The organism is Massilia orientalis, from assembly GCF_030411975.2.
Lineage (GTDB): Bacteria > Pseudomonadota > Gammaproteobacteria > Burkholderiales > Burkholderiaceae_D > Telluria > Telluria orientalis.
Genome location: NZ_JASNRB020000025.1, coordinates 1 through 55662, shown reverse-complemented (window position 1 = coordinate 55662; position 55662 = coordinate 1). Strand labels below are relative to the sequence as shown.

Genomic DNA, 55662 nt, shown 5'->3' with positions numbered 1-55662 from the left:
ACATTGTAAAAGAATTAGCACAAGAAAAGATGTCTGTCTAGCAATTTTTCTATTTGCAATGAATTGTAATTAAAAAGCGACAATTTCTTGCGTTTCGACATCGCTGTTTTCATAGGGAAATCCAAATTTTGTTCAATATCAAAGGATCAGCACAATAGTTAATTCGGATAATTTTTTACGAATAAATATTGTTTTCTTGCTACATTGGAAAGTCGTGCAGTTGGTAAAAAAACACGTAGGCCCGATACCCATCGGTGCTTCCATTTCAAGGCGAGAGACATGACAACCAATCCGACTTCTTGCGTTTCCCATGCCCAATCCGGGCTGAACAAACTGGTCCTGGGTGCAGCCGCCGCGCTTGCACTGCTGGGCACGGCACCTGCCATGGCGTCCGTGGTGAACTTTGAATCCCTGAGCCCCGACGGCATCTACGTGGACGGCGACACGCTCGGCGAGGCCGGCTACACGCTGCAAGCCATCGACAATCACGGCGGCACGAGCGGCGTCGTCGGCCTGCTCGTCAACGGCATGGACCCGACCTCCTGCTGGCTGGGCGGCTGTCCTACCAACAACACGAGCCACTCCTACCTGGGCCTGAACGACGGCGGCGTCACGATCAAGAAGGACGACGGCGGCAAGTTCAGCCTGCGCCGCCTCGACTTCGGTTTCGTCGCCCCGTTCGGCGGCCTGCCGAATTTCTCGTATGGCCAACTGCTGCTGACCGGCACGTTCGCGAACGGCGGCACGCTCGGCTACGCGCTCGACTTCCCGGGCCTCGACAACAACGGCAACCCGCTGTTCGACACCGCCACGCTGCCGACCGGCTTCGGCTATGCCGAGCTGACCAGCCTGACGATCCGCGCCTGCCTGTTCGACGGCGCCGGCGGCTGCACGGTGGCGCCGGACATCTCCGATCCGTCGATCTACCAGGCCCAGTTCGCCATCGACAACCTCGCACTGGCCGAAGTGCCGGAGCCGGCCAGCCTCGCGCTGATCGGCCTGGGCATGGGCGCGCTCCTGGCGCGCCGCCGCAAATCCGCTCCTTCGTCCAACAACGCCTAAGCCGCCGAGGTATCGACCATGAAACTGCGTCCCATCACTTCGGCCGTCCTGTTCGCGCTGACCGTCGCGGCCGCCACCCACGCCTATGCCGACGGCGAAGTCCGCCGCTCGTACATCGTCCAGCTGGCCGACAAGCCGGTCGCCACCTATGACGGCGGCGTCAGCGGCCTCACGGCGACCAAGCCGGCCGCCGGGCAGCGCCTGAACGTCGACGCGACGAGCGTCCAGAACTACATCACCTACCTGGAGACCAAGCAGTCCGACGTCCTGTCGACTGTCAACAAGGCCCAGGTCACCAACGAATACAAGGTCGTCTTCAACGGCTTCTCGGCCCTGCTGACCGACGCCGAGGTCCGCGCGCTGAAGAAGAACCCGGGCGTCGCCAGCATCTCGGCGGACTCGATCCTGCAGCTCGACACGAGCTATACCCCGACGTTCCTCGGCCTCGATAAACCGGGCGGCCTGTGGGACCAGCTCGGCGGCCAGGACAAGGCCGGCGAAGGCATCATCATCGGCATCGTCGACGGCGGCATCTGGCCGGAGCACGACAGCTTCGCCGACCGCGTCGACGCGAACGGCAATCCGAGCCGCGACGGCACCAAGCTCGCCTACGATGCCCCGCCGGCGTCCTGGAAGGGCATCTGCCAGGTCGGCGAAGGCTTCGCGGTTACCGATTGCAATAACAAGCTGATCGGCGCGCGCTACTTCAAGCAGCCGACGCAGACCTTGCACTGGACCGAATTTTTGTCGGCGCGCGACTCCGTCGCCGGCGCGGAAGGCCATGGCGGCCACGGCGACCACACGGCCAGCACGGCCGGCGGCAACGCACACGTGACGGCCACCACCAACGGGATCTCGCTCGGCAAGATCACCGGCATGGCGCCGCGCGCCCGCATCGCCGCCTATAAAGTCTGCTGGACCGACGGCGTGACCGGCCTGAACGGCTGCGCGACGTCGAACAGCGTGGCCGCGATCGAACAGGCCGTGAAGGATGGCGTGAACGTCATCAACTTCTCGATCGGCCCGAACGCCGGCGGCGGCCAGTTCAACGAACCGACCGAAGTCGCCTTCCTCGGCGCGGCCGCGGCGGGCGTGTTCGTGGCGGCATCGGCCGGCAACTCCGGTCCGGCGACGGCACCGGTCGCCCACATCAGCCCGTGGCTCACCACCGTCGGCAACTCGACGCACAACCGCACCTATGCGGGCGACGTCGCGCTGGGCAACGGCGTGACCGTCACCGGCGCGTCCGGCAATGCCAACACGCCGTCGTCGCCGCTGATCCTGGCGAAGGATGCCGGCCTGGCGGGCATCGACCCGGCCGATCCAAGCCTGAACCTGTGCTTCGGCCCGGCCGATGGTCCGACCACGTACCTCGATCCGGCCAAGGTGACGGGCAAGATCCTCGTCTGCGACCGCGGCTCGAACGTGCTCGTCAACAAGAGCGCGAACGGCAAGACGGCCGGCGCCGTGGGCGTCATCATCGCCAACACGCCGACCAGCGCATCGACGATCCTGAACCAGGCCCACTCGATCTCGACCGTGCACATCACGGCCGCGGACGGCCAGAAGGTCAAGGATTACTATGCCTCGACCCCGGGCGCCACCGCGGCGCTGAACAACCTGCGCGGCATCGTCGATCCGACCATCGTGGCACCGCAGATGAACAGCAGCTCGTCGCGCGGCCCGAACGTGGCCAACGCCAACATCATGAAGCCGGACGTCACCGCGCCGGGCACGGACATCCTTGCGGCCGTCAGCGCCGACCTGACCAAGGCCCAGCGCGACGCGGTCGCCGGCGGCGCACCGGCGCCGTCGAAGGACTTCGCGTTCTACACCGGCACTTCGATGGCGTCGCCGCACGTGGCCGGCATCGCCGCGCTGCTGAAACAGCGCCATCCGGACTGGACGCCGGCGATGATCAAGTCGGCCCTGATGACGACCGCGTACGACACCTTCAACGATGGCCTGAACGGTTCGGTATCCTGGGACAGCACGGCCCGCACGACCGGCACGCTGCCGTGGGGCCAGGGCGCCGGCCACGTGGCGCCGTCCACTGCCGTCGATCCGGGTCTCGTGTACGACCTGGCCACGATCGACTACGCGCGCTTCCTGTGCGGCCTCGGCATCACCAACGTGTTCAGCCCGGGCACCTGCCCGGCCGTCGGCTCGATCCAGCCGTACAACCTGAACCTGCCGTCGCTGACGGCCGCCAACGTGCTGGGCATCCAGACGCTGACCCGCACGGTGAAGAACGTGGGCGGCAGCGCGGCGACGTACAACGTCAGCACCACGCTGCCGGGCTACACGGTCGACGTGCAGCCGGCCACGCTGAACCTGGCGCCGGGCGCCAGCGCCACGTACACTGTCAAGCTGACCCGCACCAGCGCGCCGATGAACACGTGGGTGTACGGCAAGCTGACCTGGAGCGACGGCACGCACACCGTGCGCAGCCCGCTGACGGCGCGCGCCTCGACGATCGCCGTACCGGCCACGGTGCAGAGCGAAGCGACGTCCGGCACCAAGGTCGTCACCATCGGTACCGGCTACGCCGGCTCGCTGTCCCTCGCCAAGGCCGGCCTGATCCCGGCCACCGAGTTCAGCTCGACGGTCGTCACGGCGACGAACACGGCCAACAGCGTGTGCACGGGCGGCGGCGGCACGGGCGTGAACGTGCACACCGTCACCATCCCGGCCGGCACGACCACGGCCCGCTTCGCGCTGTACGACAGTGACACGGTCGGCACCGGCACCGGCCTGTCCGACCTGGACCTCGTCGTGGCGCGCGGCACGACCGTCGTCGGCACCAGCGGCGGCCAGACGGCCAACGAAATGGTCACGCTGGCCAACCCGCCGGCAGGCGAGTACAAGGTGTGCGTCGTCGGCTACGATCCGGTCGGTGGCAGCGCCAGGTACAAGCTGTCGACCTGGGTGCTGAGCCCGGGCGTCACCGGCGGCAACTTCAGGGCCGTCGCACCGACCCAGGTCGCCCTGGGCGGCACGGCATCGGTGGCGCTGTCGTGGTCCGGTCTCGCGACCGGCAAGCGTCACCTGGGTTCGGTCGCCTACGTGACCGGCGGCGCCACGGTCGGCACGACGATCGTCGAAGTCGACACGACGGATCCGATCCCGCTGTTCCAGAACGCCGGCAACAAGCAGGCGAAGGTCGAGTAATCGGCGGGTTACAGCTCGACCATGGGCCGCCACAAGCGGCCCTCAACGACAAAGGCCGCGGTGCATGCCGCGGCCTTTGTCGTTTGTGATGAAGTATCAGCGTGCCACGGGTGCCATCCCGCCGGGACCGCTGTTCGTGGCGCGCAGCACGCACTGGCCGGCGGCGCACGTCGCGCCCGGATCGGGGACGACGGAGCAGGTCGACATCATGCCCTTCTTGGTGTCCTCGGCCTGGCGCGCGGCCGCGTGTTCGGCCACGAGCGCGCGCAGGCGCGTGCCGTCGTTGTTCTTGCTGGACCACGCGAGGTAGCGCTCGGGGCCGCCGCAGGCCTTGTGGCCCACGCCGATCGTGTGACATTGATCGTCCGTGTCGCAGGCGGCGGCGCCACGCTCGGCCTCGATGCGGGCCAGCAGGGGCGCGCTGCCCGTGGCGGTGGACGGTGCCTGCGGCGCATCGCTGCGGCAGGCGCTGCTCGCGAGCAAGAGGGCCAGGCCGGCCAGGCGGGCAAAGGTGCGGGGTAGGTTGAGCGGGTTCATGGGCCCATGATCGCGTGCACGGAAGCGCTTGGCAAGGGGCGCACGCGCCGTCACGGCACCGTCATATTCAACCGCTACATTGCCCTCATCAATATGCACGGCAAGGCGAGCGCGATGGGTGGGCGTTGGATGGACGAAGGCAGGGCGGGCAAGCGCATCCTCGTGCTGAGCGTGCCCGCGGGCGCCGGCCATACGCGCGCGGCCGAGGCGATCCGTGCCGCCGCGTGCGCCGTCCCCGGCATCGCCGAGGTCATCCACCTGGACGCGACCGCCTACGCGACGCCGCGCCTGCGCCAGGTCTACGCCGACCTCTACATCATGCTCGTGCGCCGCGCGCCGGCGGTGTGGAGCTGGGTCTACGATTACACGAATACGGCCGCGCCGGACGGCTGGGCGCACCGGCTGCGGCGCCGCATCGAACGGCGCGATTGCGCGCCGCTGCTGGCGAAAATCGCCGAGCTGCGCCCGGATGCCATCGTCTGCACGCATTTCCTGCCGGCCGAGATCCTGTCGCGCGAGGTTGCCGATGGCATGCTGCGCTGCCCCGTGTGGGTGCAGGTGACGGACTTCGACCTGCACCGCATGTGGGTGCACCGGCACATGGCCGGCTATTTCGCGGGCAATGACGAAGTGGCGTTCCTGATGGAAAAACACGGCATCGCGCGCGACGGCATCCACGTCACCGGCATCCCGGTCATGCCGGCTTTTATGTGCCGTCCGGACCGCGCCGCGTGTGCCCGCGAACTCGGCATCGATCCGGGCCGCATGACCTTCCTGTTGATGGGCGGCGGCGCGGGGCTGGGCGGCCTGTCCACGCTGGCGCAGCGCCTGCTGGCGATCCCCGGCAATTTTCAGTTGATCGCGCTGGCGGGCCGCAATGCCGCGGAACTGGCGGCGCTGCGACGCCTGGCGGCCGCGTACCCGGGCCGGCTCGTGCCGCAGGGTTTTACGGACAAGGTCGAGCGCCTGATGGCCTGCGCCGACGTGGCCATCACGAAGCCGGGCGGCGCCACGACGGCGGAGTGCCTGGCGCTGGGCCTGCCCATGATCGTGAATGCGTCGATTCCCGGGCAAGAAGAACGCAACGCCAATTTCCTGCTCGAACATGGCGCCGCGATGAAAGCGTTCGATGCGCCGTCGCTGGAATACCGCGTGCGCTACCTGATGGCCCATCCGGCCGAACTCGACACCATGCGTGCCCGCGCCCTCGCGCTGGGCCGTTCCCATGCCGCGGCCGCCGTGCTGGCGGCCATCCTGAAGCAGACCGAACTCATCGATGCCTGTGTTTGAACTTTCCCATGCCGGCCAGTTCGTCGCGACGCTGGCCGCCATCGTCGTTGCCGCATATTTTTTTGCCCGCGTCGAAGTCGAGATCGAAGGCGAGGCCGGCTGGGCCGCGAACCTGCCCACCTGGCGCATCGAAGAGCATCCGCTGCTCGACATCTTCTGGGGCGGCCGCGCGCTGACCGGCTACCACGCGTGGATGTTCTCCTTCATCGGCGTCATTTTTCACTTCCCGCTGGCCTTCGTGGGACGATGGTCGTTGCCGCTGGAAGCACGCGCGCTCGGCGCCGTGATGCTGTTCTGGATCGTCGAGGACTGGCTGTGGTTCGTCGTCAATCCTGCTTTCGGCTGGCGCCGCTTCAAGCGCGAACTGGTCCCCTGGCACAAGCGCTGGTTCGCGGGTGCGCCCGTCGATTACTGGATGTTCGGCGTCGTCAGCGCGCTGCTGTTCTGGTACGCGTACTGACTGGTCCGCCACGACCCTTGCCCAGGTCCAGCGCGTGACGGATGCGCTGGCACAGTTCGCCGGACGTGCGCGAGATCAGCTCGTGGGGAATCTCGAATTTCTCGGTCAGCCGGTCGTAGTCCTCGAAGCCGTACGACACCATGAACGGATGCATGCCCGAGCCGATCGCGGCAGTGAAATCCTTGTGCTCGTCGCCGCACACGTAGGCGCGCGCCGGATTGATGCCGAATTGTTCGCGGATGGCGCGGAACTGGCTCGTCTTCTTTTCCGAGAGCGGAATGTGGACGAGGAAGTCGAGCGCATTGATGTCGATGTCGTGGCGCTGGAACAGCTGGCGCAGCGTCTCCAGCGGTTCGTTCGTGATGTTGCGCGTGACCATGCCGACCACGACGTCCGGCGCGGCGACCAGTTCCCGCACGAGGTCGGGGATGCCTTCGTACATCGTCGCTTCCTGGCGATAGACCTCCGTGAGGCTGTCGACGAGCCTGGACCGGCTGTTCCTGCGCAGGTTCTTCTTGATGATAGCCGGGAATTCCTTCAGTCCGCCCAGGTACTTGAACAGGTTGTGGCGCTTCTGGAACCGGGCTTCGTCGCCGATGTCCAGTCCATGCCGCGAAAAGGCCGCTTCGATGGCGGAAAAGGCGTCGATGGTGGTGCCGTCCGCGTCGAGGATCAGCAGGCGTTTCCTGGATTTGTACATGTGCGTCGTGGCCGGATTCCGTTGCCTCATCATACTCACCAGCACGTTACCGGCGTATGACAGATCAGCGCCAGAACAGCACGAACGCGAGCGCGCCGAACAGGAACCATTTGAAGACGTAATAGACGGTGCGGTTCCAGGCTTTCAACCGCTTGCCGAACCGGCGCAACGCGTACAGGTAGCGGAACGCGCGGTTCAGGCCGCCCGTGCGGTCGCCGATCTCGTTCAGCGCCGCCGACGCGCGCAGGATGAAGCCGCCAACCGCGCGGCCGACGGCCTGCGCCCAGCGGTATTTCAGCGGACGCTCGACGTCGCAGAACAGGATGATGCGGTCGTGCGCCGTCCGGTTGGCGGCGTCGTGCAGATAGGTCTCGTCGAACACGACGTCCTCGCCGTCGCGCCACGCATACGGGATGCCGTCGACGACGATGGCGCAGCGGTCGTCGTTGGGCGTCACGAGCCCGAGGTGGTAGCGCACGGACACGGCCAGCGGATCGCGGTGCAGGCCCAGGGTGCCGCCTGCCGGCAGCAGCGCGAACATCGCCGCCTTGACCGACGGGATGCGCTCCAGGATGGCCACGGTGCGCGGACACAATGTCGCTGCGGATGGATGTGGATTGTCGTACCACTTCAGGTAGAAGCGCTTCCAGCCGCGCCGGAAAAAGGAATTGAAGCCGATGTCGTCGTATTTGTCGGACGGGCGGATGCGCTGCATCTCGTACAGCGCCAGCGCTTCCTGGCGGAACGTGCGCCATTCCTGTTTGAGATCCGCCAGTTCGGGAAAGCAGGATGCGGGCACGAACGGCGTCGTCGGCACGGCGGAAAACAGGTAGCAGAAGCAGTTCAGCGGCGCCGTGAACGTGGAGTGGTCGGACAGCTGCCGGAACACGCCATGGCGCACGCGGCCGCGCAGATGCACGACCACCGCGCTGGCGACGAACAGCAACAGGACGATCCAGCGCATCGGCGGACTCCGCAGTGAAAGGGCGCGCGATCACAACGCGCAACCCTGCCATTGCAGCAGAACGCCTGCGGCGGCGGCCTGACTTGCCTCAATCGGCAGCGGAGGCCCTAACGTGCGAGGCGGACGCGGCGCTTATGCTGAAATGGCGCCTCGGCATCGCGGAGGAGGACAGTCATGACGGACGAATTCAAGCCCGGCGACAAGGTCGAGTGGCACTCGTCGCAGGGAACCGTGCGCGGCACGGTCAAGCAGAAATTGACGGCGCACACGGCGATCAAGCGGCATGCCGTGGCGGCGTCGCCCGAGCATCCGGAATACCTCGTCGTCAGCGACAAGACGGGAGCGGAAGCAGCGCACCGGGGCAGTGCGCTGAAGAAGGTCAACTAGCGGTCCCGTTCAATCGCGCTCGATATCCGCATTCGCGTCGTTGCGGATGAAGCCGGCATCCTGGATGGCGAACACCTTGTCCGGGATCGTCTTGTGATCGACGTGCGTCACCCGCCACACGGTGCGGCCGTCCGCGGCCTGGATCAGCAGCGGCAGCTTCGCCGTCGTGCTCCAGCACACGTGCGTCGTCTGCGTGCCCTGGACGAGCGCGACCCATTCGCAGGCGCCGATGGCGCGTGCGGCCTCGTGCGGCGAGACGGCCGGCACGAGGCGGTAGCCGCCCTTCGGATGGCGCAGGCCATGGCCGAGATCGAACCAGTCGGTGAACTGGCCGATGCGGTACAGGTTGTCGCGGTCGATGTCCGTGCGGATTTTCTTGCCGAGATCCAGCACGGACAGCCGGTAGTCCGGGCTGCCCGGCGTACGCAGCGCGAAACTCTCGGCCTTGTCGTCCGTGCGGCGGCGGATGCGGCGCTCGCCGTCGCGCCAGACTTCCACGTGGTGTTCGACACCGCCGGCGAGATAGGTGGCCTCGAAATGGGTGGCCGCCGGCTCGCCGCGCGTGCTGAAGACGTGGTCGAAGTCCAGCGTGGCGGCGCTGGACAGGGGCGCGGACAAGATGGCCGCGGCCACCATGCAGACAGGAAGGGCGTACTTCATGTCAGTTGCGCACCGCGCGGGCCGAGTCGAAGTAGCGGTACGACTTGCCGCCCACGGTCAGGTCTTTCACCGAGAGCTCGATGCTGTACATGCCCCTGGCGAGCGCCGTGTCCTTCGCGGCGCCGGTCGGATCCGTCGGCAGCTCGAACGTGAGGCCGGTCGCGGCGGCGGCCGGGGTCACGGTCGACGGCGTCACCGTTGGCTGGTCCTTCGTGGCGGGCGTCGCCAGGCCTTCGTTCAGCACGCGGCCGTCGGCCTGCGGCATGGACAGGCCGAGCAGGTAGGCCACGGTCGGTGCCACGTCGACGTTGCCGGACGGCGTCGTCACGACTTTATTCGTCAGGAACGAGGGGCCGTTGGCGATCAGCGTGTTGTGCACGTCCGAGATGCCGAAGCTGCCGTGCATGCCGCGCTGGCCGCCGACGCTTTCGAACTCGATGCCCGGCATGCCCTGCACCGCCGTGTTGTAGTCCCACGAGAACGACACGACGACGTCCGGCTGGCCATTGTTCTGGCGCTTCGCGTTTTCCAGGTTCACCTGTGCCAGCGACAAGGTGCCGGGGATGCTGCCGTAGCGGCTGTCGACGAAGATCGCCCCGTATTCCTCGCGCTGCTGCAGGAACGTCACGAGCTTCTGGACGGTGGCCGCGTCGTGGCCCGGCACGTAGAAGTAGTCGGACCCGCCGTTCGCCGCGACGACGATGCCGTTGGCCGGCAGGCTGCCCGGCGCGGGCACCTTGAAGCTGGCCACCGGCTTCGCGAGCGCCGCGCTGATCGCCTGGTACTTCGTGTTCGCGCTGCCGCACAGGCTGCCGCTCGTGTCGACCTTGACGGGGATGACGGGCTTGCCGTCGGCGGTGAGTCCATACATCGCGCTCGTCGAGCATCCGGAACCGTCATAGGCCGCGAAGCCGCGGTAGGTCAGCAGGTCGGCCGAGCGCACGTCGCCGGAGAACGAGTAGCCGTTCGGATCCGCGGCGCCGATTGCCGCGCCGCTCACGCCGCCGTTGGGCACGGTGCTTGAGGCCGTGATGGCGCGCAGTGGGAACGTCGCCACCGGACCGGAAACGCTGGAGTGGCCGTGGTCGGACACGACGACGATATTGGTCGAGCTGTCCAAGCCGTTGGCGCGCAGCGCGGCGATCAGTTCGCCGAGGCGTGCGTCCTGCGAGCGCAGGCCGGCCTTCATGTTGGCGCTGCCCGGGCCGTAGCCGTGTTCGACGTTGTCCGGCGTGCGGAACCAGATCAGCGACAGCATCGGCTTCTTCTGCGGCAGGATATATTGCGTGTACACCGACATCATGTACTTGTTGGCCGCGTCTTCCGGCGCGCCCTGCGTCGTGTCGGCCGAATCGCGCGCCGCGATGGCGACCTTGCCGTCCGGGTCGAACGCCGTCGTGTTGAACGTGACGTAGCCGGCGCGCGCCGTCGGGTTGCCGTTATTGCCGGCGAGCGTGACGGCGTCGCTGCCCGAATAATTCTTGACGACGTTCGAGGGCAGCGCGAAGCCCGCTCCCTGCAGCTCGGTGACGAGGCTGCGCGGCTGCACGGTGTTCTCGTCGACGAAGACGCCGCCCTTGCCGAGGTCCTGCAGGTACGCGGCGCCCGACTTGCCGATGGTGGCGGTCGTCAGGCCGGCCGCCTGCGCGGTGGCGAACAGGCTCTTCACGAGCAGCATCTGGCCGCCGTAGTAATCGTTCAGCGTGGCCAGCACCGCGTAGTCCTCGGTGAACACGGGGTCCTGGTAATCCTGGGCACTGCCGCCCGCGCCGCTGCCGGCCGGGATCGTGTTGGCGCTGCCCTGCGGCGGCGTCCAGAACGTGTTGCCGTAGAAGCCGCTGGTCTTCGGGAACGACCCCGTCGCGAACGACGACGAATTCATCATCGTGAAGGTCGGGTAGGTCGAGTGGTTGTCGCTGAAGTTCACGCCGCTCTGGCGCAGCGCGTACAGGTTCGGCGTGTCCGTCGCGTTGACGGAATCGGGGCGCAGGCCGTCCCACACCATGACGATGGTGCGGGTCGCAGTCGGCGTGGCCGGCGCGGTCGTGCTGGTATTCGGCGTGGTGGATGCGGTCGTGGTGCCGCCGTCGCTGTCGCTGCCGCAGGCAGCCAGCAGGATGCCGAGCGCGAGCGGGGTAATGAAGGTCGTTGCTAACCTCACGAGGGATCTCCTGGTCGGGTGGGAATCGAGCGCAGGATGGGCGAGGGGCGTGACAGGTTCGTGACAGCAGGGCCTGGCGGCACATTACGTTACAAAGTTAATCCTCCGGTAATGTTAGTAGGTCAGCGTCACCAGCGACACCGCCTGCCTCGGCAACTGCATCCTGACGGTCGCCGTGCCGTCCGTGGTCTGCAGCGTCGACGCGGGAGCGAGCTCCGCCAGCTCGCTGGCCTTCTGCAGCTCGGCCACCTGCGCCGGCGTCGGGTTTGCGGGCGAGCCCATGCGCTTCCACGCGGCGTACGAGTTGCCGTGCTCCTGGTCGATGCGGTAGTGGCGCATCTGCACCCGTTTGGCGGGAATGCCGGCGATCCGCAGTTCGACGGGCGAGCCGGCGTCGATGATGTCGTCGTCGTGGTAGTTCCAGACCAGGACGGACACGCTGTGCGCGTCCTTCGCCGCCAGCGCATCGATGTCGGTGCGCGCGCCGCGCACGCCGGCGGCCTGGATGCGGGCCGCGTCGTAGGCGCGGTCGCCCGTCACCGCCACGCGCTCGCCGCGCATCTTGCCGAGCATGCGGAACACGTTCAGCACCGGCTTGTTGACGCCGTTGGTCGCCAGGTCGCGGAAGCCCGCGAACCACGGCTGGTCTTCGAACTCGAACGACCAGTTCACCGCGCCGATCAGGTTTACGCCGCGCCGTGCGGCCAGGTCGTATTCGCGTGCGATCGACGCGGCCGTGTAGCTGGCGTACAGCGTGCCGTTGCGGTAGGCGTTTTCCGGGTTGGTCTGCATGCCGCAGGCGGCGCAGCCTTCCGGGTCGGATTCGCCGATGATGACGGGGACGTTCTTCAGCTCCGGGTATTTTTCGACGAGCGCGAAGCCTTCGTCGAGGTGGCGGAAGTGCGCGTCCATGCCCATGCGCACGATGCCGTCGACGACCTTAGGCGCGCCCTTGGCGTGGAAGGCGACGAAGTCCAGCGGCGTGCCGGTCTTGCCGGTCGCGTAATTGGTCTCGTGCAGGCAGTGCTGCAGGAAGTCGTCCATGAAGCGGCCCGCGCCGGCCGTGTGCGGCCCGCCGATGCGCGCCGTCGGCAGCGCGCGTTTCACCGCGTCGGCCGCGTAGTCGTACATCTTGAAGTACTCGCGCTTCGTGTCCGGCGCGATGAGGTAGAGGCCGTCCGGCTCGTTCCACACTTCCCAGTACCAGCTCTCGACTTCCTTCTGCCCATAGCGCGCCACGCTGTGCTTCACCCACTGGTAGACCAGCTCGGACCACTTGGCGTAATCCTTCGGCGGCGTGGCCCAGCCGGTCATGATCTCCTTGTAGGGCGTGCCCGGCTTCCAATGGTGGCGGTAGGGCTGCGGGCGCTGCGACAGCGCTTCCGGCATGAAGCCGATCTGCGCCAGCGGCTTCATGCCGCGTTCGATGTACGTGTCGAAGATGCGGTCGATGATCGTCCAGTCGTAGACCGGCTTGCCGTCCTTGTCCTCGCTGTACATATTCGTCGAGCCCCACTTGAGCGCATAGCTGCCGTCGCCCGACGTCATGAGGTTGTGCGCGCGGACGTACACGGGGACGGGGCTCAGCGCGGCGATGTCGCTCAGCAGCTTTTTACCGTTGGGCGCCGTCGTGTAGTTCGGTTCGTCGTAGCCGAACCAGGCCCAGATGGGCGTCATGGGGCCCTTGACCTGCGTGGCGTCGATGGCCAGCCTGACCGGCTGTGGCGTGGAAGGTTCGGCGGCGTGCAGCGGCGCGCAGGCCGCGAGGAGGAAGGCGGCGAGGTGTCTCTTCATTTTTTTTCTCGTGGATCGGTCCGATGGGGTGATGCTAGGCCGATCCACGATGGCCGTCCAATGACGGTTTTTCCGGTGTCGATACCGGATCGGATATCGCCCGCTCAGCTCTTGCGGACGAATTCCGACTTCAGGCTCATCGCGCCGAAGCCGTCGATCTTGCAGTCGATGTCGTGGTCGCCGTCGACGAGGCGGATGTTCTTGACCTTGGTGCCCTGCTTGACGACGCCGCCGCCGCCCTTCAGTTTCAGGTCCTTGATGACGGTGACGGTGTCGCCGTCCTGCAGCACATTGCCGGCCGCATCGCGCCACACGCGGGCCGTCTCTTCCGCCGCCGCGTCGGCCTTGACGGGCCATTCGTGCGCGCATTCCGGGCAAACGTAGTTGCCCATGCCGTCTTCGTAAGTCAGCGTGGAACCGCAGGTGGGGCAGGGAGGCAAGGTCGTCATGGCAGGGTGTGAAAGGGACAGTGGAATGCAAAACGCCAACCGCAGGGGTTGGCGTTGCTGGAATTCTTGGTGGCCCGGGGCGGAATCGAACCACCGACACAAGGATTTTCAATCCTCTGCTCTACCAACTGAGCTACCAGGCCAAGGCGGCGCAGTATAGCACGGCTTAACAAAAAACCCTAATTTTTTGCTGCGGCACGTTCCTCATGCTGGCGATCGAGCGCCAGGCGCAGCTCCTTGCGGGCCTTCGCTTCCTTGTGGCGGCGCAGCTCGTCCGGCCCGAAGGGGCGCAGCGGCGGCACGGGGACGGGCTGCTTGTCGTCGCCCACGGCCACCATCGTGAAGAAGCAGCTGTTCACGTGGCGCACCTGCTGCGTGCGGATGTCCTCGGCCACGACCTTGATGCCGATTTCCATCGACGTGCGGCCCGTGTAGTTCACGGCGGCCAGGAACGTCACCAGCTCGCCCACGTGGATGGGCTGGCGGAACGTCACCTGGTCGACGCTCATCGTCACGACATAGGTGCCGGCATAGCGGCTGGCGCAGGCGTAGGCCACCTGGTCGAGCAGTTTCAGGATGTTCCCGCCGTGCACGTTACCGGAAAAGTTCGCGGTGTCCGGCGTCATCAGGACCGTCATGGTGAGTTGGTGGGCAGGCAGGTTCATGGCGTCGAGCGTAAAGATGAAGAATAGGGAGGATGTTGCCTGAGAAACCCGGTTGCGGCAACAACCCCTATCGTTTGGTCAGAACGCTTCCCAGTCCGCCTCCACCGTGGCAGGGGTCTTGCGGGCGGCAACGGGCTTCCGTGCCGGCCGGGCTGGGGGCGCGGGCGCGGCAGCGGGCGCCGCGCGGCGTGCCGACGGCAGCGCCGGCTTCGGCGCCGGTTGGGCCTTCGCCTGGACCCGGAACACTTCCACCAGCCCGGCCAGCGCCTGCGCCTGTGCATGCATCGCCCGCGTCGCGGCCGCCGATTCCTCGACGAGCGCCGCGTTCTGCTGCGTGACGCCGTCCATCTGCACGATGGCCTGGTTGACCTGGCCGATGCCGCTGGCCTGTTCGCGGCTGGACGCGACAATCTCGTTCATGATGCCGGTGACGCGGCCGATGCTGTCGACGATGTCGCGCATCGTCTGGCCGGCCTGCCCCGCCAGGGTCGCGCCGTCGGCCACGCGCTGGGTGGAAGCGTCGATCAGGTCCTTGATCTCCTTCGCGGCGGCGCCCGAGCGCTGGGCGAGGGCGCGCACCTCGGCGGCGACGACGGCGAAGCCGCGCCCCTGCTCGCCGGCGCGCGCCGCTTCCACGGCGGCGTTCAGGGCCAGGATATTCGTCTGGAAGGCGATGCCGTCGATGACGGCGATGATGTCGACGATGCGCGCGGACGACGCATTGATCGCGCCCATCGTGTCGACCAGTTGCCCGACCATCGCGCCGCCCTGCTGCGCCACGCGCGCGGCGTCGCCGGCCATGCGGTTGGCTTCCTCGGCGCTCGTCGCGTTCTGGCCGACCGCCTGCGTCAGTTCTTCCATCGACGACGCCGTCTCTTCCAGCGCCTGCGCCTGGCTTTCCGTGCGGTGCGACAGGTCCTGCGCCTCGCCGGCCATCGTCGTGGCGGCGGCGACGATCGTGCCGGTGCCCGCGCGCACGTCCGCGACGATGCCGGCGAGGCTCGCGCGCATGCGCTCGAGGGCGGCCATCAGGCTGTCCTTGTCGCCGGCGACCACCGGCACGGCCACGCACAGGTTGCCGCCCGCGATCTCGGCCGCCACCTGCGCGGCGCGGGCCGGTTCGCCGCCCAGGCGCCGGAACAGGATGCGCGCGCACAACGTGCCGGCGACGATGCTGAAGACGAGCGTGGCGAGGCACAGCGCGGTGAGGACGTGGCTGCTGCGGTCCGCGGACGCGAGCACGGTGGCGACGCGGGTATCGATCTCTTTCTGCTGCAGCTCCAGCAGCGCCTTGACCTGGCCGAGGTATGCGGTCACGGCGGGCACGAATTCGTCGTCGAAGACCTTGCGGGCCTCGGCATCGTTGCCCGCCTTCTTGAGCGCCATCACGCGGTCGCGCGTGACGATGTAGCGCTGGCGCGCCGTGCCGATCCGCTCGAACACGGCGCGTTCTTCCGGCGTGCCGAGCAGGTCGCCGACCTGCTTCTGCAGCGCGGTGGTGCGCGTCGTCGAATCCTGCGTTTCGGCGGCGTAGTAGGTCGCGAGTTCCGGATCGGCGGAGCGGGCGATGGCCCCGGTGCGCTTGGCGGCGACCGACGTGTTCAGCAGCCAGCCGGAAATCAGCCGCTCCTTCACGAGCGGACGCTGCGTGAGCGCCTGGGTGTCGTCCGACAGGACCTGCAGGCGCCAGATGGCGATGGCCGTCGCGAGGAACGACAGCACGATGACGACGGCGAACGCGAACCTGAGCTGGTTGCGCACGCCGATGGTGGCGATGGATTTCATGGGACTCCTTGGGTTTCCGGGCAACAAGAGTCAATGAAAATCGCAACGGGGCCGGTCCGCCTTGAGGCGACTCAGGACAGTGCCGGATAGATGGCATGCCCATCCGGCGCGGGTGAAATCGGCTAGGATGGCACCATGGCTATCCTTCTTGTCCCCGGCTTCATGGCCGATGAAACGTTATGGGACGACATGGTGCCGGCGCTGGCGCGCTTCGGTCCCGTCGTCCATGCCGACCTGCGCCACGACACGTCGGTCGAGGCGATGGCGCGCCGCGTCCTCGCGACGGCGCCGCCGACCTTCCTGCTCGTGGGTTTTTCGATGGGCGGCTATGTCGCGCGCGCGATCGCGCGCCAGGCGCCCGACCGGGTGCGCGCGCTCGTGCTGATGTCGACGTCCACCCGCGGCGACACGGCCGCGCTGCAGAAGCGCAAGGGCGCGATCGGCAACGCGGCGCCGTCCATCGCCTTCAGCGGCCTCAGTCGCACGGCCGTCGCCACGTCGCTGCATCCGAAGCAGCGCGACAACGACGCGCTGATCGAGCGAATCCGCGCGATGGGCATGCGCCTCGGCGGTGAGGTGTTCCGGCGGCAGTCGCTGCTGGACCGGCCGGGCGACCTCGAACGGTCAGGCGAGATCCGCTGCCCGACGCTCGTCGTGGCGGCGGAAAACGACCAGTTGCGCAGCCTGGCGGAAGCGCAGGAGATGGCGGCCGCCATCCCCGGCGCCACGCTCGCCGTCATCGAGGACACGGGCCACATGATTCCGATCGAGGCGCCGCAGCGCCTGCTCGACGTCATCGTGCCCTGGCTGGCCGCGCAGGCGGAAGGCTGACGCTTACGCCTGGTTCTGCAGCGCGCGGATCGCCTCCGCCACGCCCTGGCCGTACGCCGTGTCCGCTTTCAGGAAATGGCCGATCTGGCGATCCTGCGTGGCGGCATCCGCATTGGACAGCGAACCGGCGATGTTGGCGATGAGGTTGCGCTTGCCTTCTTCGGTGAGCAGGCGGAACAGGTTGCCCGCCTGCGTGAAGTGGTCGTCGGTGGCGCGGGTGTCGTAGCGGCCCGCGTTGCCTTCCACCGGCCAGCCGGCGTCGCCGTGGCCGAAGCCGCCGACGGCCGGGACGTCCGCATGCACTGGGTCATAATTCGGCGCCGCGCCGCCGTTGGCGACGGCCATCGCGCCGTCGCGCTGCTGGTTGTGGAACGGGCAGCGCGGACGGTTCACCGGCAGGTGCTGGTGGTTCGTGCCGACGCGGTACAGCTGGGCGTCGTGGTAGGCGAACAGGCGCGCCTGCAGCATCTTGTCCGGGCTGTAGCCCAGGCCCGGCACGATGTTCGACGGCGACAGGGCGGCCTGCTCGACGTCGGCGTGGTAATTGTCCGGATTGCGGTTCAGCTCCAGGATGCCGACGGGGATGCGCGGGAATTCTCCCTGCGGCCACACCTTGGTCAGGTCGAACGCATCCCAGCCGGTCTGCGCTTCCCAGGCGGCGCGCCGGGCGTCGTCCATCACCTGGATCTCCACGCTCCAGCGCGGGTAGTCGCCTGTTGCGATCGCGTTGAACAGGTCGCGCTGCGCATAGTCCGGGTCGACGCCGGCGAGGCGCTGGGCTTCCGCCGCCGTCAGGTTCCTGATGCCCTGCAGCGTCTTGAAGTGCCACTTGACCCACACGCGCTCGCCCGCGTCGTTGATCAGGCTGTAGGTGTGGCTGCCGAAGCCGTCCATGTGGCGGTAGCCGTCCGGCGTGCCGCGGTCCGAGAACAGGATCGTCACCTGGTGCAGGCTCTCCGGCGCCTTGCTCCAGAAGTCCCACACGTTCTGCGCGGATTTCAGGTTCGTCTGCGGATCGCGTTTCTGCGTGTGGATGAAGTCCGGGAACTTGATGCCGTCCTTCAGGAAGAACGTCGGCGTGTTGTTGCCGACCAGGTCCCAGTTGCCTTCCTCGGTGTAGAAGCGGACGGCGAAACCGCGCGGATCGCGTTCCGTGTCGGCCGAGCCTTTTTCGCCGCCGACGGTCGAGAAGCGCAGGAACGTTTCCGTCTGCCTGCCGATGGCCGCGAACAGTTTCGCCTTCGTGTACTTGCTGACGTCGTGGGTGACGGTGAAGGTGCCGTATGCGCCCGAACCCTTCGCGTGCACGACGCGCTCGGGGATGCGCTCGCGGTTGAAGTGCTGCAGCTTCTCGATCAGGTGGAAGTCCTGCAGCAGCACGGGGCCGCGCGGACCGGCCGTGATCGAGTTCTGGTTGTCGTTGACGGGAATACCGGAGGCGGTGGTCAGTTGGGTCATGGCGGCTCTTTCATGGTTAAGCTATCGACGAATATTCATCGATAGCTGTGATCTATTCATAACCATGGTAGAGCTTGCGGGGCATTCGTGCAAACTATCCGTTTATATGGATCTAATAGATAAAATTAATTACCTAAAAGCATCCTCGTAGCAGCGGACTATTGCTCGAACACCGGGGTCAGAGCCCGATTTTGGTAAATTTCCCAAATCAGGGCTCTGACCCCGGTTTGATTTAGATCAGGCTCAGCGTGACGTCGATATTGCCGCGGGTCGCGTTCGAGTACGGGCACACGATGTGGGCCGCGTCGACCAGGTCCTGCGCCACGGCGCGGTCCAGGCCCGGCAGGCTCACGGCCAGTTCCACGGCCAGGCCGAAACCGTTCGGGATCGGGCCGATCGAGACGCTGGCGTCGATCGACGCATCGGCCGGGACGACCACTTTCTTCTGGGCGGCGACGAACTTGATGGCGCCCATGAAGCAGGCCGAGTAGCCGGCGGCGAACAGTTGTTCCGGGTTGGTGGCATCACCCTTGCCGCCCATTTCCTTCGGCGGTGCCAGGCGGACGTCCAGCAGGCCGTCGTCGGTGCGGGAGGCGCCTTCGCGGCCGCCGGTGGTGTGGGCCTTGGCGGTGTACAGGACTTTATCGAGTTTGGTGGTCATGGCGTTATCCTTTCAGTGGTTGAGTTCGTACTGCACATAAATCGTCTTACATTGCGCCGGCGAGCCTGGCGCGCATCGCTTTGATTTCGCCGACGAGTCTTACAACGTCCTGCACGTCGCAACCGGTGGCGCCCAGGATGCAGGCCGGGATGCCGGCCGCTTGTTCCTTCAGCGCACGCGCCGCCGCCGTCAGCCGGATCACCACGCGGCGCTCGTCCTGCGGGTCGCGAGACCGGTCGACCAGGCCCTGGGCCTCGAGCCGCTTCAACAGCGGGGTCAACGTCCCGGAATCGAGGTACAGGCGCTCGCCGATGTCCGACACGCTCAGGCCGTCGCGCTCCCACAGCACCAGCAGCGCCAGGTACTGCGGATACGTCACGCCCAGCTTGTCCAGGTGCGGCTTGTACACCTTCGTCATCGCCAGCGATGCCGAATGGAGTGCGAAGCACAACTGGTTGTCGAGCAGGAGAGCTGCATTTGCGTCGTTCGTTTCCATGGGTTGAACTATAGCGTGCAATTTAATTGTGCGCAATATGTTTGTTTTTATGAACGCCATAGCCTGGCTCAATGATCAGCGCGGCGTGCCGAAGACTTGCGTCCAGTAGGCGGTGCGGTTGCGGTTCTGCGGATTGATCGCGTAGGCCGCGCCCATTTCCGTGAACGTGGGATTCATGATGTTGGCGCAGTGGCCGGGGCTGTCCAGCCACGATGCGACGGCGTCCTCGGGCGTGCGCTGGCCCGATGCGATGTTTTCCCCGACGCGCGCCCAGCGGTAGCCGGCCCTGGTTGCCCGGTCGGCCGGCACGCTGCCGTCCGGCTGCTTGTGGTTGAAGTAGTGCTTCTGTGCCATGTCCGTACTGTGCAAGAGGGCGGCCTGGCCCAGCAGCGGGTTCCACGTGAGCGGACCGGCCGGGCCGAACGCCTGCGTCCCGCACGTGCGCGGTTGCGCGCGCGCCGCGTTCACGAGCGCGAGGATGTCCCGGCCGGCGTCCGGCCATTCGGGCAGCGGCGGAATGACGACGGGCCGCGCCAGCACGACCTGCCAGTCGTCGCCCACGTGCGCCGTGCCCACCGCCGCAAATTCCGCGGCGCGCAAGGTGCGGCAGTATTTTTGTGCGATGACGTCCATTGCGGCGCGCGCATCCGGCGACCCCGTGACCGTGATCGCCTCGGCATGCGCGGCCTCGTAGCCGGCGCGCTGCAGGGCGGATTCGAGGAAGGTGCCGGGGCCGATGCGGATGCGGGACAGCGCCGGCTCGACGTTCAGCACGGAAACCGGCGCTGCCGGCGCGCCGTCGCAGGTACCGGGCGCGGTACGGTACGCATTGATCAGGTTGGCGAGCTCGTCCGCATGCGCGGGCGCGGCGGCGGCCAGCGTGGCGGCGAGCAGGAGTAGGCGGGTGAGGGCAGGCATGGTCCTCACCCAGATGGGGACGCCGGCGCGCCGCGGCAAGGCGCGCGATGCGGCGCCGATCGCCCAGGTGAAATCCGATCCGCACGCGCCGTCGGAATGCCGCGTCAACGGCAGCCTGCGCAACCACCCGGGCTTCTACGACGCGTTCGCCGTCAAGCCGGGTGACCGGATGTACCTGGCGCCGCAGGACCGCGTCGTGTTCTGGTAACGCGTCCGGTTCAGTGCCGCAGCGCGCTCGCCGCGGCCGTCAGGTCCGGCCGGTCGGGGCGGAACGCGCGCTCGGCCGACGCCGTGTCGTACAGCGAGTCGACGCGGATGAACTTGTCGTCACGCATGGTGAACACGTGGACCCACTGGCTGTCGTAGCTGCGCCCGGTGGACCGGACCATCCACATGGCCTCGCCGAGGACGACGACCTTGTCGTTCTCCGCGATGACCTCCTTGATGACGAAGCGCGTGGGCTGCATGGCCGTGATCAGTTCGGAAAAGAAACGCCCGACTTCCGCCTTGCCGTGGAAGCTGCCGGCGAAGGGCACGGCGTCGGCGTCGGGGCCGATCCACTCGGCGTCGTCGTGTGCATAGGCCAGCATGCCGGGAATGTCGCCGCTCTGGAACAGCCGGTAGCCTTCCAGGACGAGCCGTTTGTTGTCTTGTGCGTCCATGTCTCTTTCTCCTTGTGATTGTGGTGCGGCGGGGCCGCTTCATGCAGCCTAGACGCACGGCGCGGGAAGTCAAGAATAGTGTGTGACTTTTGGTTGTCGTAAACGGGGTCGCTGGGCATTACAATCGGGACATCACCCTGAAGGAATAGCCCATGCGTCTGATCTGCTTCGCCACCCTGTTGTCGCTGGCCTGTGTGCCGGCCGCCCACGCCCAATCGCAAGTGAAGATCGGCAGCGCCTCGCCGCTGTCCGGTCCCAGCGCGCACCAGGGCAAGGACATCGAGAACGGCGCGCGCCTCGCGATCGACGATCTGAACGCGCAGGGCGTGGCGATAGCCGGCAAGAAGGTCAAATGGGTGCTGCAGGCGGAAGACGACGGCAGCGATCCGAAGTTCGGCACGGCCGTCGCGCAGAAGCTCGTCGACGGCGGCGTCGTGGCGGTCGTCGGCCACCTGAATTCCGGCACGACGGTGCCGGCCTCGAAGATCTACGACAGCGCCGGCATTCCGCAAATCTCCCCGGCCGCCACCACGCCGCTGTACACGCACCAGGGCTATAAAACGGCATTCCGCATCGTCGCCAACGACGACCTCGTGGGCCGCGTGCTGGCCAGCTACGCCATCAACACGCTGAAGGCGAAGAAGATCGCCATCATCGACGACCGCACCGCGTTCGGCCAGGGCCTCGCCGACCAGTTCACGAAAGACGTCAAGCGTTTGAAAGGCGCGGAGATCGTCAGCCGCCAGTTCACCAACGACCGCGCGACGGATTTCAATGCGATCCTCACGCAGATCCGCGCGCGCCGGCCGGACGTGATCTTCTACGGCGGCATGGACGCGACAGCCGGCCCGATGCTCAAGCAGATGCAGGCGCTGGGCATGACCGCGAAGTTCGTGTCGGGCGACGGCGTATGCTCGGAAAAGCTGCCGCAGCTGGCCGGCAGCGCGCTCGGCGACGACAAGGTGGTGTGCGTGGTGGCGGGCGGCGTCGATGCGCCGCTGGAGGCGGGCATGGCGGCCTTTGCGGACCGCTACAAGAAGCGCTACGGCATGGGCTTCCAGACGTATGCGCCGTACGCGTACGACGCGACGATGACCTTCGCCGCCGCCATGCGCGCGGCCGGATCGTCCGACCCGGCGAAGTTCCTGCCCGCCCTCGCAAAGATCAAGTACCAGGGCATCACCGGCACCATCGCCTTCGATGCGAACGGCGACCTGCGCGATGCGGCTCTTACGCTATATACCTACCGCCGCGGCCAGCTGACGAAGCTGCGGGTCGTGCGCGACAGCGTAAACTGAGCGAACGATGCGCTACCTGGACTTCAGTTCGTGGCAGGCGCTGGCGACGACCTTCCTCGGTCTCGCCGTCTTCACCTTGATCGGCGTCGGCATCCGCGTGCTCATGATGCAGACGATCCAGCAGCGGCGCGAGCGCATGAACCGCCAGATCAACGAGCGCTTGCGCACCCTGATCGCCGCGTACCGCACGCTGGGCGGCTCGTTCACGGGCGAGCTGACGGTCGATCCGAAGCATCTGCGCGACCTGCGCGCCGCCGGTCACGACGCCGGTTCGGACCGCGCGCGCCGCATCCGCGACGCCGTCGAGGCGGCACTGGCTGACATCTTGCTGCTCGGCACGGAAGAACATTGCCGCCTCGCGGGCCAGGCCGCGAGCGACCTCGCGGCGGGACGGCCGATCCACACGGCCGACCTGGTGATCTCGCTGCGCGCCTTCATCCGCGAAGCGCTCGACCTGGGGCCGGTCCCGGACGGCGTCGCGATCCCGCTGCAGGGGCCCACGCGCACGCAGGGTGCGGGCAGCCGCGGCAAAGGGGAGGGCGGAGGTCGCGGTGGTGGCGGTGGTGGAGGTGGCGGCATGGACGGCGGCGGCGGCCTGGGCGCCGGACTGGCGCTGGGCCATCGCGACAATCACGACCCCGCCGCCTGATGCCGCGGCGCGGCCGTCAGTCCGTCACGGCGTGCCAGACGTTCATCTTCTTGTCGCCTGCGCGGTCGCCCGCCTTCTTGTCCTTCACGAACGTGTACAGCGGCTTGCCCTGGTAGGCGAGCTGCTTGCTGCCGTCGTCGCGCGTGACGGTGGAATACGGCGCGGACACGGCCGCGTCGCCGGCCTTCACCGGCGGCCAGTTCTCCGCGCATGGGCCGTTGCAGGCGCTCTTGCCGCTGCCGGCGACGTCCTTGTCGAACGTGTAGACCGTCATGCCGTGAGCGTCGACGAGGACGCCGTTCACTTTCTTGACCGGCGCCTGGTCGGCGGGATGGGCAGAGAGGGCGAAGAGGGCGGACAGACAGGCGATACCGAATTTCAGTGCTTTCATGGTAGCTCCTTGGAAGACATCGGTTGTCAGGACTGCCCGGACATTCTAGTCCAGGATGCGGGCTATAATGCCGCTCCTTCCCGAAGAGTTTTCCATGTCCCTCGACTGGTTCGCGCCGGCGCAATGCGTCGGCTACATCGCGTTCGTCCTCGGCGTCGCCTGCGCGCTGCAAAAGGACGACCGCCGCTTCAAGCTGTTCATGGCCGGCGAATGCCTGGCCTACATCGTCCACTTCGCCCTGCTCGGCAACCCGACGCCCGTCGCCAGCACGACCATGTCGCTGCTGCGCTCCGTGCTGGCGCTGTACACGCGTTCGGTGTGGGTGGCGGTCGGCGTCGTCGCGATGAACCTCGCCCTGGGCCTGACGCTCGCCACGCGCATGACGGACTGGCTGCCCCTGGGCGCGTCCTGCATCGGCACGCTCGCGCTGTTTCTCCTGCGCGGCGTGCCGATGCGCCTCGCGATGCTGTGCGGGACCTTTCTATGGATCGCGAACAACATCATCGCCGGCTCGATCGGCGGCACGGCGCTCGAGATCGTGATGGCGGTCGTGAACGGCACGACGATCTGGCGCATGACGCGCGCGGCGCGGGTGGCGCAGCCGGCCTGAGGTCCGTCAACGTCGCCCGTGGAGCGTGGCGCGGCGATCGCGGATAATGTCGCCTCGATCCAACCATCGTTCACCCGCACATGGAATTCACACGCGACGACGTCAAACACCAGTTCGATCCCCGCACCTTTGCCCGGGGCGAAGCCTATTGCAGCGAAGACCGCGTCGTCGCGATCGACGTCGATGGCGCGACGATCCATGGGGAAGTCGAAGGCAGCGGCGGCAAATTCTACGGGCAGGCCATCCGCGTGACGACCGGCAAGCGCGGCGTCCAGTTCAAGGGTGACTGCGATTGCCCGATGAGCTACAACTGCAAGCATGTCGTGGCCGTGTTGCTGACGCTGCTGGACCGCGCCGCGCCCGACGTGCCGCTCGCGGCCGAGCGCTGGCTGGCGCTGCTGGCCAGGGTAAAGAACCACGTGCACGGCGCGCACGATCCGTCGGTGCAGGCCTTCAGGATCGAGTACGTGCTCGTGCCCGATCGCCATGACAAGGCGCTGAGCCTGCACCCGTACATCGTGCACCTGGACGAGGCCGGCCGCTTCGGCTCGGCCACCATCGTGAACGACCCGTTGCACCTGCTGACGCATCGGCCGCCGTTCGTCCGGCCCGAGGACGAGGAGCCGCTGCTCCTGCTGGCCGCGCTGCGCATGGGCCAGGGCGCGCCCAGGCCGACGGGGGTGGTCGGCGGACGGCTGCTGGGCGAACTCGCCGCCGCCGGCCGGCTGTGGCGCGCGGCTACCCAGCACAAGGCCACGCGCGGAGAATTGCTGCGGATGACGCCGGGGCCGCGGCGCGCCATCGGCACTGCATGGCATGCGCATCCCGCCAACCCCGAGGCCGTCTTGCTGGGCTGGCAGATGAGCGGAGGCGAGAAGGGCGTGCAGATCCTGCCGACCGATCCCATGTACTACATGGACGATCTCGTCGTGGGCGAACTGGCGGTGCCGGAGGCGCTCGCCGGCGTCCCGTCGGCGGCCCTGATGGACATCGTGGAACAGGCGCCGGTGCTGATCGCGGAACAGCGCGGCGGGGTCGCGGGCCGCCTGCTCGAACTGGGGCTGGACGAATTCGTGCCCGTTCCCGCGACGATGGCAGTGCGCGAGCGGCACGACGTCGTGCCCGTGCCGCGTCTCGTGCTCGACAGCCAGGACGTTCCGGGGCGGCGCGACTGGGTGGTCTGCGACCTCGCGTTCTTGTCGTTCGATTATGACGGCATGTCGACGGACGGCGTCGCCGAGCCCGTGCTGCGCATTGCGCGCGAGGACGGTGTCGACGTGATCGTGCGCGACCGGAAGGCCGAAGCGGCGGCCGGCAACATGCTGGCCGCGCTCGGTTTCATGCCGGCGCCGGCGAACTCGCCCATGCGCGAGTACTGGCCGGATGCCTTGTCCCTTCCAGACGAGACGGCCTGGCTGGCCTTCGTGCGCGACGGCCTGCCGCGCCTGCGCGAAGCGGGATGGTCGATCGAGATCGACCCGGATTTCCGCTACGACTTCGCGCACGTGGACGAGTGGTATGCCGATCTCGATGAACGCGAGGGCGACGGCAACGGCTGGTTCGACCTGGAACTGGGCATCATCGTCGGCGGCGCGCGCCATCCGCTGCTGCCGCTGCTGGTGGACATGATCCGCAAGACGCCGCTCGAATTCGGTATCGACGCCCTGGCCGCCCGTGCCGATACCGACGATTTGCCGCTGACGTTGTCCGACGGCACGCGCGTGGCCCTGCCGTGGGGCCGTGTGAAACCCATCCTGGCCACGCTGGGCGAGCTGTATTTCGGCGACCGCATCGGCGCGAAGATCCAGCTGCCGGCGCTGGATGCGGCACGCCTGGCGGAACTGGAGCGGGCCGCGCGCCTGCGCTGGCTGGGCGGCGATCGCTTGCGTGAACTGGGCCGCAAGCTGCACGATTTCGACGGCATCCGGCCCGTGGACGTGCCGGCCGGCCTGACGGCGCAGTTGCGCCCTTACCAGCGTGCGGGCCTGGACTGGATGCAGTTCCTGCGCGAATACGGTTTCGGCGGCATCCTGGCCGACGACATGGGACTCGGCAAGACCATCCAGACGCTCGCCCACATCCTCGCCGAAAAGGAGGCGGGGCGCCTCGATGCGCCGGCGCTCGTCGTGGCGCCGACGAGCCTGATGGGCAACTGGCAGGCCGAAGCGGCGCGCTTCGCGCCCGGCCTGCGCGTGCTGCTCCTGCATGGCAAGGACAGGAAGGCATCGTTCGACCTGGTCGGCGACGCCGACCTCGTGCTCACGACGTATGCCCTGCTGGGGCGCGACGAGCCGGCGCTGCGCAGGCACCGCTATCACCTCCTCATCCTCGACGAAGCCCAGTACATCAAGAATAGCCGCTCGAAGGCGGCGCAGACCGTGCGCCTGCTCGATGCCCGTCACCGCCTGTGCCTGACCGGTACGCCGGTGCAGAACCACCTCGGTGAATTGTGGTCGCAGTTCCATTTCCTGATGCCGGGCCTGCTGGGTGACGACAAACAGTTCAATACCGTGTTCCGTAAACCGATCGAGCAGCGTGGAGACGTCCAGCGCAAGAACCTGCTGGCACGCCGCGTGAAACCATTCATGCTGCGCCGGACCAAGGACAAGGTCGCCACCGAATTGCCGCCCAAGACGGAGATCGTGCTGCCCATCGAGCTCGACGGCGCCCAGCGCGACCTGTACGAGACCGTGCGCGTGGCGATGGACAGGAAGGTGCGCGACGCCATCGATGCCAAGGGCCTCGCGCGCAGCCAGATCATCATTCTCGATGCCTTGTTGAAATTGCGCCAGGTCTGCTGCGATCCGCGCCTGCTGGACGCGGCCGCCAGGGTGGGGTCGGCCAAGCTGGACACGCTGCTGGAACTGCTCGACACGTTGCTGAGCGAGGGACGCAGCGTCCTCGTGTTTTCCCAGTTCACGAGCATGCTGGCACTGATCGGCGCCGCACTGGACGCGCGCGGTATCGCATTCGTCCAACTGACGGGCGACACGGCCGATCGCGACGCCCCTGTCGGCGCCTTCCAGCGGGGGGACGTGAGCGTGTTCCTGGTCAGCCTGAAGGCGGGCGGTGTCGGCCTGAATCTCACCGCGGCCGACACGGTCATTCATTACGATCCATGGTGGAATCCAGCCAGCGAGAACCAGGCGACCGATCGCGCCTGGCGCATTGGCCAGGATCAGCCCGTGTTCGTCTACAAGCTGATCGCGCAGGGCACGCTCGAAGAAAAAATCCAGGACATGCAGCGCCGCAAGGGCGAACTGGCCAATGCCGTGCTCGATGCCGAAGGCGGGCTCGCGGCGGCCATCGGCCAGGACGATCTGCAGGTGCTGTTCGCGCAACCCTAGGCCGGAACGCGCGCTTCGTGCATTACCGTACGGACGCCCGCGTCCGCCTGCGGCATCCTGAACCCGTGATCAATCGCAAACGAAAGGAGTACGATCATGGGCAAATATTTCCTGGCCTGGATCATGGGCGTACCGGCCATCGTGCTGGTCATCCTGTACCTGTTCTTCCACTGATGACAACGCCACCAACCGGTGGCGTTGTCATTCTCAGGCTTACGCCACGGTGATGTTCACGTCGATATTCCCACGCGACATTTTCGAATACGGGCACGTCTGGTGCGCGGCATGGACCAGGTCCAGCGCGACATCGCGCGGCACGCCGGGCAGGCTCACGGTCAGCCGTGCCTGCAGCGAATAGCCGCCGGCGCCGGTGCCGAGGTCGACTTCCGCATCGACTGCCGTGTCTGCCGGCAGGGTCACGTGCCGGTCGCGCGCGGCGTGGCCCAGCGCGCCGATGAAGCAGGCCGACCAGCCTGCGGCAAACAACTGTTCCGGGTTCGTGCCCTTGCCGTGGCTGCCCGGCGGCGACAGCGTGATGTCGAGGCGGCCATCGTCGCTTTTTGCACTGCCTTCGCGGCCGCCGGTGGTGCGGGTCTTGCCGGTGTAGAGAACCTTGTCGATCTTGCTCATGGTATGTCCTTTCGTTGAATAAAGTGATTACAGGTGGTCGACGGCGATGACGGCATCGGCGAACGCGCGCGGTGCTTCCTGCGGCAGGTTGTGGCCGATGCCCCCTTTGATGAGTTCATGCTTGTACTTGCCGGTGAAGCGCTTGGCGTACGCGGCCGGTTCCGGGTGCGGGGCGCCGTTGGCGTCGCCTTCCAGGGTGATCGTCGGCACGGTGATGGCCGGGAAGGTCGCCAGGCGCTGTTCCAGTTTGTCGTATTTCGCTTCGCCCTGGACGAGGCCGAGGCGCCAGCGGTAGTTGAAGATCGTGATGGCGGCATGGTCCGGGTTCTCCAGCGACGCCGCGCTGCGGTCGAACGTGCGGTCGTCGAACTGCCATTGCGGCGACGCGGTCTTCCAGATCAGCTTGGCGAAATCGTGATGGTTCTTCGCATAGCCGGCGGCGCCGCGGTCGGTGGCGAAGTAGAACTGGTACCACCATTGCAGCTCGGCGGCCGGCGGCAGCGGCTGCTTGCCGCTTTCCTGGCTGCCGATCAGGTAGCCGCTCACGGACACCAGTCCTTTGACACGCTCGGGCCACAGCGCGGCCACGATGTCGGCGCTGCGCGCACCCCAGTCGTAGCCGGCCAGGATAGCCTTGTCGATCTTCAGCGCATCCATCAGGTCGACGACGTCCTGCGCCAGCGCGGCCGGTTCGCCGTTCCGCACGGCCTTCGGATCCAGGAAGCGGGTCGTGCCGTAGCCGCGCAGATGGGGCACGATCACGCGGTAGCCGGCCTTCGTCAGCAGCGGCACGACGTCGACATAGCTGTGGATGTCGTACGGCCAGCCGTGCAGCAGGATCACGACGGGACCATTGGCGGGACCCGCGTCGACGTAGCCGACGTTCAGCACGCCCGCCTTGATCTGCTTGACGGACGAGAAGGCGTCGGACGTTTGTGCGTGGGCCGAGCCGATGGCCGCGACGGCGAGGGCGGCTGCGCCGAAGACGTTGCGCAGCGTGCGGGCGATGGATTGGTTCATGTCGATTCTCCGGTAATTGGTCAGATGGTCTGCTGCCGTAAATTGATTATCGTGATAATCATTATGTCGATAACTGTATCCGAGCTTTTGAAGCTTTGCAAGCGCGAAAACCATTATTTCGATAATTATTTTTGACACGTTGGCCTGCCAGAAACTGGCCCCGCTAAAATGTCTTTTCGACAAATATGAGGAGACGACATGAAAGGTGCGGCTGTTGTCGCCGGATGCCTGCTGGCTGGAATGGCCCAGGCGGCCCAGGTGACGGACCCGGTGCAGGTCACGGGAGGGCGGATCGTCGGCACGGCGGCCGACGGCGTGAACGCGTTCAAGGGCGTGCCGTTCGCGGCGCCGCCCGTCGGCCAACTGCGCTGGCGGGCGCCGCAGCCGGTGGTGCCGTGGCAGGGCGTGAAGACCGCGCAGGCCTACGCGCCGGCCTGCGCGCAGACGGCGGCGTGGATCCCGGATCCGAAAAGCGAAGACTGCCTGTACCTGAACGTGTGGGCGCCCGCGCAGGCGCAGAAGCTTCCCGTCATCGTCTGGGTCCACGGCGGCGGCTATTACGGCGGTACGGGCGCCCAGCCTGGTTATGACGGCGGCAACCTGGCGCGGCGCGGTGTCGTCGTCGTCACCATCAACTACCGCCTCGGCATCTTCGGCTTCTTCGCCCATCCCGAGCTGACGGCGGAGTCGCCGGACAAGGCGTCGGGCAACCAGGGCATGGAAGACCAGGTCGCGGCGCTGCGCTGGGTGCGGCAGAATATCGCGGCCTTCGGCGGCGATCCGGCGCGCGTCACAATCATGGGCGAATCGGCGGGCGGCGAATCGGTCGCGGTGCTCGTCGCGTCACCGCTGGCCAAGGGCCTGTTCCAGCGCGCGATCTCGCAGAGCGGCAACTTCGCGATGCCGATCGACGCCAGCGAGAACGCCTTGTTCGACCGCACGGCCGCGGAACAGGCGGGCGTGGCGTTCACCAGGGCGGTCGGCGCGAAGCGCCTGGCGGACCTGCGCGCGCTGCCCGTCGCCGCGCTGCAGAAACCGGCGTGGGCGCCGCATCCCATCGTCGACGGCCATCTGCTGCGCGAAGACCTGACGACGACGTACCGCAACCATCGCCAGAACGACGTGCCGCTGCTCGCGGGCTGGAATGCGGAAGAGGGCAAGGACCTCGCGCCGGAAATCCTCGGCACCGACAAGTTCACGGCCGCCAGCCACAAGGCGCTCGTGGCGAAGCTGCTGGGCCATGCGCCGTCCGCCGCCGTGCTGGCCGCGTATCCCGGTGCGACGGATGCCGAAGCCAGGGCGTCCATCGACAGGCTCACGACCGACTGGTGGGGCTGGCGTACGTGGTACTGGGCGGGGCTGCAGGCGCAGTACGGCAAGGCCAGGCCCTACCTCTACTATTTCACGCACCGGCCGGCCGAACCCCTGACGCCGTGCGGCTATGGCTGCGGAGCGGGGCATGGCGCGGAGATCCAGTATGTGTTCGATCATCTCGGCCAGGATCCGCGGCCGTGGTCCGCGTACGACCGCCAGCTGGCCGCGCGCCTGGCCGACACGTGGGCGAACTTCGCGCGCACGGGCACGCCGAACGGCAAGGGCTTGCCCGCCTGGGCCGCGTTCGACGGCCGGCCGGCGACCATTCTGCGCATCGGCGACGCGGCCGACCTGCAGGCGCGCGGCAGGCTGCCGGATTTTTCGATGTTCGGACAGCCGCCCAAACGCTAGCGAAACGGCGTAAGCTGTCCGCTTCGATGCCGGGGAGGTCCCATGACGCTTGCCGATACGAAGTTTGGCGGTTCCATTCCGCAGCTCTATGACCGGTTGCTCGTGCCGCTCATCTTCCAGCCCTATGCGGACGACCTGGCGGCGCGGGTCGCACATGAGCGGCCGGCGCACGTGCTGGAGGTCGCGGCCGGCACGGGCGTCGTCACGCGAGCGCTGGCGGCGTGCCTGCCGGCGGCCAGTACGATCGTCGCGACCGACCTCAACCAGGCGATGCTCGACCAGGCCGTCGCCACCGGCACGGCGCGGCCCGTCCAGTGGCAGCAGGCGGACGCCATGCGCCTGCCGTTTCCCGACGCCGCGTTCGACGCCGTCGTGTGCCAGTTCGGCGCCATGTTCTTCCCCGATAAGGCGGCCGCCTATGCCGAGGCGCGACGCGTGCTGCGTCCCGGCGGGCAATTCATCTTCAACGTCTGGGACCGCATCGAAGACAACGACTTCGCGCACGTCGTCACGGACGCGCTGGCACAGGCGTTTCCTCTCGACCCGCCCGGATTCCTCGCGCGCACGCCGCATGGCTACCACGACCTGGCCATCATCGCGGACGACCTGGCGCGAGCCGGCTTCACGACGCCGCCCGTGTGTTCGACGCTGGCCGCGCGCAGCCGGGCTGCCGCACCGGACATACCGGCCATCGCCTATTGCCAGGGCACGCCGCTGCGCAACGAGATCGCGGCCTCCAGTCTGGCGGAAGCGACCGCGCACGCGGCGGCGGCCATCGCGCAGCGGTTCGGGCCAGGACCGGTGGATGGAAAGATCCAGGCGCACGTGATTGCTGTCGCGCGCCCCTAGCTTGCACGAACCTGCGAAGGGCTGAGTCCCAGCAGCCGGCGCATCCAGCGCGCCATGTGGCTCGGATGCGCGAAGCCGGTTTCCAGCGCGACTTCCGTGACGCTGAGCCGCCCCTCGAGCAGATGCAGCCGTGCCCGTTCCACGCGCCGTTCGAGCACGAACCGGTGGACCGGCGTACCGGTCGCCTGCCGGAACAAGGCCTTGAAATGCGAAGGACTGAACCCCGCGACGGCGGCCAGTTCGGCGAGCGTCAGGTCCTGGTCCAGGTGGGCGTCGATATAGTCGATGACGTGGCGCAGGCGCCAGGCGGGCAGCGCCCGCGCCGGCGCGATCCTCGAAGGCGACTGCAGCGCGACGAGGCGCACGGCGAGCGCCGATGCGAGACTGTCGGCGAACAGGCGGCCGCCCGGGTGGGCGTCGTGGTCTTCGGCCTGCATCATCCAGCCGATGCGCTCGATCTGCGGATCGCGGACGTGGATCGCCGGCGCGAGGTCGAAGGCGCGCGCGCCGCGTCCCATGTCGTCGGCCGTCGCGCGCAGGTGCGCCGGCGCGAGCCGGAGCAGCAGCGAGGTGGCCGGCCGGGACAGGGTCCAGCGGGTGCTGGAGCCGCCCGGCACGACGCAGAACTGGCCGTGCAAGCGTACGCCCTGCCGCTCGGCCTTGCCGGCCCGGTACGACACCGGTACCGGCCCGCCCAGGTGAAGGCACAGCACATGACGTTCGTCCACGGGCGAATCGAACCGGCCCGACGGCACCGGCGACGTCAGCACGTCGAGGAGCGGCAGCGGGGCCGTCGCTGGACTGGGATAGCAAGAGGGTCGGTCGGTCATCGTATCCTCCGGTACGCGTTCCGCCAATGTACAAGGAAATCATCCGTTTGTGTCCGCCGCCGGCCGCCGGTGCGCGCGGGGACCGGCGCGCGCCGCTAGCATCCTTCCATGTCCAACGCATCGAAGGAGAGTCGAGCATGAAACGCAGGGATTTCTTGTATGTGATCGCGGCAGCCGTCGTGGCCGGCCGTGCGCAGGCCGCGCAGACGGAGGTGGAACGCTATCGCCACGCGCGGCGCCACGTGGACCTGCCGTGCGGCCGCATCGCATACGTCGAGCGCGGCACGGGCGCGGCGGCGCTGTTCCTGCACGGGGCGCCGCTCAACGGCTTCCAGTGGCGCGGAGCGCTCGACCGCCTCGCCCCGTACCGGCGCTGCATCGCCCCCGATTTCATGGGCCTCGGCTACTCGCAGGTCCCCGAAAACCAGTCGGTGGCGCCCGCCGCCCAGGTGGCGATGCTGGCGGCGCTGCTGGACGCGCTGGGCGTCGGCCAGGCCGACATCGTCGCTTCCGACAGCGGCGGCGCGGTCGCGCAGCTGTTCCTGGTCCGCTTTCCGGCACGGGTGCGCACGCTGGTGCTCACCAACTGCGACACGGAGCCCAACAGCCCGCCGCCGCTGATCCAGCCGGTGCTCGACATGGCCCGTGCGGGCACGCTGGCCGACGACACCGCGCGGTGGCTGGCCGACGGGAACCTGGCGCGCGCGACGTTCGGCGCGGCCGCGTACCACGATCCGGCGCTGCTCACGGACGACATCATCGACTACTACGTGGCACCGATGGTGAGCACGCCGTTGCGGCGCAGGCAGTACCACGCATTCCACAACGCGCTCGCGCCGAATCCGCTGGCGGGCATCGAGGCGGCGCTCAAACGCAGCACGGTGCCGGTGCGGATGGTATGGGGCGCCAGCGACGTGATCTTTCCGATGGCGGATGCTGCTTATCTTGGCCGTATATTCCCGCGCTCGCAGGGAATATGCCGAGTTCCAAAAGGAAAATTATTTTTTCAGGAGGAATTTCCTGATGTAATTGCAGAAGAGGTATTGCAATTGTGGCGTACCGCTTGAATACAAGAGTTGATCGAGATAATCGATATTTTCCGGGGCTAAATAAAAGGATACACATAATATGAAGCCGTATCGGGTATAACGAATACATATGTTTTATATTTGATCGCCGATTTACCCGATTTAAATGTCGGAGTATTTAACAGTTATAGGATGTATATCAATGCGGCTTTAAAAAATTCATTTTCTTTCAAGTAGATAAGTGCTTGGCACAGGAATTGCTAAAGTGTTGCAGTGCATTAAACGCACCTATAACTCTTATTGACTTGAAAGGACCGCAGAGATGAAATTAAAATTCGCGCTGGCCGCTGCCCTCGCATTCACCGCCGTTACCGGTACCGCACACGCCGGCGCCTTTATCAATGGTGGTTTTGAAGATGGCAATGCAAACGGCTGGACGACTGGGGAAGGGTATCGTTGGGATACGCTGAATGCGAGCCTGTCGCCCGCCACTTTCCTGCCGGGCGGCAGCAAGTACACGGGGCCGGCAACCCGCTCGGCCGTCAACGCCGCTGGCACGGTCGATCCGTTGCTGGGCTCGTTGCTGGGTTCGACCGTTTATTCGGGCCAGTACTCGTATCGTGTCGAAGACACTTCGGACGGCGGTAATGCATCGGTCCTCAGCCAGAAAGTGACGAATTACACCGAATCGAATATCTTCTTCGCGTGGAAAGCCGTGCTGGAAAATGGCGGCCACACCGCCGATGAATCGGCCGAATTGCTGATCACGCTGACCGACGATACGACGGGTACGGTCCTGATCAATCGCGTCTACAATGCCGGCGACGGCGGCGGCGGCGTCGACAGCCGTTTCACCATGAATGGCGACCTGTTTTATACCTCGGCCTGGCAAATCGAACAACTCGCGATCGATTCGTCGCTGTCGGGCCACGATTTCACGCTGTCGATTCTGGCTGCCGATTGCCAGCCGTCCGCACACACGGGTTACGCCTATATCGACGGCTTTGGCGCGGTTATCCCGCCGGTGAAAGTTCCGGAACCGGCATCGGCCGCGCTGATGCTGCTGGGTGCCGGCGCAATGCTGCGTTCGCGCCGTCGCAAGCAGGCTAAATAAAACAGGTATGAATAAAACGTCATCCGCGGATGGCGTTTTATTATCGATAGCCTGAAAACAAAAACGCCGACCTGCAAGGGTCGGCGTTTTCGCTTGAAACTTTGGTGGCCCGGGGCGGAATCGAACCACCGACACAAGGATTTTCAATCCTCTGCTCTACCAACTGAGCTACCAGGCCAAAGGAGGCATGATTATAGCGACGGGTTTGCGAAGCCGCAAGACCTGTCGAGCAGTTTTTGGCAACGGCCAGGACGATATGCCCGTCCCGTTCGCCGGAAGCAGGCCACTGCGAAGGTCTATAATGTTCATCATGAGCACACACACCACTTCCTCCGCACATCATCGCAACGTCGACCGCCGCAGCGACATCTGCATCGTTGGCAATGGCGCCATCGCCAAGACGGCGGCCCTGGGCCTGTCGCAGGCCGGGCACAGCGTCACCTTGCTCGTGCCGCCCGCGCGGCCGGACGCACCGGAAGCGCCGGCCGGTGGTGAAAAGCCGTGGGACGTGCGCGTGTACGCGCTCAACCATACGGCGCATACGTTATTGTCGTCGCTGAAAGTCTGGGGCGCGCTCGACATGGCGCGCGTGGCGCCCGTCGACGCCATGGACGTGCGGGGCGACGGGGAGCAGGGCGGCCATCTCGGCTTCGATGCGTTCGGCGCCCATGCGGGCTCGCTCGCGTGGATCGTCGAGGACAGCAACCTGAACCAGGCGCTCGACGCGGCGCTGCGCTTCGCCCAGAACGTCGAGACCGTCACGGGACGCGCCTGCCGCATCGTGAGCAGCGCGGAAGACGTCGAGGTCGAGCTGGAAGACGGCAAGGTACTCGCGGCCCAGCTGCTGGTCGGCGCCGACGGCCGCGATTCCTGGGTGCGCGGGCAGTGCGACATCGGCATCGATTACCGCTCGTACCACCAGCGCGCCATCGTGGCGAATTTTGCGTGCGAACAGCCGCATCACAACGTCGCCTATCAATGGTTTACGTGCAAGGAAGGCATCGTCGCGCTGCTGCCGCTGCCGGGGAATAAAGTGTCGCTCGTGTGGTCCGCGCCGGATACGCTGGCGGACACGATCATGAACGAATCGCTGGGCGAGCTGGCGATCCGCCTGGGCGAGTATTCGGAGAACAAGCTGGGCCTGCTGAAGCCGCTGCAGCCGGAAGACGTCAAGGCGATCCCGCTGGCGCTCGTGCGCCCGCACGCGATCACGGCGCCGCGCGTCGCGCTCATCGGCGACGCGGCCCACGCCGTGCATCCGCTGGCCGGGCACGGCATGAACCTGGGCTTCGGCGACATCAATGGGCTGCTCGACACGCTCGCCGCGCGCGACGACCACCAGGGCCTCGGCGACGAGCGCCTGCTGGCGCGCTACGCGCGGGCGCGCAAGGAAGACGTATTGCTGATGCAACTCGCCACGGATGGCCTGGAGCGCCTGTTCGGCGCAAATCTTGAGCCCGTGCGCGTCGTTCGCAATTTAGGATTAAACTTGCTGGATAAGTTGCCTCTGGTCAAGCGACGGCTGATCGCCCACGCGATGGGCAGGTAACGCGGCACATCTTTAAGGAATTCATTCATGGGTAAAACGAAGCTCGCCGTCCTGCTGGCGACCGGCCTGATCACGTCGTGCGTCGGCGCGCAGAATTCGGTCGAGGCGAACATCAAGAAGGCGATCGAACCGCGCCTTGGCGGCGCCAAGATCGAGTCGATCAAGGAAACGCCGTACGCCGGCCTGTACGAACTGCGCGTCGCCGGTGACATCCTGTACACGGACAAGAAAGGCGAATACCTCATCATCGGCCACGTCTACGATGCCAAGACGACGCGCGACCTGACCCGCGAGCGCATCGACGACGTCAACAAGATCAAGTTCTCGGACCTGCCGCTGAACGACGCCATCAAGCAGGTCAAGGGCGACGGCAAGCGCGTGATCGCCGTGTTCGAAGACCCGAACTGCGGCTACTGCAAGCGCTTGCGCCAGACGACGCTGAAGAACATGGACAACGTGACGATCTACACGTTCCTGTACAACATCCTGTCGCCGGACTCGTTCGAGAAATCGAAGAATGTCTGGTGCGCCCCGGACCGCGCGAAGGCCTGGGATGACTGGATGATCAACAACAAGCCGGCACCGGCCGCGCCGGCGAGCTGCGAATCGCCGAACGAGAAGGTGCTGGCGCTGGGCCAGAAGCTGCACATCACCGGCACGCCGGCGATCTTCTTCTCGGACGGCAGCCGGATTCCGGGCGCCGTCGACCAGAAAACGCTCGAGGCCAAACTGGCCGCCCTCAAGCAGTAACACGAAAAGCCCGGCACCTCCGGGTTTTTTACGACTACACCAACAAGCCAAAACAAGGGAGAAGACATGCTCACATTGAACATCAACGGGCGCGACGTCCAGGTCGACGCCGATCCCTCCACGCCGATCCTGTGGACGCTGCGCGACAACCTGAACATGACCGGCACCAAGTTCGGCTGCGGCGCCGCCCTGTGCGGCGCCTGCACCGTGCACCTGGACGGGCAGGCGATCCGCTCCTGCGTCACCCCGATCTCCGCCGCCGCGGGCCACAAGATCACGACCATCGAAGCGATGGAATCCGACAAGGTCGGCAAGGCCGTGCAGGACGCGTGGGTCAAGCATGACGTCCCGCAGTGCGGCTATTGCCAGAGCGGCCAGGTGATGAGCGCCACGGCCCTGCTGCGCGTGAACAAGAAGCCGACCGACACCGACATCGACAACGCCATGAGCGGCAACATCTGCCGCTGCGGCACCTACCAACGCATCCGCGCGGCCATCAAGGATGCCGCCAAAACCCTGGCATAAGGAGGCCCGCATGCTATTCGAACAGGTGAAACATGTGGCTCCCGCTGGCCGCTTTGCCCCGACCTCGCGCCGCGGGTTCCTGAAGGCCGGCACGCTTGCCACCGGTGGTCTCGTGCTGGGCTTCGTGCTGCCGACGGGCGGCCGCTTCGCCCGCGCCGCGGATGCCGCCAAGCCCACCGTCTACGCCCCGAACGCGTTCCTGCGCGTGGCGCCGGACAACACGGTGACCGTGCAGGTCAACCGTCTCGAATTCGGCCAGGGCGTGCACACGGCGCTGCCGATGGTGATCGCGGACGAACTCGACGCCGACTGGAGCCAGGTGCGCAGCGAGCTCGCGCCGGCCGCCGACGTGTACAAGGATCCGGCCTTCGGCATCCAGATGACGGGCGGCTCGGGCACCATCGCCCACTCGTTCACGCAATACCGCGAAATAGGCGCCCGCGCCCGCGCGATGCTGGTCCAGGCGGCCGCGCAGCAATGGAAGGCGGATCCGTCCCAGTGCCGCACGGCGAAGGGCGTCGTCTACGGCCCGGCGGGCCAGAAGGCGACCTATGGATCGCTGGCCGAAGCGGCGATGGCCCTGCCGGTGCCGCAGACCGTCACGTTGAAGGACCAGAAGGCGTTCCGCTACATCGGCAAGCCGATGCCGCGCCTGGACGCCCGCGCCAAGTCGACGGGCCGCCAGCAGTTCGGCCTCGACGTCAAGCCGGCCGGCACCAAGGTCGCCGTCGTCGCGCACCCGCCCGTGTTCGGCGCGAAGGTGGCGAAGTTCGATGCATCGAAGGCCAAGGCCGTGCGCGGCGTGATCGCGGTGCTGGAGATTCCGGTGGACCGGGGCGGCCGCGGCGTGGCCGTCGTCGCCGACGGCTACTGGCCCGCCAAGCAGGCGCGCGACCTGCTCGCCATCGAGTGGGACACGAGCGCCGTCGAAAAAGTCGACAGCGGCAGGCAGCTGGCGCAGTTCGCGCAACTGGCGAAGACGCCGGGCGCCGTCGCGCGCAAGGCCGATACGTCGAAGCTCGCGGGCGCGGCCAAAAAGATCTCGGCCGTCTACGAATTCCCGTACCTGGCGCACGCGCCGATGGAACCGATCAACTGCACGGTCGACCTGAAGGACGACGCGTGCACGTTGTGGGTCGGCTCGCAATTCCAGACCATCGACCAGCTTGCTGCCGCCGCGACGTCCGGCCTGAAGCCCGGGCAGGTCACCCTGAACACGATGATGGCGGGCGGCGGCTTCGGCCGGCGCGCCGTGCCGACGTCGGACTTCATCGTGGAAGCCGTCAACATCGCCAAGGCCTACAAAGCGGCGGGCCATGCGGGTCCGGTGAAGCTGATCTGGAGCCGCGAGGACGACATCCGCGGCGGCTACTACCGTCCGTCGCACATCCACCGCGCGGACATCGGCCTGGACGCCGGCGGCAACATCGTCGCGTGGGACCACACGATCGTCGGCCAGTCGATCATCAGCGGCACCCCGTTCGAACCGATGATGGTCAAGAACGGCGTCGACGCCACGATGGTCGAAGGCATGGGCGAGCCGTACGACGTGCCGCTGAACCTGACGGCGCATGCGGTGAAAGCCAACGTGCCCGTGCTGTGGTGGCGCTCCGTCGGGTCCACCCACACGGCGTTCGTGATGGAGACGCTGATCGACGAGGCGGCCCATGCTGCCGGCCAGGACCCGGTCGCGTACCGCAAGAAGCTGATCGACGCGAAGCATGCGCGCCATCATGCGGCGCTGGATCTCGCCGTCGCGAAATCCGGCTACGGCAAGAAGACGCTGCCGAAAGGGCACGCATACGGCGTCGCGCTGCACGAGTCGTTCAACACGGTCGTCGCCTACGTCGTCGAGGCGTCGATCGTCGACGGCAGCCCGAAGGTGCACAAGGTCACGGCCGCCGTGCATTGCAACCTGCCCGTCAACCCGATGTCCATCGAAGCGCAAGTGCAGGGTGCCGCGCTGATGGGCCTCGGCACGACCCTGCCGGGTGCGCGCATCACCCTGAAGGACGGCGTCGTCGAACAGCAGAACTTCGGCGACTACACGGTGGCGCGCATGAACGACATGCCGCAGGTGAACGTGTTCATCGTGCCGTCCCAGGATCCGCCGACGGGCATGGGCGAACCGGGCCTGCCGCCGCTGGCGCCGGCGCTGGCCAATGCCGTGTTCAAGCTGACCGGCAAGCGCCTGCGCAAGCTGCCGTTCGACCTGGCGGCGGCGTGAGCGTGTCCCCGGTCGGCATTTTGTTGGCGGCCGGCCGGGGGCGCCGTTTCGATCCCGCCGGGCAGCGCAACAAGCTGCTGCAGCCGCTGGCCGGTGAGCCCGTCGTCGTGGCCAGCGCGCGCAAGCTGCTGGCCGCCGTCCCGCGCGTCGTCGCCGTCGTGCCGCCGCTCGACGCCGGCGTGGCCGAGCGGCTGGCCGCGCTCGGATGCGACGTGACCGTGTGCCCGGATGCCGACAGCGGCATGGCGGCTTCGCTCACGCATGCCATCCGCTATTCGCTGCCAGCGAACCCGCAGGCCTGGCTCGTGGCGCTGGGCGACATGCCCTGGGTGGATCCGGCCACGCTGCGCCGCCTCGCCGACGCGCTGGCGGCCGGGGCGGGCATCGCGGCGCCCGTCATGGATGGGCGCCGCGGCAATCCGGTCGGCTTCGGGGCCGTCCACCTGGACGCATTGCTGGCCTTGCGCGGCGACGAGGGGGCACGGCGCCTGCTGCGCACCTTTCCCGTAACGGAAATCCCGGTCGACGACCCGGGGATCTTGCGCGACATCGACCTGCCGGGCGACATGACGGGAGCGTAAGCCCAACGGTGTGAACACCCTTTTTTCTGAAAAATGCCGTTACACTACGGCGCATCGGAGAGAGATTGTTCACGCCATATGAAAAAAGCACCCCAGAAGCAGCCGCCGGCCATCCAGTACACCATCGTCCCGAAGGACCTCGCCGGGCACCTGTTCAACGTCACCGTCACCGTGGCGGAGCCGCATCCGGACGGGCAGGTGTTTGCGCTGCCGGCCTGGATCCCGGGCAGCTACATGATCCGCGAGTTCGCCCGCAACATCGTGCGCATCCGCGCCGAGGCCGGGGGGGAAGCGGTCCGCCTCACGAAGCTGGACAAGCATAGCTGGCAGGCCGCGCCCGCCGCCGGGCCGCTGACCTTGCATTACGAGGTGTATGCGTGGGACCTGTCGGTGCGCGCCGCCCACCTGGACCAGACCCACGGCTTCTTCAACGGCACGAGCGTGTTCCTGCGCGTCGTGGGCCAGGAGACACGGCCGCACCAGGTCGACATCCAGCGCCCGGGCGACCCGGCCGCCCGCACGTGGCGCGTGGCCACGTCGCTGCCGGAAGCGGGCGCGAAGCGCTACGGCTTCGGTACCTATGTCGCGGGCGACTACGATGAACTGATCGACCACCCCGTCGAGATGGGCGATTTCGTGCTGGGCGGCTTTACCGCGCACGGCGTGCGCCACGACATCGTGATCACGGGCCGCGTGCCGAACCTGGACATGGCGCGCCTGGAAAAAGACCTGAAAGCCATCTGCGAAACGCAGATCGCGTTCTTCGAGCCGAAGACGAAGAAGGCGCCGATGGACCGCTACGTGTTCCTGACGATGGTCGTCGGCGACGGCTACGGCGGCCTAGAACACCGCGCGTCGACGGCGCTGATCTGCGCGCGCACGGACCTGCCGTCGACGGCCGCGCCGAAGATGGCCGAGCCGAACGAGGGCTACATCAAGTTCCTGGGGCTGTGCAGCCACGAGTACTTCCACACCTGGAACGTCAAGCGCATCAAGCCGGCCGGGTTCGCGCCGTACGACCTGCAGGTCGAGAACTACACGCCGCTGCTGTGGCTGTTCGAGGGTTTCACCAGCTACTACGACGACCTGATGCTCGTGCGCAGCGGGATCATCAGCGAGGCCACGTACTTCAAGCTGCTCGGCAAGACCGTCGGCAGCGTCCTGCGCGGCACGGGCCGCACGAAGCAGAGCATCGCCGATTCCAGCTTCGACGCCTGGAGCAAGTACTACCGCCAGGACGAGAATGCGCCGAACGCGATCATCAGTTATTACACCAAGGGTTCGCTGGTCGGCCTCGCGTTCGACCTGACGATCCGCGCGAAGACGGAAGGCGCGAAGTCGCTGGACGACATCATGCTCGCCTTGTGGGACCGCTACGGCCGCGACTTCTACAAAGGCAAGGAAGGAGGTGGGCGCGGGGTCACGGAGCAGGAGGTGGAAAGCCTGTTCGACGAGGTGAGCGGCGTGCGGTCGAAGCCGATCTTCGACCGCTACATCCGCGGCACGGAAGACATCCCGCTGGCCAAGCTGTACGCGCCGTTCAGCGTGAAGGTGACCGAAGAGCGCAAGAACGCCAAGCCGTCGCTGGACGCCGGCATCGGCCGCGACGCCGCCGGCGTCAAGCTGACGCAGGTGCACGAAGGCGGCGCGGCGCACCAGGCGGGCCTGTCGGCCGGCGACATCCTGATCGCCGTCGACAGCCTGCGCGTGAACGGCAACCCGTCCAACCTGGACCAGCTGTTCGCGCGCTACCGTGTGGGCGACACCGTGACCGTGCACGCGTTCCGCCGCGACGAGCTGATGGCGTTCGACGTCACCCTGCAGGGCGACCGCGTGCCGTGCGTGCAGATCTCTGTGGTGCCGGGCACGCGCAAGGGGCCGGCGGTGAAGCGGCCGAGCGCAAGTTAATTCGGCAGATAGGATCGCAAGAGATCGAAATCGATCGGCTTGGTGAGGTGACGGTCGAACCCGGCCGCGAAGGCGCGCTCGCGGTCCTTCTGCTGGCCCCACCCGGTCGTCGCGACCAGCGTGATGCCGGCCCCCGCGGGCAACTGGCGCACGCGGCGCGCCAGTTCGTAGCCGTTCATGTCCGGCAGGCCGATGTCGAGCAGGGCCGCGGCGGGCGCGAAGCCGGGGAGCATCTCCAGCGCGCGGGTGGCCGTCGCCGCCGTTCTTACCTCGCAGCCGTGCAGCTCCAGCGTCATCGCCAGCGTCTCGGCGGCGTCCTCGTTGTCGTCCACGACGAGGATGCGCAGCTGGGCCGGCGCCGCCGTTCGGGACGGCGCCTGTAACGACGGCGCGCACACGCTGCCTTGCGCCAGCGGCAGCCGGATCGTGAACGTGCTGCCCAGGCCCGGTCCCGGGCTGTCCGCATGCACGCTGCCGCCGTGCAGTTCGACGATCCCGCGCACAAGCGCCAGGCCGATCCCGAGGCCGCCTTTCGAGCGTTCGAGCGCCGGCTCGAGTTGCGAGAACATGTCGAAGACGGTGGCGAGCGCCGAGGCGGGCAGGCCGATGCCGTTGTCGCGCACCTGGATCTCGGCCACGCCGTCGTCGCACGACAGGTGCAGTTCGATCGTGCCGCCGTCCGGCGTGTACTTGGCGGCATTGGTCAGCAGGTTGATGACGACCTGCGCGAGGCGCGTCGCATCGCCGTCCACGATCACGGGCGGTTCGGCGATGGAGACGCGCAGCGTGTGGCGCGCCGCTTCCATCGTCGCGGCGAGGTCGTGTGCCGCGCCCTGCACGAGGGCCGACAATTCCACCGGCGCGCGTTGCAGCTGCATGCGGCCCTGTGTGATGCGCGAGACTTCCATCAGGTCGTCGACGAGGCGCGTCATGTGGCGCATCTGCCGGTCGAACGCCTGCAGCAGGCGGTTGTCCGTGCCGTGGCCGAACTTCAGCTTGAGGACGTCGAGCGCGCTGCGCATCGGCGCGAGCGGGTTGCGCAGTTCATGCGACAGGGTCGCGAGGAATTCGTCCTTGCGCCGGTCCGCGGCCGACAGCTGCGCATTCAGCTTTTGCAATTCCTCCTCGGCGCTGCGGCGCGCGTCCAGCGCCGCTTCCGCCGCCTTGCGGGCCGCCAGCAGTTCGCGTTCGTACGCGCGCCGGTCGGACGCCTTGAACAGGGCCCAGTGGTCGATCATGCCGTCCGCTTCCTGGCGGCGGCTGATGTTGATCAGCATGGGCAGGCGCTCCTGGCGCTTGTTGCGCAGGTCGACCTGGATCTCGGCCACGGAGCCCTGCACCTGCAGGATCGGCTGGCAATGCGTGTGGTAGAACAGACGGGCGCCCACCGGAAGCAGATCCTGCATGCGCACCTTGCCGACGAGTTCCTCCTCCGCATGGCCGAGCCACGTGCACGCCATGCTGTTCGCCTTCAGGATCACGCCGTCGCCCGCCGTCAGCAGCAGCGCGCAGGCGGCGTGGTCGAACAGGAGGTCGCCGGAGGGCGCGGTCGGCACGGATGTCAGCGCAGTGCGTGCGCGAGGAAGTTGTCGATGGCGCGCGAGCTTTCCGTGGGTGCGCTCATGTGCGGACAATGACCGACGTTCTCGATGACGTGCAGGACGCTGTCCGGCAGGTGCCGGTGCAGGAAGTCGCCGACGGCACGGGGCGCAACGAGGTCGTCGCTGCATTGCAGGATCAATGCCGGCACGGTCGAACGGGGCACGTCCGCGCGGTGGTCGGACAGGAACGTCACGCGGGCGAAATGCTTGGCGATCTCGGGATCGTTGCGGCAAAAGCTCTCGGTCAGCTCCGTGCGCAGTTCCGGACGGTCGGGCACGCCCATGATTGCGGGCGCCAAACTGCTCGACCAGCCGAGGTAATTGGCGTCCATTGTCTCGAGCAGCTCGTCGATGTCTTCCCGGCTGAACCCGCCGACGTAGTCGCCGTCGTTGATGTAGCAGGGCGACGGGCCCACCATGACCTGCGCGACGAATTTTTCCGGCGCCTTGATCGTGGCCAGCAGGCCGATCATCGTGCTGACGGAATGGCCGACGAAGATGACGGGACCGGTCGCGCATTCGTCGACGATCTCGAGCAGGTCGTCCGCGTAGCCGTGCAGGGTGCCGTACTTGTCGCGGTCGTACGCGGACAGGTCGGACCCCCCGCTGCCGACCAGGTCGAACGCGATCGTGCGGAAGCGATCCTCGTACGCCGGCGCCAGGAACCGCCACATGGTCTGGTCGCAGCCGAAGCCGTGGGCAAACACCATCGTCGCCGGGCCGGTGCCGGCCAGCCGGACATTGTTCCTGCGCTGTATTGTCGACATGAATATGAAATGTGTAAAAATGTAACGAATGATTATAGATCGGATATTGCCGAGCAGGCGCACCCGTGGCGCATCGTCACGGCGACGTGTATTCCGACGCCTGCGGCCCCGCCAGGCTGCGCAGCTGATACCGCTCGCTGTCCGCGAACAGGAAGGTTTCGGAGAACGTGAGCCGGCCTGTCGGCGGGGGCGGCAGCGGCGAACTGCGCCGCACGGACGCCAGCGCGATCTCGGACGCATTGGGATTGCGCGAGCGCTGCACGGCCACGTCCGCCAGCTGGCCGTCGCGGTCGACCGTGATCTCGAGCACGACGATGGCCGGCAGCATGGGCGGCAGGGTGCCCATGTAGGCGCGTTCGGGATTGTGGTCGGCCACGTGGCGCGCGACCTGGGTCTTGTAGTCGTCCAGGCCCGCGGGCGCGGGCGCCGTCGGCGGGGCAGGATGGAAGATACGTCCGACGGAAGAGGTGACGGCCTCGGTGGCCGTCCTGACGCTCGAGCATCCGCCCAGGCCTGCGATCGAGATGATGAGAACGAGGCCTGGGCGGATGATCGGGTTCATGGCAGTCGATTACTACTCAAATAAGCGTTTAAGTTCCGTGCCGGGATCGGGCGCGCGCATGAACGCTTCGCCCACCAGGAAAGCATGCACGTTGGCGTCGCGCATGCGCTTGACGTCGGCGGGCGCCAGGATCGCGGACTCCGTGACCACGAGCCGTTCCGCCGGAATGCGCGGCAGCAGGCCGATGGTCGTGTCGAGCGTGACCTCGAAGGTGCGCAGGTTGCGGTTGTTGATGCCCAGCAGGCGCGTCTTGAGCTTCAGGGCCGCCTCCAGTTCGTCGCCGTCATGAACTTCGACCAGCACGTCCATGCCGAGTTCCTGCGCACACGCTTCCAGTTCCGCCATCAGGCCATGATCCAGCGCAGCGACGATCAGCAGAATCGCGTCCGCACCCATCGCGCGGGCTTCGTATACCTGGTAAGGGTCGATGATGAAATCCTTGCGGATCACGGGCAGGTCGCACGCGGCGCGCGCCTGCTTCAGGTACTCGGGCGAGCCCTGGAAGAATTGCACGTCGGTCAGGACGGACAGGCACGATGCGCCGCCCGCGGCATAGCTCCGGGCGATCTCGGCCGGACGGAAGTCGGCCCGGATCACGCCTTTCGACGGCGACGCCTTTTTCACTTCCGCGATCACGCCGGCGCGGCCCGCGGCGATGCTGCGGCGCAGGCTGGCCTCGAAGCCGCGCAGGTCGGCGCGCAGGGCGGCATCGCTTTCGACGTCGCGGCGCAGGCTGTTGAAATCGCGCTGCTGCTTGGCCGCGGCGACTTCCGTGGCTTTGACGTCGAGGATCTTGTTCAGGATATCGGACATGGTATTCAGTGTTGTTTCGCCAGCGCCAGCTTGACGCCGAGCCAGACGAACAGGCCGCCGGTGGCGCGGTTGAGCCATTGCGTGACGGCGGGATTCAGTTTCAGACGGGCGCGTGCCTGCGCGGTGAACAGCGCCAGCGCATGGCACCACAACATGCCGTTGATGTTGAAGATGGCGCCCAGGATCAGGAATGCGGCCGCCTTGTGCGGCGCGTTCGCGGCTATGAATTGCGGGACGAAGGCGAGGAAGAACAGTGCCACCTTCGGATTCAGCACGTTCGTCAGGATGCCTTGCGCGTAGATGCGGCGCAGGGGCAGCGGGGTGACGGTGAGCGGCTTTTCGACGCCGTCGCCGCGCTTGCTGAGCAGCATGCCGACAGCGAGGTACAGGATGTACGCGGCGCCCGCCAGCTTGACGACGGTGAATGCGGCCGCGGACGTCGCTAGGATCGCCGACAGACCGAGGGCCGCCGCGACAATGTGCACGAAGGTGCCCGTGCCGATGCCGAGGGCCGCCGCGCTGCCGGCGCGCCAGCCCTGCGTCGCGCTGCGCGTCATGATGAGCAGGGAGTCCGGGCCCGGCATGATGTTCAGCAGCAGGCCGGACACGACGAACAGCGCGAGGTCGTGGATGCCGAACATGATGTCAGCTCGCCGCGCCGAGCTGGCGCGTGACGCTCACGAACTGGTCGAGCTTCGCCAGCGCCGCACCCGACGCGATGGCGGTGCGCGCGCGCTGCAGGCCGTCCTCGATGGATGCCGCCACGCCAGCCGCGTACAACGCCGTGCCCGCGTTCAGCGCCACGATGTCGTGCGCCGGACCCGCTTCTCCGCGCAGCGCTTCCATGATGCGCGCCTTCGATTCGGTGGCGTCGGCCACTTTCAGGTTGCGGCTGGCGATCATCGCGAGGCCGTAGTCTTCCGGGTGGATCTCGTATTCGCGGATTTCGCCGTTGACGAGTTCACCGACCATCGTGCCGGCGCCGAGCGAGACTTCGTCCATGTTGTCGCGGCCCCAGACGACGAGCGCATGCTGGGCGCCGAGACGCTGCAGCACGCGTACCTGGATGCCGACGAGGTCCGGGTGGAACACGCCCATCAGGATGTTCGGCGCGCCGGCCGGATTCGTCAGCGGCCCGAGGATGTTGAAGATGCTGCGCACGCCCATCTCGCGGCGCACGGCGGCCACGTTCTTCATGGCGGCGTGGTGGTTCGGGGCGAACATGAAGCCGATGCCCGTCTGCGCGATCGACTGGGCGATCTGCTCGGGCTTCAGGTCGATGTGCGCGCCCAGCGATTCGATGACGTCCGCGCTGCCGGACGACGACGACACGCTGCGCCCGCCGTGCTTCGCGACGCGCGCGCCCGCGGCGGCGGCGACGAACATCGACGCGGTCGAGATATTGAAGGTGTGCGCGCCGTCGCCGCCGGTGCCGACGATGTCGACGAGGTGCGTCGTGTCGGCCATCGGGACCTTGGTGGAGAATTCGCGCATCACCTGCGCCGCGGCGGTGATTTCGCCGATGGTTTCTTTCTTCACGCGCAGGCCCATGGTCAGCGCGGCGACCATCGTCGGCGAGATTTCGCCGGACATGATCTGGCGGAACAGGTGCAGCATCTCGTCGTGGAAGATTTCACGGTGCTCGATGCAGCGGAGGAGGGCTTCTTGTGGGGTGATCATGGCAGGTCTTTCAATCGGTCAGGCGGTGCGTTCGAGGAAGTTCTTCAGCATCGCATGCCCGTGCTCCGACAGGATCGACTCGGGGTGGAACTGCACGCCCTCGATGTCGAATTCCTTGTGGCGCACGCCCATGATCTCGCCATCGTCCGTCCACGCCGTCACTTCCAGGCACGCGGGCAGCGACGCGCGCTCGATCGCCAGCGAGTGGTAGCGGATCACCGTGAAGGGGCTCGGCAGGCCCTTGAACACGCCTTCGCCGATGTGCGCGATCTTCGACGTCTTGCCGTGCATGACCTGCTTGGCGCGGATGATCTTGCCGCCGAACGCTTCGCCGATGGCCTGGTGGCCCAGGCACACGCCGAGGATCGGCTTCTTCCCTTTGAATTCGCGCAGCACGTCCACCGACACGCCGGCATCCTTCGGCGACTTCGGGCCCGGCGAGATGCAGATGCGGTCCGGGTCCAGGGCCGCGATCTCTTCCAGGGTGATCTCGTCGTTGCGCACGGTGCGCACTTCCTCGCCCAGCTCACCGAAGTACTGCACGATGTTGTAGGTGAACGAGTCGTAGTTGTCGATCATGAGCAGCATGTCAGATCTCCCCATCCAGTCCGTCTTGCACTTGCTCGGCCGCGCGCAGCACGGCGCGCGCCTTGTGTTCCGTTTCCAGCCATTCCATCTCGGGAATGGAATCCGCGACGATGCCCGCCGACGCCTGCACGTACAGGTTGCCGTCCTTGATCACGCCCGTGCGGATCGCGATCGCCACGTCCATCTCGCCGCCGAAGGAGAGATAACCGCAGGCGCCGCCGTAGATGCCGCGCATCACGGGCTCGAGTTCGTCGATGATTTCCATCGCGCGCACCTTCGGCGCACCCGTCAAGGTGCCGGCCGGGAAGGTAGCGCGCAGCACGTCCAGGTTCGACATGCCGTCCTTCAGCGTGCCTTCCACGTTGGAGACGATGTGCTGCACGTGCGAGTACTTCTCGATGACCATCTGGTCCGTGACCTTGACGCTGCCGGTCGTGGCGATGCGGCCGATGTCGTTGCGCGCCAGGTCGATCAGCATCACGTGTTCCGCCACTTCCTTCGGATCGTTCAGGAGTTCGTGCGCCAGCTCGGCGTCGCGTTCCGGCGTCGAACCGCGCGGGCGGGTGCCGGCGATCGGGCGCAGCGTCACCTTGCGGCCGCCGTCGGCGTCCTTCTCGTTGCGCACCAGGATCTCGGGCGACGAACCCACGATCTGCATGTCGCCGAAGTTGTAGTAATACATGTACGGCGACGGGTTCAGCGAGCGCAGGGAGCGGTACAGCGACAGCGGCGAATCCACGTACGGCTTGCGGATGCGCTGGCCGATCTGGACCTGCATCAGGTCTCCCGCCATCACGTATTCCTTCGCGACCGCGACGGCCTTCAGGTAGTCTTCCTTGCTGAAGTCGCGCACGGCCTCGGTCCGTACGGAGCTCGACGTCACCGGTGCGTCCACGCTCCGGCGCAGCATCACGCGCAAGTCCTTCAGGCGCTGGCGGGCCTTGTTATAGGCCTCGGGCTGGGACGGATCGGCATACACGATCAGGTACAGCTTGCCCGACAGGTTGTCGATCACCGCCAGCTCTTCCGTCACCATCAGCTGGATTTCCGGCAGGTCCAGTTCGTCGCGCGGCGCCGTGTGCGCCAGCTTCTTCTCGATGTGGCGCACGGTGTCGTAGCCGAAGTAGCCGGCCAGGCCGCCGCAGAAGCGGGGCAGACCCGGGCGCAGCGCGACCTTGAAGCGCGATTGATAGGCCTCGATGAAGTCGAGCGGATTGCCTTCGTGCGTCTCGATGACTTCCCCGTTCTTCTCGACCGTCGTGACGTTGCCGCGCGTGCGCAGCAGCGTCCTGGCCGGCAGGCCGATGAAGGAGTAGCGGCCGAAGCGTTCGCCACCGACCACGGACTCGAGCAGGAACGTGTTCTTGCCGGCGTCCTGGCTCTGGGCCAGCTTCAGGTACAAGGTGAGCGGGGTTTCGAGATCGGCAAATGCTTCCGCGATCAGGGGAATACGGTTATAGCCTTGCGTGGCGAGCGATTTGAATTCGAGTTCGGTCATGCTTTTCTCCGGGCCGCCCGCAGGGAAGGGGAACGGGCGGCGATTTCTTCAAAAAAACCTGCCGGTATCTATGTGCACAGGGCGTGCACCGGCAGCAATCAGCTTGGGTCAGATGGACCAGGATTGCCAGCGTCGCCACAGCCAGGCCTCATGGGCACCGGTTGGGTTGACGATGTGTTTTTTGGCGAAAAACATGGAGTAGATGGTTTAGGAGTTGGCTTTGTTATGAGCGCTGATCAGTTCAGCCGCTTCAAGTAGCGAACCAACTATACCATCGGAATTAATACTTTGCACAGGTTTTCCGTGGTTGTAGCCATACGGGACCGACAACACGAAACACCCGGCCGCGCGCGCCGCTTCGGCGTCGTTGCTGGAGTCGCCGATCGCGACCACGCGCGCCGGCTCCACGTCGAAGTCGCGGCACACCTGCAGCAGCGGCATCGGATCCGGCTTCTTGCGCGGGAACGAGTCGCCGCCGTACACCAGTTCGAAGTACGGCGTGAGACCTTTCTTCGCCAGCAGCGGCTGGGTGAACGCGACGGGCTTGTTGGTCACGCACGCGAGGCGCAGACCCAGGTCCTTCAGGGCCTGCAGGCCTTCGATCACGTGCGGATACAGCGTCGCGCGTTCGCCGTTGATGGCGAGGTAGTGGCGCTGGTAGGCGGCCATCGCGTCGTTGAACACGGCGTCGATGCGATCCGTGTCGAAGTCGCGGGCCAGCACGTCGCGGATCAGCTTTTCCGAGCCCTTGCCGACCATCGGCTCGATGATCTGCTGGGTGATCGGCGCCAGGCCGAATTCCGCGCGCATGCCGTTCAGCGCGAGCTCGAAATCCGGCACGGTGTGCAGCATCGTGCCGTCCAGGTCGATGATGGCGGCCCGGATCGCCGCAGCGCCGCTTTTCATTACGCAGCCTTCTTCGCGACGGTGGCCAGTTCGGCGCGCATCGCGTCGATGACGGCCTTGTAGTCCGGCTTGCCGAAGATGGCGGAACCGGCCACGAACGTGTCGGCGCCGGCTGCGGCGGCAGCGGCGATGTTGTCGGCCTTGATGCCGCCGTCGACCTCCAGCATGATGTCGCGGCCCGATTCATCGATCATGCGGCGCGCGAGCGCGATCTTCTTCAGCGCTTCCGGGATGAACGACTGGCCGCCGAAGCCCGGGTTGACGGACATGATGAGGATCATGTCGATCTTGTCCATCACGTGTTCCAGGTGGTGCAGCGGGGTGCCCGGGTTGAACACGAGGCCGGCCTTGCAGCCGTTGTCGCGGATGAGCTGCAGCGTGCGGTCGACGTGTTCCGACGCTTCCGGGTGGAAGGTGATGATGTCGGCGCCGGCCTTGGCGAAATCGGGGATGATGCGGTCGACCGGCTTGACCATCAGGTGGACGTCGATCGGCACCTGCACATGCGGACGGATGGCCTGGCACACCAGCGGGCCGATGGTGAGGTTCGGGACATAATGGTTGTCCATCACGTCGAAGTGGATGATGTCGGCGCCGGCGGCGACGACATTGCGCACTTCCTCGCCCAGGCGGGCAAAGTCGGCGGACAGGATGCTGGGAGCGATGCGGTAGGTGGTCATGGTGGGCCGGGGTTGCTTAAGACAAAGCCAGCATTGTACGCCGACGCCGTGCTTTCGGCCGACGTTGTATCATGTTGGCCACGCGCTCTTTTGCCAATCAAACAAGGAACACCGATGCCCGCCTACGATTTCGAGATCACCGTCAGGACCCAATACCTGCCGGAGCAATCCCACCCGGAGCGGACGCAGCACGTGTTCACCTACACCATCACGATCAAGAACACGGGCACCGTCGCGGCCCAGCTGATTTCGCGCCACTGGGTGATCACGGACGCCAACAACAAGGTGCAGGAAGTACGGGGCCTGGGCGTCGTCGGCCACCAGCCGCTGCTGCAGCCGGGCGAACAGTTCGAATACACGAGCGGCACCCAGATGGAAACGCCGCAGGGTTCGATGGTCGGCGAGTATTTCTTCGTCGCCGAGGACGGCCACCGTTTCGAAGTCAAGATTCCCGAGTTCGTGCTGTCGCTGCCGCACGCGTTGCACTGATCAGATCTCGGGCGTATCGTTCTTCCTGGTCGAGGACGGCTTCTGCTCGGGCTTGCGGCCCGAGAACATCGTCCACCAGACGATGAACACCAGCAGGAACAAGGCCACGCCGGCCTCCAACATCAGCATCCACATTCCGTTGTCATCCCATATGTTTTCGACACGCCGCAGTGTACCCGCTTTATTGACCCTCGTCGCCTTGCTGGCGGCATGTACCACGACGCCGCCCCCGCAGCCGCCCATCAAGCTGCCGCCGCCCGTCGGACCCGTGCCGGTGCCGCCGACCCAGCCGCCGGCGCAGCCGCAACAGCCGCCGCCGCCCGCGCCCCTGTTCACGCCCGTCACGTTCGATGCGTTGCCGGGCTGGCAGCAGGACGACCTGCGCCAGGCCTGGCCCGCGTTCCAGGCGTCCTGCCGCGCGCTGGGCGCGAAGCCGGACTGGAAGGCGCCGTGCGCGGCGGGTAAATCGGTCGATCCCGGCGACGGCACGGCCATCCGCCAGTTCTTCGAGACGTATTTCGTGCCGAACCTCGTGCGCGCCCCCGACGGCGCGGACGCGGGCCTGATCACGGGCTACTATGAGCCGATGCTGCGCGGCGCCCGCGAGCGCGGCGGTGCGTACCAGACGCCGCTCTATAAAGTGCCGGACGACCTGATCACCGTGAACCTGGCGAGCGTCTACCCGAGCCTGAAGGGCATGCGGCTGCGCGGACGCCTCGTCGGCAAGACCGTCGTCCCGTACGCCACGCGCGCCGACATCGAGCGCGCGCGCATCCCGGGCAAGGAGCTGGTGTGGGTCGACGATCCCGTGGAGGCGTTCTTCCTCGAAGTGCAGGGCTCCGGCCGCGTGCAGCTGGACGACGGCGACACCGTGCGCATCGCCTACGCCGACCAGAACGGCCATCCGTACAAGGCGATCGGCCGCTGGCTGATCGACCAGAAGGAACTCGCGCCGGGCGAGGCGACGGCGCAGGGCATCAAGGCGTGGATCGCCGTGCATCCGGAGCGCCGCCAGGAGCTCCTCAACGTCAACCCGAGCTACGTGTTCTTCCGCGAGGAGCGCCTGCCCGATCCGAACGTCGGCCCGAAGGGCGCCCTGGGCGTGCCGCTGACGCCCACACGCTCCGTCGCCGTCGATCCGGCCTTCATCCCGCTCGGCGCGCCACTGTTCCTGTCGACGACGGAGCCGGCGGACGACGTGCCGCTGCAGCGCCTCGTGATGGCGCAGGACACGGGCGGCGCCATCAAGGGGGCCGTGCGCGCGGACTTCTTCTTCGGCTTCGGCGGCCAGGCGGCCGACAACGCGGGCCGCATGAAGCAGCGCGGGCAGATCTGGGCGCTGCTGCCGCGACCGGGTAACTGAGGCTTATTGCCGTATCCGGTGCAGACGGGTGCCGAACAACGTGGTGAGGGTCAGCAGCAGGGCGCCCGCCGCGACGACCGTCAGGCCGCCGCGCACGCCGAGCCGTTCGGCCAGCGCACCGGCACCGGCCGCGCCGACCGGGGCCATGGCCACGGTCATGAAGCGCATCGTCGACGTCATCCGGCCCAGCAGCGCATCGGGCGTGACGCGCTGGCGCAGCGCGAGATAGGGCAGGAAGAACAGGGTGCCGCCGCAATCGAGGCAGAACACGACGCCGGCATAGGCGGCCGCGGTGGCGGCGCGGTTGCCCAGCAGGTCGCGCGGGATCGTCGGCATCAGCATGAAGCCGAGGCACGAGATGCACAGGCCCGTGGCGATGGCGCCGCCGGAGCCGAAGCGGCGCGTCAGCGGTTTCAGCATCAGTGAACTGAGCAGCACGCCGGCGCCGCCCAGCATCTGCGACGTGCCCATCAGGCCCGGCGACATCCCCAGTACGCGCGTGGCGAACAGCACGTACAGCGCCGTGTAGCCATAGAACAGCAGGTGCCAGCAAGCGGACGTCCATGCGAGCAGCCGCAGTACCGGCTGGCTCCACACGAATTTCAATCCTTCGGCCACGTCGCGCAGCACGTGGGATTGGGGCGGCTGCGGCTGCGGCTCGCGCGTGCGGATCCGGCGCAGATTCCACAACGAGACCGTAAAGCCGGCCACGTTGCACAGGATCGCGACGGGCGCCCCCAGCGCCTGCACGAGCAGGCCCGCGATGCCGGGGCCGAGCAGGCGCGAGGCGGATTCCGTCGCGCCCAGCTTCGATTGCGCATCGATCAGGCCATCGCGGCCCACGAGGAACGTCAGGAAGATCTGCTCCGCGCTGCCGCCCACGACGAATCCGGTCCCCAGCATGAACTGCACCGCATACAGCCAGTGCACGCTGAGCCACCCCTGCCACCACGCGAACGGCACGCTGGCGAGGCTCAGCGCGACCATCGCATCGCTGGCCAGCATGACGGGCAGGCGCCGGCTGCGGTCGAGCAGGACACCCGTCGGCAGCGAGAACAGCAGGAACGGCAGGGAGCCGACGGCGGCCAGGGCGCCCATCTGGGCTGGCGTCGCATGCAGCAGCAGGGCCGCGCAGATGGGGAGGGCCAGCAGCGTGATCTGGGCGCCGAAATTGGTCAGCGTGCTGCTGAACCAGAAACGGCGAAAGTCGGCGTTGCGCAGCTGGCGGTCGGTGGCGAGGTTGCGGAGGAGAGGCACGCACCGATGATAACAAAGACATGATTGCCGTATACGTCACTTTCGTCGTTCAGGCGCTACAATCTGGGCTCATCTTATTAAGGGGTGTCCCATGGAATATTCTGACCTGCTGATCGAACACCACGACAAGGTGGTCGTGATCCGCCTGAACCGTCCGAAGGCGCTGAACGCCCTCAACGACAACATGATGAACGAGCTGGGCGACGCGCTGTACAAGTTCGACGCCGACCCGGCCGTCAACGTCATCATCCTGACCGGCAGCGACAAGGTGTTCGCCGCGGGCGCCGACATCGCCGCGATGGCCAATTACACGTACGCCGACACGTATCCCGGTAATTACATCGGCCGCAACTGGGAACACATCCTCAATGTGCGCAAGCCGGTGATCGGCGTCGTCGCCGGCTATGCGCTGGGCGGCGGCTGCGAGCTGGCGATGATGTGCGACTTCCTGATCGCGTCGGAGACGGCCAAGTTCGGCCAGCCGGAGATCAAGGTCGGCGTGACCCCGGGCGCCGGCGGCACGCAGCGCCTGCCGCGCGCGATCGGCAAGTCGAAAGCCATGGACATGCTGCTGACGGCGCGCATGATCGACGCGGCGGAAGCGGAGCGCACGGGTCTCGTGTCGCGCGTCGTGCCGGCCGACCTCGTGATGACGGTGGCGCTGGAAGTGGCGGAGACGATCGCGGCGATGCCGGTGTCGGTGGCCATGCAGATCAAGGATGCGGTCAACCGCGCGTTCGAGACCACGCTGACCGAAGGCGTGCGCTACGAGCGCCGCTTCTTTCATGCCGGATTCGGCACGCCGGCACAGAAGGAGGGGATGGCGGCGTTCCTGGAGAAGCGCAAGCCGAATTTCGAAGGGATGTAATTTTTCCACAGCCCCTTGCATGGGCGCGGACGGGTTTGCTATAGTTCGCGTCCTGCTTCTGCAGCGCACGAAATCGAAAGAATTCAATGTGTTGCAGAAACAGCGAGGGGTTGACGAGTTAAGCGAAACACTGCATACTCTCACTTCTCTGCTGCTGACGAACAAAACGATTCGCAAACGCAGCAAGGCAGTACCGAATACAGTTCTTTAACAATAAACAGTCGATAAGTGTGGGCGTTTGATGAAGTGCCAGCAGTCGCGTAAGTGGCTGCTGAATGCTTAAATTATCAAATGTTCACGCAAAAGAAATACGTTGCTCAGCAATGAGTGACGGTCAGTATTTTGAGTGAGCGACATGACACGAAAGTGTCAAAACAGAGATTAAACTGAAGAGTTTGATCCTGGCTCAGATTGAACGCTGGCGGCATGCTTTACACATGCAAGTCGA

54 protein-coding genes, 2 tRNA genes and 1 rRNA gene are annotated in these 55662 nt (G+C 66.6%); 25 read left to right on the top strand and 32 right to left on the bottom strand.

The features are described 5' to 3' along the window. Positions 1-279: 279 nt before the first annotated feature. Positions 280-1062 carry an NF038120 family PEP-CTERM protein gene (locus QPK29_RS28545; RefSeq protein ID WP_371771815.1) on the top strand — a complete coding sequence of 261 codons (783 nt, stop codon included), beginning with the start codon at positions 280-282 and terminating at the stop codon, positions 1060-1062. A gap of 18 nt (positions 1063-1080) precedes the next feature. Then, positions 1081-4233: a S8 family serine peptidase gene (locus tag QPK29_RS28540; protein WP_371771816.1), complete on the top strand. Its 3153-nt coding sequence runs from the start codon at positions 1081-1083 to the stop codon at positions 4231-4233. Between the two features lie 96 nt (positions 4234-4329). Here the strand turns inward: QPK29_RS28540 and QPK29_RS28535 are convergent, their stop codons facing one another. Then, on the bottom strand, positions 4330-4770 hold the full coding sequence (locus QPK29_RS28535; RefSeq protein WP_371771817.1) for a hypothetical protein: 441 nt from the start codon (positions 4768-4770) through the stop codon (positions 4330-4332). Positions 4771-4899: 129 nt separating this feature from the next. On the opposite strand from QPK29_RS28535, the gene QPK29_RS28530 reads away from it, so the two are divergent. Then, a complete protein-coding gene (locus QPK29_RS28530; protein WP_449821244.1) occupies positions 4900-6060 on the top strand; it encodes an MGDG synthase family glycosyltransferase in 1161 nt (386 codons plus the stop codon). Continuing rightward, the gene (locus QPK29_RS28525; RefSeq protein ID WP_400189876.1) at positions 6053-6520 is read left to right on the top strand and encodes a hypothetical protein; all 468 of its coding nucleotides are present in this window, start codon (positions 6053-6055) and stop codon (positions 6518-6520) included. Before QPK29_RS28530 ends, QPK29_RS28525 begins: the two co-directional genes overlap by 8 nt. On the opposite strand, the gene QPK29_RS28520 is transcribed toward QPK29_RS28525, so the two are convergent. Together QPK29_RS28520 and QPK29_RS28515 are read right to left on the bottom strand one after the other, a co-directional pair. After that, on the bottom strand, positions 6489-7220 hold the full coding sequence (locus QPK29_RS28520) for an HAD family hydrolase (RefSeq protein ID WP_056129240.1): 732 nt from the start codon (positions 7218-7220) through the stop codon (positions 6489-6491). The genes QPK29_RS28525 and QPK29_RS28520 overlap by 32 nt on opposite strands. Positions 7221-7284: 64 nt before the next feature. Continuing rightward, positions 7285-8184 carry an aspartyl/asparaginyl beta-hydroxylase domain-containing protein gene (locus QPK29_RS28515; protein WP_371771820.1) on the bottom strand — a complete coding sequence of 300 codons (900 nt, stop codon included), beginning with the start codon at positions 8182-8184 and terminating at the stop codon, positions 7285-7287. Between the two features lie 174 nt (positions 8185-8358). Between QPK29_RS28515 and QPK29_RS28510 the strand changes: the two genes are divergently transcribed. Then, the gene (locus tag QPK29_RS28510; protein WP_371771821.1) at positions 8359-8571 is read left to right on the top strand and encodes a hypervirulence associated TUDOR domain-containing protein; all 213 of its coding nucleotides are present in this window, start codon (positions 8359-8361) and stop codon (positions 8569-8571) included. A 9-nt stretch (positions 8572-8580) separates the two neighbouring features. On the opposite strand, the gene QPK29_RS28505 is transcribed toward QPK29_RS28510, so the two are convergent. The 7 genes from QPK29_RS28505 to QPK29_RS28475 form a co-directional block, all read right to left on the bottom strand. Continuing rightward, on the bottom strand, positions 8581-9231 hold the full coding sequence (locus tag QPK29_RS28505; protein ID WP_371771822.1) for a hypothetical protein: 651 nt from the start codon (positions 9229-9231) through the stop codon (positions 8581-8583). A gap of 1 nt (position 9232) precedes the next feature. Further along, the gene (locus tag QPK29_RS28500) at positions 9233-11392 is read right to left on the bottom strand and encodes an alkaline phosphatase family protein (RefSeq protein ID WP_371771823.1); all 2160 of its coding nucleotides are present in this window, start codon (positions 11390-11392) and stop codon (positions 9233-9235) included. A gap of 114 nt (positions 11393-11506) precedes the next feature. Continuing rightward, a complete protein-coding gene (locus tag QPK29_RS28495; protein ID WP_371771824.1) occupies positions 11507-13186 on the bottom strand; it encodes a GH39 family glycosyl hydrolase in 1680 nt (559 codons plus the stop codon). A 104-nt stretch (positions 13187-13290) separates the two neighbouring features. Beyond that, the gene (locus QPK29_RS28490; protein WP_105380867.1) at positions 13291-13635 is read right to left on the bottom strand and encodes a zinc ribbon domain-containing protein YjdM; all 345 of its coding nucleotides are present in this window, start codon (positions 13633-13635) and stop codon (positions 13291-13293) included. Between the two features lie 67 nt (positions 13636-13702). Beyond that, positions 13703-13778 (bottom strand) — tRNA-Phe (locus QPK29_RS28485). 36 nt (positions 13779-13814) lie between these two features. Next, positions 13815-14300: an acyl-CoA thioesterase gene (locus QPK29_RS28480; RefSeq protein WP_056129259.1), complete on the bottom strand. Its 486-nt coding sequence runs from the start codon at positions 14298-14300 to the stop codon at positions 13815-13817. A gap of 78 nt (positions 14301-14378) precedes the next feature. Continuing rightward, positions 14379-16085, bottom strand: coding sequence for a methyl-accepting chemotaxis protein (locus QPK29_RS28475; RefSeq protein ID WP_371771825.1), 1707 nt, complete (start codon positions 16083-16085; stop codon positions 14379-14381). A gap of 135 nt (positions 16086-16220) precedes the next feature. Between QPK29_RS28475 and QPK29_RS28470 the strand changes: the two genes are divergently transcribed. Continuing rightward, a complete protein-coding gene (locus QPK29_RS28470; RefSeq protein ID WP_371771826.1) occupies positions 16221-16916 on the top strand; it encodes an alpha/beta fold hydrolase in 696 nt (231 codons plus the stop codon). 3 nt (positions 16917-16919) lie between these two features. Here QPK29_RS28470 and QPK29_RS28465 read toward each other — a convergent pair whose 3' ends face one another. From QPK29_RS28465 to QPK29_RS28450, 4 genes are all read right to left on the bottom strand, one after another. Further along, a complete protein-coding gene (locus QPK29_RS28465; RefSeq protein WP_371771827.1) occupies positions 16920-18374 on the bottom strand; it encodes a catalase in 1455 nt (484 codons plus the stop codon). 232 nt (positions 18375-18606) lie between these two features. Beyond that, positions 18607-19035, bottom strand: a complete 429-nt coding sequence (locus QPK29_RS28460) for an organic hydroperoxide resistance protein (RefSeq protein ID WP_056129272.1) — start codon at positions 19033-19035, stop codon at positions 18607-18609. A gap of 46 nt (positions 19036-19081) precedes the next feature. Beyond that, the gene (locus tag QPK29_RS28455) at positions 19082-19531 is read right to left on the bottom strand and encodes a MarR family winged helix-turn-helix transcriptional regulator (protein ID WP_056129274.1); all 450 of its coding nucleotides are present in this window, start codon (positions 19529-19531) and stop codon (positions 19082-19084) included. A gap of 75 nt (positions 19532-19606) precedes the next feature. After that, a complete protein-coding gene (locus tag QPK29_RS28450; protein ID WP_371771828.1) occupies positions 19607-20449 on the bottom strand; it encodes a CAP domain-containing protein in 843 nt (280 codons plus the stop codon). Between QPK29_RS28450 and QPK29_RS28445 the strand changes: the two genes are divergently transcribed. Then, the gene (locus QPK29_RS28445; protein WP_371771829.1) at positions 20448-20657 is read left to right on the top strand and encodes a M13-type metalloendopeptidase; all 210 of its coding nucleotides are present in this window, start codon (positions 20448-20450) and stop codon (positions 20655-20657) included. The two genes, QPK29_RS28450 and QPK29_RS28445, sit on opposite strands and share 2 nt — an antisense overlap. Before the next feature lie 10 nt (positions 20658-20667). On the opposite strand, the gene QPK29_RS28440 is transcribed toward QPK29_RS28445, so the two are convergent. Beyond that, positions 20668-21111 (bottom strand): nuclear transport factor 2 family protein, encoded by a 444-nt coding sequence (locus QPK29_RS28440; protein ID WP_371771830.1) that lies wholly within the window; start codon positions 21109-21111, stop codon positions 20668-20670. A gap of 152 nt (positions 21112-21263) precedes the next feature. On the opposite strand from QPK29_RS28440, the gene QPK29_RS28435 reads away from it, so the two are divergent. Together QPK29_RS28435 and QPK29_RS28430 are read left to right on the top strand one after the other, a co-directional pair. Continuing rightward, entirely contained in the window at positions 21264-22409 is a 1146-nt protein-coding gene (locus QPK29_RS28435) for a branched-chain amino acid ABC transporter substrate-binding protein (protein WP_371771831.1), read from the top strand. Between the two features lie 7 nt (positions 22410-22416). Continuing rightward, positions 22417-23058, top strand: coding sequence for a hypothetical protein (locus QPK29_RS28430; RefSeq protein WP_371771832.1), 642 nt, complete (start codon positions 22417-22419; stop codon positions 23056-23058). Positions 23059-23074: 16 nt separating this feature from the next. On the opposite strand, the gene QPK29_RS28425 is transcribed toward QPK29_RS28430, so the two are convergent. Beyond that, positions 23075-23449: a COG4315 family predicted lipoprotein gene (locus tag QPK29_RS28425; RefSeq protein ID WP_371771833.1), complete on the bottom strand. Its 375-nt coding sequence runs from the start codon at positions 23447-23449 to the stop codon at positions 23075-23077. Positions 23450-23543: 94 nt separating this feature from the next. Between QPK29_RS28425 and QPK29_RS28420 the strand changes: the two genes are divergently transcribed. Then, entirely contained in the window at positions 23544-24059 is a 516-nt protein-coding gene (locus QPK29_RS28420) for a YgjV family protein (RefSeq protein ID WP_371771834.1), read from the top strand. Positions 24060-24139: 80 nt separating this feature from the next. Further along, the gene (locus QPK29_RS28415; RefSeq protein ID WP_371771835.1) at positions 24140-27406 is read left to right on the top strand and encodes a DEAD/DEAH box helicase; all 3267 of its coding nucleotides are present in this window, start codon (positions 24140-24142) and stop codon (positions 27404-27406) included. A gap of 213 nt (positions 27407-27619) precedes the next feature. Here QPK29_RS28415 and QPK29_RS28410 read toward each other — a convergent pair whose 3' ends face one another. Beyond that, positions 27620-28036, bottom strand: coding sequence for an organic hydroperoxide resistance protein (locus QPK29_RS28410; protein WP_371771836.1), 417 nt, complete (start codon positions 28034-28036; stop codon positions 27620-27622). Between the two features lie 27 nt (positions 28037-28063). Then, complete coding sequence (locus tag QPK29_RS28405; protein WP_056129304.1) at positions 28064-29056, bottom strand: alpha/beta fold hydrolase; 993 nt, start codon at positions 29054-29056, stop codon at positions 28064-28066. A gap of 198 nt (positions 29057-29254) precedes the next feature. On the opposite strand from QPK29_RS28405, the gene QPK29_RS28400 reads away from it, so the two are divergent. Together QPK29_RS28400 and QPK29_RS28395 are read left to right on the top strand one after the other, a co-directional pair. Beyond that, positions 29255-30781, top strand: a complete 1527-nt coding sequence (locus QPK29_RS28400; protein ID WP_371771837.1) for a carboxylesterase/lipase family protein — start codon at positions 29255-29257, stop codon at positions 30779-30781. Positions 30782-30823: 42 nt separating this feature from the next. Next, positions 30824-31630, top strand: a complete 807-nt coding sequence (locus tag QPK29_RS28395; protein ID WP_160406473.1) for a class I SAM-dependent methyltransferase — start codon at positions 30824-30826, stop codon at positions 31628-31630. Here the strand turns inward: QPK29_RS28395 and QPK29_RS28390 are convergent. Then, positions 31627-32460: a helix-turn-helix domain-containing protein gene (locus tag QPK29_RS28390; RefSeq protein WP_371771838.1), complete on the bottom strand. Its 834-nt coding sequence runs from the start codon at positions 32458-32460 to the stop codon at positions 31627-31629. The genes QPK29_RS28395 and QPK29_RS28390 overlap by 4 nt on opposite strands. A 137-nt stretch (positions 32461-32597) precedes the next feature. On the opposite strand from QPK29_RS28390, the gene QPK29_RS28385 reads away from it, so the two are divergent. Beyond that, positions 32598-33527, top strand: coding sequence for an alpha/beta fold hydrolase (locus tag QPK29_RS28385; RefSeq protein ID WP_371771839.1), 930 nt, complete (start codon positions 32598-32600; stop codon positions 33525-33527). A 283-nt stretch (positions 33528-33810) separates the two neighbouring features. Next, the gene (locus tag QPK29_RS28380) at positions 33811-34602 is read left to right on the top strand and encodes a PEP-CTERM sorting domain-containing protein (RefSeq protein ID WP_371767899.1); all 792 of its coding nucleotides are present in this window, start codon (positions 33811-33813) and stop codon (positions 34600-34602) included. A gap of 102 nt (positions 34603-34704) precedes the next feature. Here the strand turns inward: QPK29_RS28380 and QPK29_RS28375 are convergent. Next, positions 34705-34780: transfer RNA gene (locus QPK29_RS28375), tRNA-Phe, on the bottom strand. Between the two features lie 132 nt (positions 34781-34912). Here QPK29_RS28375 and QPK29_RS28370 point away from each other — a divergent pair. The 6 genes from QPK29_RS28370 (at position 34913) to QPK29_RS28345 (ending at position 42142) form a co-directional block, all read left to right on the top strand. Continuing rightward, positions 34913-36151 (top strand): FAD-dependent monooxygenase, encoded by a 1239-nt coding sequence (locus QPK29_RS28370; protein ID WP_371771840.1) that lies wholly within the window; start codon positions 34913-34915, stop codon positions 36149-36151. A gap of 27 nt (positions 36152-36178) precedes the next feature. After that, a complete protein-coding gene (locus QPK29_RS28365) occupies positions 36179-36901 on the top strand; it encodes a DsbC family protein (RefSeq protein ID WP_160406469.1) in 723 nt (240 codons plus the stop codon). Between the two features lie 66 nt (positions 36902-36967). Continuing rightward, entirely contained in the window at positions 36968-37426 is a 459-nt protein-coding gene (locus tag QPK29_RS28360) for a (2Fe-2S)-binding protein (RefSeq protein ID WP_056129321.1), read from the top strand. A gap of 10 nt (positions 37427-37436) precedes the next feature. After that, the gene (locus QPK29_RS28355; RefSeq protein WP_371771841.1) at positions 37437-39653 is read left to right on the top strand and encodes a xanthine dehydrogenase family protein molybdopterin-binding subunit; all 2217 of its coding nucleotides are present in this window, start codon (positions 37437-37439) and stop codon (positions 39651-39653) included. Positions 39654-39655: 2 nt separating this feature from the next. After that, the gene (locus QPK29_RS28350) at positions 39656-40234 is read left to right on the top strand and encodes a nucleotidyltransferase family protein (protein WP_371771852.1); all 579 of its coding nucleotides are present in this window, start codon (positions 39656-39658) and stop codon (positions 40232-40234) included. A 78-nt stretch (positions 40235-40312) separates the two neighbouring features. Continuing rightward, positions 40313-42142: a M61 family metallopeptidase gene (locus tag QPK29_RS28345; RefSeq protein WP_371771842.1), complete on the top strand. Its 1830-nt coding sequence runs from the start codon at positions 40313-40315 to the stop codon at positions 42140-42142. On the opposite strand, the gene QPK29_RS28340 is transcribed toward QPK29_RS28345, so the two are convergent. From QPK29_RS28340 to rpe, 10 genes are all read right to left on the bottom strand, one after another. Next, the gene (locus QPK29_RS28340; RefSeq protein ID WP_371771843.1) at positions 42139-43698 is read right to left on the bottom strand and encodes a hybrid sensor histidine kinase/response regulator; all 1560 of its coding nucleotides are present in this window, start codon (positions 43696-43698) and stop codon (positions 42139-42141) included. The two genes, QPK29_RS28345 and QPK29_RS28340, sit on opposite strands and share 4 nt — an antisense overlap. Positions 43699-43703: 5 nt before the next feature. After that, entirely contained in the window at positions 43704-44510 is an 807-nt protein-coding gene (locus tag QPK29_RS28335; protein WP_056327941.1) for an alpha/beta fold hydrolase, read from the bottom strand. Between the two features lie 76 nt (positions 44511-44586). Beyond that, a complete protein-coding gene (locus QPK29_RS28330) occupies positions 44587-45072 on the bottom strand; it encodes a TonB family protein (protein ID WP_371771844.1) in 486 nt (161 codons plus the stop codon). A 12-nt stretch (positions 45073-45084) separates the two neighbouring features. Beyond that, positions 45085-45885 (bottom strand): indole-3-glycerol phosphate synthase TrpC, encoded by an 801-nt coding sequence (gene trpC, locus QPK29_RS28325; RefSeq protein WP_371771845.1) that lies wholly within the window; start codon positions 45883-45885, stop codon positions 45085-45087. Positions 45886-45890: 5 nt separating this feature from the next. Then, positions 45891-46526, bottom strand: coding sequence for a LysE family translocator (locus tag QPK29_RS28320; RefSeq protein WP_371771846.1), 636 nt, complete (start codon positions 46524-46526; stop codon positions 45891-45893). Between the two features lie 4 nt (positions 46527-46530). Beyond that, positions 46531-47565 (bottom strand): anthranilate phosphoribosyltransferase, encoded by a 1035-nt coding sequence (gene trpD / locus QPK29_RS28315; RefSeq protein ID WP_371771847.1) that lies wholly within the window; start codon positions 47563-47565, stop codon positions 46531-46533. An 18-nt stretch (positions 47566-47583) separates the two neighbouring features. Then, a complete protein-coding gene (locus QPK29_RS28310) occupies positions 47584-48153 on the bottom strand; it encodes an anthranilate synthase component II (RefSeq protein WP_371771848.1) in 570 nt (189 codons plus the stop codon). 1 nt (position 48154) lies between these two features. Beyond that, complete coding sequence (gene trpE, locus QPK29_RS28305; protein WP_056129359.1) at positions 48155-49651, bottom strand: anthranilate synthase component I; 1497 nt, start codon at positions 49649-49651, stop codon at positions 48155-48157. Between the two features lie 207 nt (positions 49652-49858). Further along, positions 49859-50557: a phosphoglycolate phosphatase gene (locus QPK29_RS28300; RefSeq protein ID WP_371771849.1), complete on the bottom strand. Its 699-nt coding sequence runs from the start codon at positions 50555-50557 to the stop codon at positions 49859-49861. Continuing rightward, entirely contained in the window at positions 50557-51237 is a 681-nt protein-coding gene (rpe, locus tag QPK29_RS28295) for a ribulose-phosphate 3-epimerase (protein WP_056129371.1), read from the bottom strand. The genes QPK29_RS28300 and rpe overlap by 1 nt, the downstream gene beginning before the upstream one ends. A 114-nt stretch (positions 51238-51351) precedes the next feature. Between rpe and apaG the strand changes: the two genes are divergently transcribed. After that, positions 51352-51726 (top strand): Co2+/Mg2+ efflux protein ApaG, encoded by a 375-nt coding sequence (apaG, locus tag QPK29_RS28290; RefSeq protein WP_056129374.1) that lies wholly within the window; start codon positions 51352-51354, stop codon positions 51724-51726. On the opposite strand, the gene QPK29_RS28285 is transcribed toward apaG, so the two are convergent. Beyond that, positions 51727-51855: a hypothetical protein gene (locus tag QPK29_RS28285; RefSeq protein WP_267873821.1), complete on the bottom strand. Its 129-nt coding sequence runs from the start codon at positions 51853-51855 to the stop codon at positions 51727-51729. Between the two features lie 22 nt (positions 51856-51877). On the opposite strand from QPK29_RS28285, the gene mltA reads away from it, so the two are divergent. Beyond that, positions 51878-53089, top strand: coding sequence for a murein transglycosylase A (gene mltA, locus QPK29_RS28280; protein ID WP_371771850.1), 1212 nt, complete (start codon positions 51878-51880; stop codon positions 53087-53089). 3 nt (positions 53090-53092) lie between these two features. On the opposite strand, the gene QPK29_RS28275 is transcribed toward mltA, so the two are convergent. Further along, on the bottom strand, positions 53093-54346 hold the full coding sequence (locus QPK29_RS28275; protein WP_371771851.1) for an MFS transporter: 1254 nt from the start codon (positions 54344-54346) through the stop codon (positions 53093-53095). 91 nt (positions 54347-54437) lie between these two features. Between QPK29_RS28275 and QPK29_RS28270 the strand changes: the two genes are divergently transcribed. Next, a complete protein-coding gene (locus QPK29_RS28270; RefSeq protein ID WP_160406459.1) occupies positions 54438-55214 on the top strand; it encodes an enoyl-CoA hydratase in 777 nt (258 codons plus the stop codon). Positions 55215-55597: 383 nt separating this feature from the next. Beyond that, positions 55598-55662 (top strand): 16S ribosomal RNA (locus tag QPK29_RS28265); the annotation flags it as partial.

What these genes read in the sequence shown, in the direction of transcription:
- QPK29_RS28425 (WP_371771833.1), bottom strand. Translation starts at nt 23,449, where the DNA reads ATGAAAGCACTGAAATTCGGTATCGCCTGTCTGTCCGCCCTCTTCGCC.
- trpE (WP_056129359.1), bottom strand. Translation starts at nt 49,651, where the DNA reads ATGACCGAACTCGAATTCAAATCGCTCGCCACGCAAGGCTATAACCGT.
- QPK29_RS28465 (WP_371771827.1), bottom strand. Translation starts at nt 18,374, where the DNA reads ATGACCCAACTGACCACCGCCTCCGGTATTCCCGTCAACGACAACCAG.
- QPK29_RS28320 (WP_371771846.1), bottom strand. Translation starts at nt 46,526, where the DNA reads ATGTTCGGCATCCACGACCTCGCGCTGTTCGTCGTGTCCGGCCTGCTG.
- QPK29_RS28470 (WP_371771826.1), top strand. Translation starts at nt 16,221, where the DNA reads ATGGCTATCCTTCTTGTCCCCGGCTTCATGGCCGATGAAACGTTATGG.
- QPK29_RS28460 (WP_056129272.1), bottom strand. Translation starts at nt 19,035, where the DNA reads ATGACCACCAAACTCGATAAAGTCCTGTACACCGCCAAGGCCCACACC.
- QPK29_RS28495 (WP_371771824.1), bottom strand. Translation starts at nt 13,186, where the DNA reads ATGAAGAGACACCTCGCCGCCTTCCTCCTCGCGGCCTGCGCGCCGCTG.
- apaG (WP_056129374.1), top strand. Translation starts at nt 51,352, where the DNA reads ATGCCCGCCTACGATTTCGAGATCACCGTCAGGACCCAATACCTGCCG.
- QPK29_RS28405 (WP_056129304.1), bottom strand. Translation starts at nt 29,056, where the DNA reads ATGAACCAATCCATCGCCCGCACGCTGCGCAACGTCTTCGGCGCAGCC.
- QPK29_RS28480 (WP_056129259.1), bottom strand. Translation starts at nt 14,300, where the DNA reads ATGAACCTGCCTGCCCACCAACTCACCATGACGGTCCTGATGACGCCG.
- QPK29_RS28415 (WP_371771835.1), top strand. Translation starts at nt 24,140, where the DNA reads ATGGAATTCACACGCGACGACGTCAAACACCAGTTCGATCCCCGCACC.
- QPK29_RS28300 (WP_371771849.1), bottom strand. Translation starts at nt 50,557, where the DNA reads ATGAAAAGCGGCGCTGCGGCGATCCGGGCCGCCATCATCGACCTGGAC.
- trpC (WP_371771845.1), bottom strand. Translation starts at nt 45,885, where the DNA reads ATGTCCGATATCCTGAACAAGATCCTCGACGTCAAAGCCACGGAAGTC.
- QPK29_RS28400 (WP_371771837.1), top strand. Translation starts at nt 29,255, where the DNA reads ATGAAAGGTGCGGCTGTTGTCGCCGGATGCCTGCTGGCTGGAATGGCC.
- QPK29_RS28530 (WP_449821244.1), top strand. Translation starts at nt 4,900, where the DNA reads ATGGACGAAGGCAGGGCGGGCAAGCGCATCCTCGTGCTGAGCGTGCCC.
- QPK29_RS28450 (WP_371771828.1), bottom strand. Translation starts at nt 20,449, where the DNA reads ATGCCTGCCCTCACCCGCCTACTCCTGCTCGCCGCCACGCTGGCCGCC.
- QPK29_RS28380 (WP_371767899.1), top strand. Translation starts at nt 33,811, where the DNA reads ATGAAATTAAAATTCGCGCTGGCCGCTGCCCTCGCATTCACCGCCGTT.
- QPK29_RS28475 (WP_371771825.1), bottom strand. Translation starts at nt 16,085, where the DNA reads ATGAAATCCATCGCCACCATCGGCGTGCGCAACCAGCTCAGGTTCGCG.
- QPK29_RS28355 (WP_371771841.1), top strand. Translation starts at nt 37,437, where the DNA reads ATGCTATTCGAACAGGTGAAACATGTGGCTCCCGCTGGCCGCTTTGCC.
- QPK29_RS28310 (WP_371771848.1), bottom strand. Translation starts at nt 48,153, where the DNA reads ATGCTGCTCATGATCGACAACTACGACTCGTTCACCTACAACATCGTG.
- QPK29_RS28345 (WP_371771842.1), top strand. Translation starts at nt 40,313, where the DNA reads ATGAAAAAAGCACCCCAGAAGCAGCCGCCGGCCATCCAGTACACCATC.
- rpe (WP_056129371.1), bottom strand. Translation starts at nt 51,237, where the DNA reads ATGACCACCTACCGCATCGCTCCCAGCATCCTGTCCGCCGACTTTGCC.
- QPK29_RS28285 (WP_267873821.1), bottom strand. Translation starts at nt 51,855, where the DNA reads ATGCTGATGTTGGAGGCCGGCGTGGCCTTGTTCCTGCTGGTGTTCATC.
- QPK29_RS28445 (WP_371771829.1), top strand. Translation starts at nt 20,448, where the DNA reads ATGGTCCTCACCCAGATGGGGACGCCGGCGCGCCGCGGCAAGGCGCGC.
- QPK29_RS28385 (WP_371771839.1), top strand. Translation starts at nt 32,598, where the DNA reads ATGAAACGCAGGGATTTCTTGTATGTGATCGCGGCAGCCGTCGTGGCC.
- QPK29_RS28545 (WP_371771815.1), top strand. Translation starts at nt 280, where the DNA reads ATGACAACCAATCCGACTTCTTGCGTTTCCCATGCCCAATCCGGGCTG.
- QPK29_RS28365 (WP_160406469.1), top strand. Translation starts at nt 36,179, where the DNA reads ATGGGTAAAACGAAGCTCGCCGTCCTGCTGGCGACCGGCCTGATCACG.
- mltA (WP_371771850.1), top strand. Translation starts at nt 51,878, where the DNA reads ATGTTTTCGACACGCCGCAGTGTACCCGCTTTATTGACCCTCGTCGCC.
- QPK29_RS28540 (WP_371771816.1), top strand. Translation starts at nt 1,081, where the DNA reads ATGAAACTGCGTCCCATCACTTCGGCCGTCCTGTTCGCGCTGACCGTC.
- QPK29_RS28410 (WP_371771836.1), bottom strand. Translation starts at nt 28,036, where the DNA reads ATGAGCAAGATCGACAAGGTTCTCTACACCGGCAAGACCCGCACCACC.
- QPK29_RS28335 (WP_056327941.1), bottom strand. Translation starts at nt 44,510, where the DNA reads ATGTCGACAATACAGCGCAGGAACAATGTCCGGCTGGCCGGCACCGGC.
- QPK29_RS28430 (WP_371771832.1), top strand. Translation starts at nt 22,417, where the DNA reads ATGCGCTACCTGGACTTCAGTTCGTGGCAGGCGCTGGCGACGACCTTC.
- QPK29_RS28520 (WP_056129240.1), bottom strand. Translation starts at nt 7,220, where the DNA reads ATGTACAAATCCAGGAAACGCCTGCTGATCCTCGACGCGGACGGCACC.
- QPK29_RS28395 (WP_160406473.1), top strand. Translation starts at nt 30,824, where the DNA reads ATGACGCTTGCCGATACGAAGTTTGGCGGTTCCATTCCGCAGCTCTAT.
- QPK29_RS28270 (WP_160406459.1), top strand. Translation starts at nt 54,438, where the DNA reads ATGGAATATTCTGACCTGCTGATCGAACACCACGACAAGGTGGTCGTG.
- QPK29_RS28435 (WP_371771831.1), top strand. Translation starts at nt 21,264, where the DNA reads ATGCGTCTGATCTGCTTCGCCACCCTGTTGTCGCTGGCCTGTGTGCCG.
- QPK29_RS28490 (WP_105380867.1), bottom strand. Translation starts at nt 13,635, where the DNA reads ATGACGACCTTGCCTCCCTGCCCCACCTGCGGTTCCACGCTGACTTAC.
- QPK29_RS28390 (WP_371771838.1), bottom strand. Translation starts at nt 32,460, where the DNA reads ATGACCGACCGACCCTCTTGCTATCCCAGTCCAGCGACGGCCCCGCTG.
- QPK29_RS28330 (WP_371771844.1), bottom strand. Translation starts at nt 45,072, where the DNA reads ATGAACCCGATCATCCGCCCAGGCCTCGTTCTCATCATCTCGATCGCA.
- QPK29_RS28420 (WP_371771834.1), top strand. Translation starts at nt 23,544, where the DNA reads ATGTCCCTCGACTGGTTCGCGCCGGCGCAATGCGTCGGCTACATCGCG.
- QPK29_RS28535 (WP_371771817.1), bottom strand. Translation starts at nt 4,770, where the DNA reads ATGAACCCGCTCAACCTACCCCGCACCTTTGCCCGCCTGGCCGGCCTG.
- QPK29_RS28515 (WP_371771820.1), bottom strand. Translation starts at nt 8,184, where the DNA reads ATGCGCTGGATCGTCCTGTTGCTGTTCGTCGCCAGCGCGGTGGTCGTG.
- QPK29_RS28505 (WP_371771822.1), bottom strand. Translation starts at nt 9,231, where the DNA reads ATGAAGTACGCCCTTCCTGTCTGCATGGTGGCCGCGGCCATCTTGTCC.
- QPK29_RS28370 (WP_371771840.1), top strand. Translation starts at nt 34,913, where the DNA reads ATGAGCACACACACCACTTCCTCCGCACATCATCGCAACGTCGACCGC.
- trpD (WP_371771847.1), bottom strand. Translation starts at nt 47,565, where the DNA reads ATGATCACCCCACAAGAAGCCCTCCTCCGCTGCATCGAGCACCGTGAA.
- QPK29_RS28440 (WP_371771830.1), bottom strand. Translation starts at nt 21,111, where the DNA reads ATGGACGCACAAGACAACAAACGGCTCGTCCTGGAAGGCTACCGGCTG.
- QPK29_RS28510 (WP_371771821.1), top strand. Translation starts at nt 8,359, where the DNA reads ATGACGGACGAATTCAAGCCCGGCGACAAGGTCGAGTGGCACTCGTCG.
- QPK29_RS28360 (WP_056129321.1), top strand. Translation starts at nt 36,968, where the DNA reads ATGCTCACATTGAACATCAACGGGCGCGACGTCCAGGTCGACGCCGAT.
- QPK29_RS28455 (WP_056129274.1), bottom strand. Translation starts at nt 19,531, where the DNA reads ATGGAAACGAACGACGCAAATGCAGCTCTCCTGCTCGACAACCAGTTG.